The 53351-nt window shown below is 70.5% G+C and carries 52 protein-coding genes and 1 pseudogene (2 of these 53 cut by a window edge); 27 read left to right on the top strand and 26 right to left on the bottom strand.

Going from position 1 to position 53351, the window contains the following annotated elements:
• The 6 genes from ACG0Z3_RS14095 to hslU form a co-directional block, all read left to right on the top strand.
• Positions 1 to 429: the 3' end of a CobW family GTP-binding protein gene (locus tag ACG0Z3_RS14095; RefSeq protein ID WP_394398434.1), read on the top strand. 624 nt of this gene lie to the left of the window's left edge; only the last 429 of its 1053 coding nucleotides appear in the window; its start codon lies off the left edge, out of view; it ends in the stop codon at positions 427 to 429.
• Positions 430 to 532: 103 nt separating this feature from the next.
• Entirely contained in the window at positions 533 to 1228 is a 696-nt protein-coding gene (dksA, locus tag ACG0Z3_RS14090; RefSeq protein WP_394398431.1) for an RNA polymerase-binding protein DksA, read from the top strand.
• A gap of 10 nt (positions 1229 to 1238) precedes the next feature.
• Positions 1239 to 1385 carry a hypothetical protein gene (locus tag ACG0Z3_RS14085; RefSeq protein ID WP_394398429.1) on the top strand — a complete coding sequence of 49 codons (147 nt, stop codon included), beginning with the start codon at positions 1239 to 1241 and terminating at the stop codon, positions 1383 to 1385.
• Positions 1382 to 3157, top strand: a complete 1776-nt coding sequence (locus tag ACG0Z3_RS14080; protein WP_394398427.1) for a hypothetical protein — start codon at positions 1382 to 1384, stop codon at positions 3155 to 3157. Before ACG0Z3_RS14085 ends, ACG0Z3_RS14080 begins: the two co-directional genes overlap by 4 nt.
• Before the next feature lie 38 nt (positions 3158 to 3195).
• Positions 3196 to 3762 (top strand): ATP-dependent protease subunit HslV, encoded by a 567-nt coding sequence (hslV, locus tag ACG0Z3_RS14075; RefSeq protein WP_394398425.1) that lies wholly within the window; start codon positions 3196 to 3198, stop codon positions 3760 to 3762.
• Positions 3759 to 5072: an ATP-dependent protease ATPase subunit HslU gene (hslU, locus tag ACG0Z3_RS14070; protein WP_394398423.1), complete on the top strand. Its 1314-nt coding sequence runs from the start codon at positions 3759 to 3761 to the stop codon at positions 5070 to 5072. The genes hslV and hslU overlap by 4 nt, the downstream gene beginning before the upstream one ends.
• A 25-nt stretch (positions 5073 to 5097) precedes the next feature.
• Here the strand turns inward: hslU and ACG0Z3_RS14065 are convergent, their stop codons facing one another.
• Entirely contained in the window at positions 5098 to 5727 is a 630-nt protein-coding gene (locus tag ACG0Z3_RS14065; protein ID WP_394398421.1) for a helix-turn-helix transcriptional regulator, read from the bottom strand.
• A 193-nt stretch (positions 5728 to 5920) separates the two neighbouring features.
• Between ACG0Z3_RS14065 and ACG0Z3_RS14060 the strand changes: the two genes are divergently transcribed.
• Positions 5921 to 6655 (top strand): response regulator, encoded by a 735-nt coding sequence (locus ACG0Z3_RS14060; protein ID WP_394398419.1) that lies wholly within the window; start codon positions 5921 to 5923, stop codon positions 6653 to 6655.
• On the opposite strand, the gene ACG0Z3_RS14055 is transcribed toward ACG0Z3_RS14060, so the two are convergent.
• Positions 6613 to 8910, bottom strand: coding sequence for a hybrid sensor histidine kinase/response regulator (locus ACG0Z3_RS14055; RefSeq protein ID WP_394398417.1), 2298 nt, complete (start codon positions 8908 to 8910; stop codon positions 6613 to 6615). The two genes, ACG0Z3_RS14060 and ACG0Z3_RS14055, sit on opposite strands and share 43 nt — an antisense overlap.
• Complete coding sequence (locus ACG0Z3_RS14050) at positions 8907 to 9908, bottom strand: ABC transporter substrate binding protein (protein WP_394398415.1); 1002 nt, start codon at positions 9906 to 9908, stop codon at positions 8907 to 8909. The genes ACG0Z3_RS14055 and ACG0Z3_RS14050 overlap by 4 nt, the downstream gene beginning before the upstream one ends.
• Positions 9909 to 9986: 78 nt before the next feature.
• Here ACG0Z3_RS14050 and ACG0Z3_RS14045 point away from each other — a divergent pair, with 78 nt between their 5' ends.
• Together ACG0Z3_RS14045 and ACG0Z3_RS14040 are read left to right on the top strand one after the other, a co-directional pair.
• On the top strand, positions 9987 to 10418 hold the full coding sequence (locus ACG0Z3_RS14045; protein ID WP_394398413.1) for a hypothetical protein: 432 nt from the start codon (positions 9987 to 9989) through the stop codon (positions 10416 to 10418).
• A 14-nt stretch (positions 10419 to 10432) separates the two neighbouring features.
• Positions 10433 to 11149 carry a phosphatase PAP2 family protein gene (locus ACG0Z3_RS14040; RefSeq protein WP_394398411.1) on the top strand — a complete coding sequence of 239 codons (717 nt, stop codon included), beginning with the start codon at positions 10433 to 10435 and terminating at the stop codon, positions 11147 to 11149.
• 75 nt (positions 11150 to 11224) lie between these two features.
• On the opposite strand, the gene ACG0Z3_RS14035 is transcribed toward ACG0Z3_RS14040, so the two are convergent.
• Positions 11225 to 11989, bottom strand: a complete 765-nt coding sequence (locus ACG0Z3_RS14035; RefSeq protein WP_394398409.1) for a type III pantothenate kinase — start codon at positions 11987 to 11989, stop codon at positions 11225 to 11227.
• Positions 11990 to 12107: 118 nt separating this feature from the next.
• On the opposite strand from ACG0Z3_RS14035, the gene ACG0Z3_RS14030 reads away from it, so the two are divergent.
• Genes ACG0Z3_RS14030 through ACG0Z3_RS14020 form a run of 3 tightly spaced genes read left to right on the top strand, consistent with a single transcriptional unit; the run spans position 12108 to position 14665 of the window.
• Complete coding sequence (locus ACG0Z3_RS14030) at positions 12108 to 13658, top strand: methyl-accepting chemotaxis protein (protein WP_394398407.1); 1551 nt, start codon at positions 12108 to 12110, stop codon at positions 13656 to 13658.
• A 21-nt stretch (positions 13659 to 13679) separates the two neighbouring features.
• Positions 13680 to 14297, top strand: a complete 618-nt coding sequence (locus ACG0Z3_RS14025; RefSeq protein WP_394398405.1) for a YdeI/OmpD-associated family protein — start codon at positions 13680 to 13682, stop codon at positions 14295 to 14297.
• A 26-nt stretch (positions 14298 to 14323) separates the two neighbouring features.
• Positions 14324 to 14665 (top strand): YciI family protein, encoded by a 342-nt coding sequence (locus tag ACG0Z3_RS14020; RefSeq protein ID WP_394398403.1) that lies wholly within the window; start codon positions 14324 to 14326, stop codon positions 14663 to 14665.
• A gap of 10 nt (positions 14666 to 14675) precedes the next feature.
• Here ACG0Z3_RS14020 and cobA read toward each other — a convergent pair whose 3' ends face one another.
• The 4 genes and pseudogenes from cobA to ACG0Z3_RS14000 all read right to left on the bottom strand — a co-directional run.
• The gene (gene cobA / locus ACG0Z3_RS14015; RefSeq protein WP_394398401.1) at positions 14676 to 15509 is read right to left on the bottom strand and encodes a uroporphyrinogen-III C-methyltransferase; all 834 of its coding nucleotides are present in this window, start codon (positions 15507 to 15509) and stop codon (positions 14676 to 14678) included.
• Positions 15506 to 18253, bottom strand: coding sequence for a nitrate reductase (locus ACG0Z3_RS14010; RefSeq protein ID WP_394398399.1), 2748 nt, complete (start codon positions 18251 to 18253; stop codon positions 15506 to 15508). Before ACG0Z3_RS14010 ends, cobA begins: the two co-directional genes overlap by 4 nt.
• A 20-nt stretch (positions 18254 to 18273) precedes the next feature.
• On the bottom strand, positions 18274 to 19053 hold the full coding sequence (locus ACG0Z3_RS14005; RefSeq protein WP_394398397.1) for a type IV pili methyl-accepting chemotaxis transducer N-terminal domain-containing protein: 780 nt from the start codon (positions 19051 to 19053) through the stop codon (positions 18274 to 18276).
• Between the two features lie 46 nt (positions 19054 to 19099).
• Positions 19100 to 20314 (bottom strand): annotated as a pseudogene (locus tag ACG0Z3_RS14000) (NAD(P)/FAD-dependent oxidoreductase); the annotation flags it as partial.
• A 237-nt stretch (positions 20315 to 20551) separates the two neighbouring features.
• Here ACG0Z3_RS14000 and ACG0Z3_RS13995 point away from each other — a divergent pair.
• Positions 20552 to 22297, top strand: coding sequence for a bifunctional protein-serine/threonine kinase/phosphatase (locus ACG0Z3_RS13995; RefSeq protein ID WP_394398395.1), 1746 nt, complete (start codon positions 20552 to 20554; stop codon positions 22295 to 22297).
• A gap of 17 nt (positions 22298 to 22314) precedes the next feature.
• Here ACG0Z3_RS13995 and ACG0Z3_RS13990 read toward each other — a convergent pair whose 3' ends face one another.
• The 3 genes from ACG0Z3_RS13990 to ACG0Z3_RS13980 all read right to left on the bottom strand — a co-directional run bounded on the left by ACG0Z3_RS13990 (position 22315) and on the right by ACG0Z3_RS13980 (position 25652).
• Positions 22315 to 22605 (bottom strand): hypothetical protein, encoded by a 291-nt coding sequence (locus tag ACG0Z3_RS13990; protein ID WP_394398393.1) that lies wholly within the window; start codon positions 22603 to 22605, stop codon positions 22315 to 22317.
• A gap of 260 nt (positions 22606 to 22865) precedes the next feature.
• Entirely contained in the window at positions 22866 to 24122 is a 1257-nt protein-coding gene (locus tag ACG0Z3_RS13985; protein ID WP_394398391.1) for an MFS transporter, read from the bottom strand.
• A gap of 276 nt (positions 24123 to 24398) precedes the next feature.
• Positions 24399 to 25652: an MFS transporter gene (locus ACG0Z3_RS13980; protein WP_394398389.1), complete on the bottom strand. Its 1254-nt coding sequence runs from the start codon at positions 25650 to 25652 to the stop codon at positions 24399 to 24401.
• A 188-nt stretch (positions 25653 to 25840) separates the two neighbouring features.
• On the opposite strand from ACG0Z3_RS13980, the gene ACG0Z3_RS13975 reads away from it, so the two are divergent.
• Both ACG0Z3_RS13975 and ACG0Z3_RS13970 read left to right on the top strand, forming a co-directional pair.
• Positions 25841 to 27088, top strand: a complete 1248-nt coding sequence (locus tag ACG0Z3_RS13975) for an ANTAR domain-containing protein (protein ID WP_394398387.1) — start codon at positions 25841 to 25843, stop codon at positions 27086 to 27088.
• A gap of 194 nt (positions 27089 to 27282) precedes the next feature.
• Entirely contained in the window at positions 27283 to 28383 is a 1101-nt protein-coding gene (locus ACG0Z3_RS13970; RefSeq protein ID WP_394398385.1) for an alpha/beta hydrolase, read from the top strand.
• Here the strand turns inward: ACG0Z3_RS13970 and ACG0Z3_RS13965 are convergent.
• Positions 28355 to 28939, bottom strand: coding sequence for a 2OG-Fe(II) oxygenase (locus tag ACG0Z3_RS13965; protein WP_394398383.1), 585 nt, complete (start codon positions 28937 to 28939; stop codon positions 28355 to 28357). The two genes, ACG0Z3_RS13970 and ACG0Z3_RS13965, sit on opposite strands and share 29 nt — an antisense overlap.
• Positions 28940 to 29085: 146 nt before the next feature.
• Here ACG0Z3_RS13965 and ACG0Z3_RS13960 point away from each other — a divergent pair, with 146 nt between their 5' ends.
• On the top strand, positions 29086 to 31290 hold the full coding sequence (locus tag ACG0Z3_RS13960; protein ID WP_394398381.1) for a molybdopterin-dependent oxidoreductase: 2205 nt from the start codon (positions 29086 to 29088) through the stop codon (positions 31288 to 31290).
• A 72-nt stretch (positions 31291 to 31362) separates the two neighbouring features.
• Here ACG0Z3_RS13960 and ACG0Z3_RS13955 read toward each other — a convergent pair whose 3' ends face one another.
• Positions 31363 to 32661, bottom strand: coding sequence for an ATP-binding protein (locus ACG0Z3_RS13955; protein ID WP_394398379.1), 1299 nt, complete (start codon positions 32659 to 32661; stop codon positions 31363 to 31365).
• A complete protein-coding gene (locus ACG0Z3_RS13950) occupies positions 32661 to 33368 on the bottom strand; it encodes a response regulator (RefSeq protein ID WP_394398377.1) in 708 nt (235 codons plus the stop codon). Before ACG0Z3_RS13950 ends, ACG0Z3_RS13955 begins: the two co-directional genes overlap by 1 nt.
• 165 nt (positions 33369 to 33533) lie before the next feature.
• Here ACG0Z3_RS13950 and ACG0Z3_RS13945 point away from each other — a divergent pair, with 165 nt between their 5' ends.
• Positions 33534 to 34505 carry an alpha/beta fold hydrolase gene (locus tag ACG0Z3_RS13945; RefSeq protein ID WP_394398375.1) on the top strand — a complete coding sequence of 324 codons (972 nt, stop codon included), beginning with the start codon at positions 33534 to 33536 and terminating at the stop codon, positions 34503 to 34505.
• A gap of 65 nt (positions 34506 to 34570) precedes the next feature.
• Here ACG0Z3_RS13945 and ACG0Z3_RS13940 read toward each other — a convergent pair whose 3' ends face one another.
• From ACG0Z3_RS13940 to ACG0Z3_RS13930, 3 genes are all read right to left on the bottom strand, one after another.
• Positions 34571 to 34927, bottom strand: a complete 357-nt coding sequence (locus tag ACG0Z3_RS13940; RefSeq protein WP_394398373.1) for a hypothetical protein — start codon at positions 34925 to 34927, stop codon at positions 34571 to 34573.
• Positions 34928 to 35012: 85 nt separating this feature from the next.
• Positions 35013 to 35681 (bottom strand): response regulator transcription factor, encoded by a 669-nt coding sequence (locus ACG0Z3_RS13935; protein WP_394398371.1) that lies wholly within the window; start codon positions 35679 to 35681, stop codon positions 35013 to 35015.
• Positions 35678 to 37591: a sensor histidine kinase gene (locus ACG0Z3_RS13930; RefSeq protein WP_394398369.1), complete on the bottom strand. Its 1914-nt coding sequence runs from the start codon at positions 37589 to 37591 to the stop codon at positions 35678 to 35680. The genes ACG0Z3_RS13935 and ACG0Z3_RS13930 overlap by 4 nt, the downstream gene beginning before the upstream one ends.
• Before the next feature lie 168 nt (positions 37592 to 37759).
• Between ACG0Z3_RS13930 and ACG0Z3_RS13925 the strand changes: the two genes are divergently transcribed.
• The 6 genes from ACG0Z3_RS13925 (at position 37760) to ACG0Z3_RS13900 (ending at position 44149) form a co-directional block, all read left to right on the top strand.
• On the top strand, positions 37760 to 38752 hold the full coding sequence (locus ACG0Z3_RS13925; protein WP_394398367.1) for a TRAP transporter substrate-binding protein: 993 nt from the start codon (positions 37760 to 37762) through the stop codon (positions 38750 to 38752).
• 374 nt (positions 38753 to 39126) lie between these two features.
• Positions 39127 to 39747 carry an ANTAR domain-containing response regulator gene (locus ACG0Z3_RS13920; RefSeq protein WP_394398365.1) on the top strand — a complete coding sequence of 207 codons (621 nt, stop codon included), beginning with the start codon at positions 39127 to 39129 and terminating at the stop codon, positions 39745 to 39747.
• A gap of 348 nt (positions 39748 to 40095) precedes the next feature.
• Entirely contained in the window at positions 40096 to 41346 is a 1251-nt protein-coding gene (locus ACG0Z3_RS13915) for a CmpA/NrtA family ABC transporter substrate-binding protein (RefSeq protein WP_394398363.1), read from the top strand.
• 2 nt (positions 41347 to 41348) lie between these two features.
• Positions 41349 to 42263, top strand: a complete 915-nt coding sequence (gene ntrB / locus ACG0Z3_RS13910) for a nitrate ABC transporter permease (protein ID WP_394398361.1) — start codon at positions 41349 to 41351, stop codon at positions 42261 to 42263.
• A 4-nt stretch (positions 42264 to 42267) separates the two neighbouring features.
• A complete protein-coding gene (locus ACG0Z3_RS13905; RefSeq protein ID WP_394398359.1) occupies positions 42268 to 43065 on the top strand; it encodes an ABC transporter ATP-binding protein in 798 nt (265 codons plus the stop codon).
• A gap of 139 nt (positions 43066 to 43204) precedes the next feature.
• Positions 43205 to 44149 (top strand): HD-GYP domain-containing protein, encoded by a 945-nt coding sequence (locus ACG0Z3_RS13900; protein WP_394398357.1) that lies wholly within the window; start codon positions 43205 to 43207, stop codon positions 44147 to 44149.
• Between the two features lie 14 nt (positions 44150 to 44163).
• Here the strand turns inward: ACG0Z3_RS13900 and ACG0Z3_RS13895 are convergent, their stop codons facing one another.
• From ACG0Z3_RS13895 to ACG0Z3_RS13860, 8 genes are all read right to left on the bottom strand, one after another.
• The gene (locus ACG0Z3_RS13895) at positions 44164 to 45306 is read right to left on the bottom strand and encodes an ATP-binding protein (protein WP_394398355.1); all 1143 of its coding nucleotides are present in this window, start codon (positions 45304 to 45306) and stop codon (positions 44164 to 44166) included.
• Positions 45300 to 46016, bottom strand: a complete 717-nt coding sequence (locus tag ACG0Z3_RS13890) for a response regulator (RefSeq protein ID WP_394398353.1) — start codon at positions 46014 to 46016, stop codon at positions 45300 to 45302. The genes ACG0Z3_RS13895 and ACG0Z3_RS13890 overlap by 7 nt, the downstream gene beginning before the upstream one ends.
• Before the next feature lie 21 nt (positions 46017 to 46037).
• The gene (locus ACG0Z3_RS13885; protein WP_394398351.1) at positions 46038 to 46943 is read right to left on the bottom strand and encodes a dioxygenase family protein; all 906 of its coding nucleotides are present in this window, start codon (positions 46941 to 46943) and stop codon (positions 46038 to 46040) included.
• Between the two features lie 101 nt (positions 46944 to 47044).
• A complete protein-coding gene (locus ACG0Z3_RS13880; protein WP_394398349.1) occupies positions 47045 to 47833 on the bottom strand; it encodes a LytR/AlgR family response regulator transcription factor in 789 nt (262 codons plus the stop codon).
• Entirely contained in the window at positions 47830 to 48885 is a 1056-nt protein-coding gene (locus ACG0Z3_RS13875; RefSeq protein ID WP_394398347.1) for a sensor histidine kinase, read from the bottom strand. The genes ACG0Z3_RS13880 and ACG0Z3_RS13875 overlap by 4 nt, the downstream gene beginning before the upstream one ends.
• Positions 48882 to 49985, bottom strand: coding sequence for a sensor histidine kinase (locus ACG0Z3_RS13870; protein ID WP_394398345.1), 1104 nt, complete (start codon positions 49983 to 49985; stop codon positions 48882 to 48884). The genes ACG0Z3_RS13875 and ACG0Z3_RS13870 overlap by 4 nt, the downstream gene beginning before the upstream one ends.
• A gap of 56 nt (positions 49986 to 50041) precedes the next feature.
• Positions 50042 to 50422 (bottom strand): PilZ domain-containing protein, encoded by a 381-nt coding sequence (locus tag ACG0Z3_RS13865; RefSeq protein WP_394398343.1) that lies wholly within the window; start codon positions 50420 to 50422, stop codon positions 50042 to 50044.
• A gap of 31 nt (positions 50423 to 50453) precedes the next feature.
• On the bottom strand, positions 50454 to 50888 hold the full coding sequence (locus tag ACG0Z3_RS13860; protein ID WP_394398341.1) for a hypothetical protein: 435 nt from the start codon (positions 50886 to 50888) through the stop codon (positions 50454 to 50456).
• Between the two features lie 98 nt (positions 50889 to 50986).
• Between ACG0Z3_RS13860 and ACG0Z3_RS13855 the strand changes: the two genes are divergently transcribed.
• From ACG0Z3_RS13855 to ACG0Z3_RS13840, 4 genes are read left to right on the top strand one after another with little or no spacing between them, the layout of a single operon-like run.
• The gene (locus ACG0Z3_RS13855; protein WP_394398339.1) at positions 50987 to 51562 is read left to right on the top strand and encodes a DUF1134 domain-containing protein; all 576 of its coding nucleotides are present in this window, start codon (positions 50987 to 50989) and stop codon (positions 51560 to 51562) included.
• A 3-nt stretch (positions 51563 to 51565) separates the two neighbouring features.
• Positions 51566 to 51910: a nuclear transport factor 2 family protein gene (locus ACG0Z3_RS13850; RefSeq protein ID WP_394398337.1), complete on the top strand. Its 345-nt coding sequence runs from the start codon at positions 51566 to 51568 to the stop codon at positions 51908 to 51910.
• A 1-nt stretch (position 51911) separates the two neighbouring features.
• Positions 51912 to 52490 (top strand): hypothetical protein, encoded by a 579-nt coding sequence (locus ACG0Z3_RS13845; protein WP_394398335.1) that lies wholly within the window; start codon positions 51912 to 51914, stop codon positions 52488 to 52490.
• A gap of 31 nt (positions 52491 to 52521) precedes the next feature.
• Positions 52522 to 53022, top strand: coding sequence for a 3'-5' exonuclease (locus tag ACG0Z3_RS13840; protein WP_394398333.1), 501 nt, complete (start codon positions 52522 to 52524; stop codon positions 53020 to 53022).
• 39 nt (positions 53023 to 53061) lie between these two features.
• Here the strand turns inward: ACG0Z3_RS13840 and ACG0Z3_RS13835 are convergent, their stop codons facing one another.
• Positions 53062 to 53351 carry the 3' portion of a hypothetical protein gene (locus ACG0Z3_RS13835; RefSeq protein ID WP_394398331.1) on the bottom strand. 70 nt of this gene lie beyond the right edge of the window, so only the last 290 of its 360 coding nucleotides appear in the window; its start codon lies beyond the right edge, outside the window; it ends in the stop codon at positions 53062 to 53064.

Below are 53351 nucleotides of genomic sequence, written 5' to 3'. Positions count from 1 at the left end.
AACCTGAACGCCAAGTTGGAGATCGACCCCGACTTCCTGAGGGCGGATGACCACGGGCACGACCACCATCACCACGACCATGATCACGAGCATGGCGAGCACTGCGATCACCCGCACCACCACCATCACGATGACGATGTGAAGAGCTTTGTCTTCCGGTCGGACAAGGCCTTCAACCCGGCCAAGCTGGAGGACTTCCTCGGCGCCATCGTGCAGGTCTACGGCCCCAAGATGCTGCGCTACAAGGGCGTGCTGAACATGAAGGGCACCGACAAGAAGGTCATCTTCCAGGGTGTGCACCAGATGATGGGCTCTGATCTCGGCCCCAAGTGGATGCCGGGCGAGAAAAAACAGAGCAAGATGGTGTTCATCGGCATCGACCTGCCCAAGGACGTGCTGATGCAAGGTCTGGAGGGCTGCCTGGCGTGATGTTTTTTCGCCCCGCGGACCCTGTTTTCCGGGGGGCGATAGGACCTCGGATCGCATGGCTACAATCCGCCGCGCTCAAAATTGGGCTGCCGGCTGATAAGCAGTGGGATCCAGGTCTTTCACCGCGCCGAAGCACGCCCTGAGCGAGGAGAAGACTGTGAGCAAGACCCCGGCCACCAAAACCGCCGCTGCACCCAAGGGTGCGAAGAAGACAGACGCCGGCGCCGACGTCGCGACGTTGGAAGTCCCTGCACCGGCGAATCGCTTCGCTGACCGCTTCGCCCCGCCCAAGCCGCCCGCGCGCGGCGCCCAGCAGGCAGACGATTCGCCGCGCGTGGCAGCCAAGGGCGACCCCAAGCTGGCCAATGCCTGGAAGTCCAAGTCGGGCGCGGAGCTGAGTGACGCCGAAGTCCTGGCCATGCCGGACGCGGAGTACATGAACGCCAAGCAGATCGAGTTCTTCCGCGTCAAGCTGGAAGGCCTCAAGAACGAGGTGCTGTCCAACGCGGGCGAGACCACCGAGCATCTGCGCGAAGACACGACTATCGTGCCCGACCCGGCCGACCGCGCGACCATCGAGGAAGAGCATGCGCTGGAACTGCGCACGCGCGACCGCGAGCGCAAGCTGCTGAAGAAGATCGTGCAGTCCATCGGCCGCCTCGACAGCGGCGACTACGGCTACTGCGACGAGACCGGCGAGCCCATCGGCCTCGGCCGCCTGATCGCGCGCCCGACCGCGACGCTGTCGCTGGAGGCGCAGCAGCGCCGCGAGCTCAAGCAAAAGATGTTTGGCGACTGAAAAGCCATGCATGAAGCTACTGCGCGAACACAGGACGGGCCTGCGCGGCTCGCCGTACGGGTGTACGGCTGCGCTGCTCGACCCACCCTGCGTCCGCTCGCTACGCTTCCTGCACGGCTTTTCCCGGCTGGCTGATCAGGACATCTCCAATTCATGACCGAATCCAAGCCCGCAGATCCGAAGGAAGGCGACAGCTTCTTCCGCAAGGTGGCGCGCTTCGTCGCGAATCCGACGACGGATTGGTCCGAGATCAACTCGCGCCAGGACGATCCGCAGGGCGACCTCGCCAAGGCCGAGCTGCGCGCCATGGTGGAGCGCAAGCGTCGCAATGACTTCGTGCGCAAGCGCGAACTGGACATGCTGCGTCGCATCCGCCGCGAAGGGCTGACGCCCGAGCAACTGGCGGCGCTGGCGGCCTCGCCGTCCCGCATGGGCGACGACGAGCGCATCAGCGAGCCCAGCTCCAAGATCGACCTGGGCGTGAAGGCCAAGATCGACGAGATCGAGCAGCAGATGGTGGGCGAGAGCTTTGCCACCACGCAGGCTGTGCCCAACAAGCAGCAGCAGCCGGGCTTCTTCGAGACCAGCACGCGGCCCGTGGCCTTCGCGCCGACGGTGACCGAGCCGCCGGTCGCGCTGGACGCCAGCGGCGGCCGCGTCAGCGAGTTCTCGACCCCCCAGGAGGCGCGCCGCCTGTCGGCACCGCCGCCGCCGGCGGCCGTGACGATGGGGGCGGCCATCCCGCCGCTGTCGGATGCCGCGCCTAGCCGGCTGCCGGACCTGCCACCGCTGGACATGCCGCTGTCCTTCACGCTGGCCGAGCCCGCCGGTGCGCCGCTGGAGGTGCAGGAGGTCGTGCACGACCCCGAGCTGGACGAAGCCGTCATCGCGTTCGCAAACGCCGACTACGACGCCAGCGAGCACGCGCTGACCGAGCTGGTGCGCCCGGGCGGCAGTCGCAACCTGCATGGCGAAACCTGGCTGGTGCTGTTCGACCATTACCGTGCCACCGGCGCCCAGGGCAAGTTCGAGGCGCTGGCCGTGGAGTACGCCCAGCAGTTCGGACTGTCCGCGCCGCAATGGTTCTCTATGCCCCGGCTGGTGGCGGAGTCCACCCGTCAGGCTGGGCGCAGCCCCATGGGTAAGGCCGGCCAGGTCAGCTGGAGCGCGCCAGCCCACCTGACGGTCGATGATGTGCTCACGCTGGCCAAGCGCGCCGAGACGCTGCCCATGCCCTGGGTGTTCGACTGGGGCGCGCTGGACGAGATCGAGATTCCCGCGGCCATCCAGCTGCGCGATCTGTTCTATCGGTGGGCGCAGCAGCAGGTGGATCAGCGCTGGATGGGCGGTGACCATTTCCTCGCCCAGCTCAAGGAGCTCGCGCCCGTGGGCGAGCGCGACACCGACCCGGCCCTGTGGATGCTGCGCCTGGAGGCGCTGCGCCTGACCAATCGGCCCGACCAGTTCGACGAGGCCGCCATCGACTACTGCGTGACCTACGAGGTCTCGCCGCCGTCGTGGGAGCGCGCCAAGTGCCGCGTGCGCATCGGCAGCGAGGGCGCGTCCACCAACAGCCCGGCCACCAGCACGCTGCACGCCGAGGCCGTGTCCAGCTTCCTGGACACCAGCGTGCTGGATCCCGCCCACGTGGCAGCCCAGGTGGAGCTGCAAGGCCAGCTCAGCGGTGACATCTCGGACACGCTGCGCGCGATGGCCGTCGAGGTGGGTGAGGCCAGCCTCATCAACATCTCCTGCACCAAGCTCATTCGCCTGGACTTCATGGCCGCCGGTGACCTGCTGAACTGGGTGCTGTCGCGCCGCAGCGAGAACCGCACGGTTGTCTTCAACGACGCTCACCGCCTCGTCGCGCTGTTCTTCGGCGCGATGGGCATCAACGAGCACGCGAAGGTCAAAGTGCGGATCAACTGATCTTGCACCCTGGGCCTCCGCCCCTATCTGGAGTCCCTATGTCTTCCGATTCCTCCTCCGCCGTCTACCACGGCACCACCATCGTCTCGGTGCGCCGCCAGACGCCCACGGGCTGGCAGGTCGCCATTGGCGGCGACGGTCAGGTGACGCTGGGTCACACCATCGTCAAGGCCAGCGCGCGCAAGGTGCGCAAGCTCTACCGCGACCAGGTGCTGGCCGGCTTTGCCGGCGCCACCGCCGATGCCTTTACGCTGTTCGAGCGCTTTGAGGCCAAGCTGGAGAAACACCAGGGCCACCTCGTGCGCGCCGCCGTCGAGCTGACGCGCGACTGGCGCACCGACCGTGTGCTGCGCCGCCTGGAGGCCATGCTGGCCGTGGCCGACAAGAGCGCGTCCCTCATCATCACCGGCAACGGCGACGTGCTGGAGCCCGAGCAAGGCATCGTGGCCATCGGCTCGGGCGGCGCCTATGCGCAGGCGGCTGCCAAGGCGTTGCTCAACCACAGCGAGCTGACTGCGGCCGACATCGTCAAGAAGTCGCTGGAGATCGCTGGCGAGATCTGCATTTACACCAACCAGAACCACACACTGGAGGTGCTGGAATGAGCTCGATGACGCCTCAGGAGATCGTCTCCGAACTGGACCGCCACATCGTCGGCCAGAACGCTGCCAAGCGCGCCGTCGCCATCGCGATGCGCAACCGCTGGCGCCGCCAGCAGGTGGACGACAAGCTGCGGGGCGAGATCACGCCCAAGAACATCCTGATGATCGGCCCCACCGGTGTCGGCAAGACCGAGATCGCACGCCGCCTGGCGCGGCTGGCCGGCGCGCCCTTCATCAAGGTCGAGGCCACCAAGTTCACCGAGGTGGGCTACGTCGGCAAGGACGTCGACTCCATCATCCGTGACCTCGTCGAGGTGGCCGTCAAGCAGGAGCGCGAGGTGGCCGTGCGCCGCTGCCAGACGCGCGCCGAGGATGGCGCCGAGGAGCGCATCCTGGACGTGCTGCTGCCCGGCTCGGACGCCGACAACGCCACGCGCCAGGCCTTCCGCAAGAAGCTGCGCGAGGGCCAGCTGGATGACAAGGACATCGAGCTGGACCTGGCCGCGCCGCGGCCCAGCCTGGAGGTGATGACGCCCTTCGGCAACCAGCCCGGCATGGAGGACATGGCCGAGCAATTGAAGGGCATGTTCAGCCAGCTGGGCGCTGGCCAGAAGAAGACGCGCAAGCTCAAGATCGCCGAGGCGATGAAGCTGCTGGTGGACGAGGAAGCCGCCAAGCTCGTCAACGAGGAAGAGATCCGCACCACGGCACTGGCCACTGCGCAGGAGATGGGCATCGTCTTCATCGACGAGATCGACAAGGTGGCCTCCCGCCAGGAGCATGGCGGCGCCGAGGTGTCCCGTCAGGGCGTGCAGCGCGACCTGCTGCCGCTGGTGGAGGGCACGACGGTGTCCACCAAGTACGGCCTCGTGAAGACGGACCACATCCTGTTCATCGCCAGCGGCGCCTTTCACCTCAGCAAGCCCAGCGACCTCATCCCCGAGCTGCAGGGGCGCCTGCCCATCCGTGTCGAGCTGGACTCGCTGTCGGTGGCCGACTTCGAGGCCATCCTGACCAGCACGCACGCCAGCCTCGTCAAGCAGTACCAGGCGTTGCTGGCGACGGAAGGCGTCACGCTGGACCTGCAGCCCGACGCCATCCGGCGCCTGGCGCAGATCGCCTACGAGGTCAACGAGCGCACCGAGAACATCGGCGCGCGCCGCCTGGCCACGGTGATGGAGCGGCTGCTGGACGAGATCAGCTTCGACGCGCCCAACCGTGCGGGCCAGACGCTGGTGCTGGACGCGGCGGCGGTGGAGGCCAAGCTGGGGGCGTTGGCGGCGAACGAGGACCTGAGCCGGTTCATCCTCTAGGCAGTGTTCCTGCCTTTTCCCGAGCTCAGTGCGGCAGCGCCTGGGCGCTGCCCGTCCAGCGCAGCAATTGCATCAGGTTGGGCGCCTGCGTCTTGCCCAGCAGGCTGCGCACATGGCTGCGCACGGTGCTGACGCACAGGCCCAGGTGGCGCGACGTCGCGTCCACCGGCTCGCCGTCGGCCAGCAGCAGCAGCACGTGGCGCTCGGCCTGGCTGAGGCGGCACTGGCGGGTCAGCGCGTCGATGCGGGCGGCCTGGGTCAGCGCGGGCTGGTCCAGGTGCATGGCCAGCAGCACGCTCTGCAGCGGCCAGTCGCAGGCCTGCGCGATGGTCGGCGCCAGCGGCGCCGCATGCAGCCAGCCAGTGGACAGGCCAGGCGTGAACCACAGGCCGGTGCGCGAGGATGTGCCCTGCGCGGCCTGGGTGAGCACCTCGCCCAGCTGCGCGGCGCCGAGCTGGCCCAGGCTCATCAGGTGGTCGGCTCGAACCTGTCCCAGTTGTTCGGCCAGCAGACGTTCGGCGCTGGCGTTGGCGAACAGCAGGCGGCGGTCGGGGCACATCACCAGCATAGGCTGGGGCAGGGCGCCCAGCACTTGGTGCGGCGATGCGGTTGGGACGACTATGCGTTCTGACTTGGACGTGGCGGTGATCAACATGGAAACCCCCTGAGCCTCAGCGGCGCGAAGGCGCCGGCTTCTGTCCACAAGTTTGGTGAGCGTCCGTCGCCTCTGCCATTGACCAGAAGTACGCCGTTGCGCCGCCTGGCGGCCTGGGCCATCTGGCCGACCCAAAGGGCCGAGCCGCACGCCGAAGGCGTCGATACCATGACCGTCAGCGGGGAGACTGCCCATGAAAATTCTGTTGATCGATGACCACCCCTTGTTCCGAGAGGGCGTGGCCTTGCTGTTGAAGCCGCTGGTGGAAGGGCTGGAGACCTGGGAGGCGGGCAGTTGCGAGGCCGCCTTCGAGCTGCTGGCGCAGCGCGGCAGCGCCGACCTCGTGCTGATCGACCTCGGCCTGCCGGGGCTGTCGGGCCTGGAGGGCCTGCAGCGGCTGCGTCAGGACCACCCGGAGGTGCCGGTGGTGGTGATGTCGTCGTCCGACGACAAGGACACGGTGATGGCCGTGCTGGACGCGGGCGCGATGGGTTTCATTCCCAAGAGCTCGACGTCGCAGGTCATGCTGGGGGCGTTGCGGCTCATCCTGGCCAACGGCATCTACCTGCCGCCGTCGGTCTTCCTGGCCGCGCGGGCGGCGCCGGCCGTCGCCCCGACTCCCGCACAGGCGACCGCTGTTGCCGTAACGCCCATCACCGGCCGCCGGCCTGCCGACCTCGGCCTGACGCCGCGCCAGGCTGACGTGCTGCACTTGCTGCTGCAGGGCAAGCCGGCCAAGCTCATCGGGCGGCAGCTCAACCTGTCGCTGAGCACCGTGAAGGCGCACACCTCTGCCGTGCTGCGGGCGCTGAACGTGACGACACGCACGCAGGCCGTGCTGGCGGCTGGCCGCATGGGTCTGCGTTTCGATGAGGCCGGGGCTTGTCAGGACGCCAGCGATGCGTGCATGGCCTCCAGCAACCGTTGAAGCCCGATGGGCTTGTGCAGCAGGCGCGCGCCGGCCGCGCTGGCCCGGGGTTGCAGGCTGGCGTCGGTGTTGGCCGTGACCATCAGTGCCGGGATGTCGTCGTCGTAGTGCTGGCGCAGCCGCGAGATGACCTCGAAGCCGTCGCGCCCACTGCCCAGCTGATAGTCCGTGACGATGAGGTCGGGCACGCGCAGATGCTGCTGCAGCTCGGCCAGCACCTCGTCGCAGCCCGCGGCAGCCACCACGTGACAACGGCAGGCCTGCAGCGCGTCCACCAGCGCCTGGGCGTTCATGCGCTCGTCGTCGACGATCACGATGAAGCGCCCTTCCAGCGCCTGCTGGCTGGCCGTGAGGCACGGTGACAGGCGCGACAGCGGCGTCGCCGAGCCGCTGAGCGGCATGACCAGCCGGAACACCGAGCCCTGCCCGACGCGGCTGGACACGATGAGGCTGTAGCCCAGCAGGTGGGCGCAGCGCTGCACGATGGACAGGCCCAGGCCCAGGCCCAGCCCTTTCTCCGCGCTCGTGCCGGGCGCCTCGATGCGGAAGAACTCCTCGAAGATCGCTTCGCGGTAGCGCGGCTCGATACCGGGCCCACTGTCCCAGACCTGCAGCTCGACGTGGCTGCTGCGTTGCCGGCAGCCCACCAGCACACCGCCCCGATGCGTGTAGCGGATCGCGTTGGCGACCAGGTTGCCGGCGATGCGCTCCAGCAGCGCCGCGTCGCCGCGCACGATGAGGTTGCAGGCGCGCACGCGCAGCCTCAGCCCCTTCTCGGCCGCCTGCGGCGCCCAGGTCTGCTCCAGCCGGTGCAGCAGCCAGCCGAGGTCCACGTCCTCTGTATGCGCCTGCATCGCGCCGGCGTCCAGCTTGGAGATGTCCAGCAGGTTGCCGAACAGGCTTTCCATCGTCGCGACGGAGGACTGGATCTTGTCGGCCAGCGCCACGTGCTCGGGGCTGGTCAGCCGGCTCTGCAACACACCGAGCAGCAGGCTGATCGAGTGCATGGGCTGTCGCAGGTCATGGCTGGCGGCGGCGAGGAAGCGGGTCTTGGCGGCGTTGGCGCGCTCGGCTTCGTCCTTGAGCTCGGACAGCTCGTCGGCGCGCGCGGCGAGGACGTCGCGGGCTTCGGACAACTGCGCGGTGCGCTCGGTGACTTTGGCTTCGAGGCTGGCATAGAGGTCGCGCAGGCGGGAGGCCATCTGGTTGAAGTCTTGGGCGAGGTCGTCGATTTCGTCGTGGGTGGCCACAACTGTTTCCACCGAGGCGTCGAGATCTCCGGCTGTGATGCGCGCCGCAGCGCGCTGCAGCGCGAGGATCGGAGCAGCCATGCGGTTCGCGAACGTGACACCGACTCCCAGGGCTGCGGCACCACCCACAGCCATCAGCAGCAGCGTGCGCGAAAGCGTCGCCCATGCTGGCTTGAGCGCTTCGCTGCGACGCTGCTCCATGAAGACCAGCCATTCCGTGCCCGGAACGCGCGTACCGGTGGTGATCACGGGCTGCCCGTCGAGACTGTGGGTGGACAGACCCCGTATGGCTGATGCTGCATGCTTCACGCGGACAAGTGCATCGGTTTCGGAGAGGTCTCGGCGACTCAAGACATGGGTGGCCTGTGGGTGGGCGATCAACATGCCTGCGGCATCCACGATGTAGGCGAGCCCGCCTTCACCCGTGTTCATCCGGGACACCACCTCACCCAACAGGCGAAGGTCGATGGTGGCGATAACCGCACCCTGGCCGTCGAAGGCTGCAACGCGCATCGTCGGCAAGTGCCCTTCACGAAAGAAGGTGCGACCCCGCAGCAAGTCCTTGTTGAGTGCGGCCCTGGCCAGCTCAGGCTCATCGATGGACGCGCCAGAGTCGTAGCGAGAGGGTGAGTGCTTGGAGACGGCCAGGTGCTCGCGTCCCTGCCCGTCCACGGCCTGCAGTTCGATGACGGCGGGCGCAACCTGCATCAGGCGATGAAATTCCTCGCGGCGCTCGTTCGGCCCGTAGCCCGGCCGGCCCCAGGGGAGTTTGGCAACATCGCGCAGACCGTTGTCGATGACGGCGAGGTACGCGGCAATTTCCCTTGCAGCGCCCTCCGCCTGCGCCTCTTGCAAGGTCTCGATGTGAGCCAGCGATTCTTGGTAGCCGAAAAAGGCTTCGAGCGCACCAGAGAGTGTCAGCAAAACCAGCGTTGTTCCCGAGAGCCAGAGCGCATAGCGCCGCGACAGCGAGCGGCGGCGTACGGAGTTGTGCGATTCGTTCATCGGATCACGATGTCAGCGCGGCGCATGACCGACATGCTGGGCGGCTGTAGCCCGGTTTCGGCACCCGTTCGCACGGCCAGCAGGAAACGCTGCGGCCGTTGCACGGGGATGGCGCTGGCCGCTTCACCGCCGAGCACTCGAGCCGTCAGCTCTGCAAGCGTCGGCCAGATGAACGTGGTGTCAACTCCATAGGACAGTGGTGCGCCGCTGCGGACCTCGCCGACGCTGCTGACGATCAGCGGCTTGTGCCACATGCGCAGGCGGTTCACGATCATGGGCAACGCGAGGACTGCGACGTAGCTCCTGGGGACGACCCATGCATCGAAGTCCCGGGAGGCCGGCAAGTCCAGCAGGGTTTGGGCCTCATCCTTGCTGTCCGCAAGCAACACCTGCGCTTCCAAGCCCAGCGCCGCAGCGGCCTTCTCCGCGGGAGCCAGTGAATTCACCGAATGGTTCCAGGATCGATCAATCAGCACAGCAACGCGTCGTACCTTGGGATAGGCATCGCGCAGCACCTCCAAGCGCTTGCCATCAAGTTGCTCGGTCACCCAGATCCCGGTCGCGGATTCGTGGCGGCGCTCCATTCCGCTGACGATGCCCGCTTCCACGGGGTTGATGTAGGTCGAGAACACAAGCGGGGTGCCCGGTGCATGGCGAGTTGCCAGCTTCGCCACATTGCCATTCGGTGCGAGCAGGGCTGCAGGGCGTGTGCGGGCAATCGCGGCGATGCGCTGTGGTTGCTGCTCTTCCGGCACGTCGCTGATATTGGCGAAATCGACACGCACCCGCGCCCATGTATTGGGCTGTGTGCGTTGCAGCGCGTTGACATAGCTTGTGAAGGCGCGATCCTCTGCGGCAGTGCCTCGCCCCAGGAATACAACGCGCAACCAGTCGGGTCGGGGGGCATCGCTGTTCAACAGCCCTGTGGCACACAACGCGACGAGGACACATCGGCCACATGGCCGATGCTTTGGTTTGTTCCACAAGAACAGTGTCATTCGATACGCTCGGTCCGCCCTGCGCATCCGCGCAGCTTGCTGCAATGCCTATGTCAACGAGTTTAAGGAGGCTCAGACATGACAACACCGATTGAGCGTTTTTGTTGGGTCAAGACGGTGCGGCTTGACCACACCGACACCACGGGTGCTTTGCGCGCTGAACGTCTTGCAGAGGTGCTTCGACTGCCCGGAATCAAGGCGCCGCCACCGCCAGATGGAAAGTTCCCGACGCCTCATGAATGCGCCGGAATCCCCAAGGGCGGCAACACCAATCCTCCCAGTCGCCTGCATTTCCGGCCCATGCCGGAAGCCAACAGCAAAGGCGATACCCGCCACTGGTGCGCGGTGTCCTATGCGCCTGGCGCTGACATCACAGCCGAGGAGCCGGTGTTGGCTCTGGCTTTCCAGCCTGTGGCTGGTGATCGATGCGCGGCAGTTACGTGGCGATTGGAGAACCCGGAGTGGTTCAGCGACGCCTTCGCCGTCAGTCTGCTGAGCCAAGAAGCCTGAACCGGGAGATATTGATGCCGCAAACCTACACCCCTTTCCCTCCCTCTGCTTGGAAGGCCGACGTCTTCGCGTTGGTGGAGCAGGAAACCTACGCCATCACGCAGACCTGGGCACGGCTGGTGACGCTTGCGCCCCCGCCGCCTGATTCTGCTGGCGACTGTGACCGCGTCGTTGAGGCCATGGCACTCTGTGACGAGCAACGGTTGCAGCTCATCAAGAGCCAGAGCGGCGATTGGACGAATGTCGTCGCGCCTTTGGTTCAATTGCTCCCCGGTGCCAACGAGCCCGGGGTGAAGTGGGCGAAGGACTGGACCAATCTTTCGCTGATGCTCCATGTGGCCCTGAGCGACCTGCAATGCGGGCTTTACATGTTCAAGGCGTACTTCATGCGAGGTCGCCCCTATCAGGAGCGAAGCAGCATTGTTCCAGTCCTCGATTTGCCACCCCACCCGGCCTACCCAGGTGGCCACGCGGCTCAGGCCCGCACGGCCGCTCTATTGCTGGGGGCGCTGTTTACCGGTGATCGCGATAACGCCCAACTGAGGGATGACTTGATCAAGGCGGCGGATGAGGTCGCGCTCAATCGCGTCATCGCCGGCATCCACTATCCAACGGATTCCGACGCCGGGCGTGAACTGGCCGACCAGTTTGTGCCGCTTCTGATGGCCAACCCCTTGTTCCGAGAGCTGATGGATGCAGCGATCCAGGATCTGGAGAAGGCGTTGCGATGATGGATGAGCTGACGGGGCGGCCGGTAAATTCGCTTCACGCGGCCATTCGTGCTGGGTGAGAGGTGATGGAGGAGTTCACCCCCGCGCCGCATGAATCGCCAGCAGCCCGTCGAAGATCAGCCCCTCCACCAGCTCATGCGGCACGTCCAGTGCCGGGGCCACTTTCCAACCGGCGCCGCCGGTCATCAGCAGCAGCGGGTCGCGGCCCTCGCGCTGGCGCAGCAGCCGGTACATGCGCTCGATGGCACCGGTGATCGCGAAGGTGCCGCCGGTCGTCAGGGCGTCGCTGGTGTTGGTGGGGAAGTCGCGCACCTCGCCGGTGGGCACGCGCAGGCCGGCGGTGCCGCCCTCCAGCGCGCGCAGCATGATGCCGTGGCCCGGCAGGATGAGGCCGCCGAGGAACTGCCCGTCGCTGGACATCGCGTCCACCGTCACGGCCGTGCCCACCATCACGGTCAGCACTGGCCCGTAGAAACTGCGTCGCCGGGCGTGGGCATAGGCTCCGATCACGGCCACCCAGCGGTCGGCCCCCAGGCGGGAGGGATGGTCGTAGCCGTTCCTGACGCCCGCGGTCTCGGCCGACGGCACCACCCAGCGTGTGCTGAGATCCCAATGCTCCATCTGCTCCTCGACGCGGCGGCGCACCGCGTCGCCCGCTACGTTGCTGCCCAGCACGCGCGTCGGCGGGGCCAGGCCTTGCCAGTCCTCGTCGGCCAGGCGGTCGATGTTCTCCAGGAACACCGCGCCCTGCTGCAGCGGCGGGCTGCCGGGCATGGCGTCGGTGGGGTAGACGGCCCATTTGAGCCGGGTGTTGCCGATGTCGATGGCCAGGAAGCTCATGGCGGGCCGGGGCGTGAACGATGCCGCGAGCCTACCAGCGCCTCTGTGGCTGTCCGTGCGGGTTTCTGCTTCAATCCGGCGCCAGCTCCGCCCAAAACGCCCCCCCCGAGGAGATTCCATGCTGCGACGACTGCGCATCCAAGCCCGCCTGTGGCTGGCCTTTGGCTTCATCCTCGCGCTGACGGCGCTGCTGGTGGCGGTCGGCGGCTTCGGATTGAACGTGTCGCAGAAGGCGCTGCAAGGCATCACGCAGAAGCTCATCCCGGCGTCCAACATCACGATGAGCGCGCGCAGCTACCTGCTGCAGAGCAAGGCCGCTACCTCCACGCTGGTCGCGTCCATCTTCAACAAGGACGGCCTGGCGCGGGCGCGCAAGGACTGGGACGCCGCCCAGGCGGGCCTGGACAAGGCCATGGACGATTTCGAGGCCATGTCGACCGAGCAGCAGGGCAAGGACAACCTGCGCAAGTTCCGCGGGCTGATGGCCGACTACCGCAAGGCGGTCACCCCGGCGGCCGACAAGCTGCTGGGCGATGCCTATCCAGATGCCCAGACCGCCCTCGACGACATGAAGGCGGCCGATGCCGCGTACGACCCGGCGCTGGCCATGCTGCAGGGCATCGAGGGCGACCTCAAGAAGCGCGGCGACCAGGTCTTCGAGCAGGTCCACAAGCTCGTGAACGGCGTGTTCTGGGGCTTCATCATCGCCTTCGCCGTGTGCGTGGTCATCGGCGCGCTGCTGGCGGTGCAGATCTCGCGCTCCATCATCGGCCCGCTCAACGCGGCCAGGCGCTTTGCCGAGCGCATGGCCGGTGGCGACCTGTCGCGTGCGCCCGAGGTGCGTGGCACGGACGAGTCCGCCGAGATGATGCAGGCGCTGGCGGCCATGCAGCAGTCGCTGTCGGAGATCGTTGGCCAGGTGCGCGAGTCGGCCGAGAGCATCCAGGTCGCATCCAGCGAGGTGGCCAGCGGCAACATGGACCTGTCGCAGCGCACCGAGCAGACCGCGTCCAATCTGCAGCAGGCCTCCAGCTCCATGAGTGAGCTTACCGGCACCGTCAGCCAGAGTGCCGACTCGGCCCAGACCGCCAAGCAGCTGGCCGGTGCCGCGGCCGAGACGGCCGGCCGGGGCGGCGAGGTGGTGTCGCGCGTGGTCAGCACCATGGACGAGATCAACAACGCCAGCCGCAAGATCGCCGACATCATCGGCACCATCGACGGCATTGCCTTCCAGACCAACATCCTGGCGCTGAATGCGGCGGTCGAGGCCGCCCGGGCGGGCGAGCAAGGGCGCGGCTTCGCGGTCGTGGCCGGAGAGGTGCGCTTGCTGGCGCAGCGCTCGGCCGAGGCTGCGCGCGAGATCAAGGCGCTCATCAACGCCAGCGTCGAGCGCGTGGAGGCCGGCACTCACCTTGTCAGCGACGCGGGCGCGACCATGACCGACATCGTCGGCTCCGTGCAGCGCGTGACCGACATCATTGGCGAGATCAGCGCCGCCGCCGCCGAGCAGAGCCAGGGCATCGCCCAGGTCAACGGCACGGTGGCCGAGCTGGACCAGATGACCCAGCAGAACGCCGCGCTGGTGGAGGAGTCCGCCGCCGCCGCACAGTCGCTGAAGGAGCAGGCGGTGCGGCTGGCGGGGCTGGTCAGTTCGTTCAAGCTGAGCTGACCCTTGCGGCACACTGGGGCGATGTCAGCCGTCGCCCCGACCATCAGCGCCAACGCCAGCGATGCGCCCGTCCTGTTCACGACCGCCGAGGCGTTCGAGGCCTGGTTGCGTGAGCACCACGCCCGCAGCGACGGCCTCTGGCTGAAGCTCGCCAAGCGTGGTGCCTGCGAGTCCAGCGTCAGTTACGCAGAGGCGGTGGAGTTGGCGCTGTGCTGGGGCTGGATAGACGGCCAGAAGCGGGCGCTGGACGCGCAGCACTTCCTGCAGCGCTTCACGCCCCGGCGTGCGCGCAGCGTCTGGTCCCGCATCAATGTCGACAAGGTGGCGGCGCTCACCGAGGCCGGCCGCATGCAGCCGCCGGGCCTGGCCCAGGTGGCGGCTGCGCAGGCCGACGGCCGCTGGGCGCGCGCCTACGACGGTGCCCGTGCGGCGACGGTGCCCGAGGACCTGCAGGCCGCGCTGGACGCCGAGCCGCAGGCCAGCGCCTTCTTCGCCACGGTCAATGCCGCCAACCGCTACGCCTTGCTGTGGCGCGTGCAGACGGCCGTGAAACCCGAGACGCGTGCCCGGCGCATCGCCCAGCTCGTGGCGATGCTGGCGCGCGGCGACACCCTCCACCCGGCCAAGCCCAAGGCCTGACACTGTTTCGCTGGACCAGGCTGCGCATGACCCACTACCTCATCTCTTTCCCGGCGTCGGCCATGCAGGTGGCCGCTGCAGACATGGCAGCCGTCGGCGCGGCGGCGCAGGCGGTCGTGCGCGAGGCCCGGGCAGCCGGCGTCTATGTGTTTGCGGGCGGCCTTCATGTCGGCGTTGCGCCGGTGAAGGTGGCCGCAGACGGCAGCACCCGGGCCGAGACCTACCGACAGACGCGCGAGCTGGACGGCGGCTTCTGCGTGCTGGCCCTGCCGTCGCGCGACGCCGCCGTGCAATGGGCTGCGCGGCTGGCGCAGGCCTGCCGTTGCGAGCAGGAACTGCGCGAGTTTGGGAACGACGCCGAGCGCTGAGTGCCGCGCGTCAGCCGGCCTGGCGGGGTGCCTGCCGGGCCGCCGCCACGGCCGCCTGGGCCGCGACGTCGCCGATGACCAGCAGCGCCGGGCTCTGCAGCCCCTCGCGCCGGATGCAGTCGGGCAGCCCGGCCAGCGTCGTGGCGGAGTGCTGCTGGCGTGCCGTGTGGGCCGCGCTGACGACGGCCGCAGGCAGGTCGGGGCGCAGGCCTGCGGTCAGCAGTTGCGCGGTGATGTGGGCCGCCCGCGCCACGCCCATGTAGATGACCAGCGTCAGCCCGGTGCGGGCCAGCGCGGCCCAGTCGGGCTCGGCATTGCCGTCGCCGGGGTGGCCGGTCACGAGGATGACGCCGGGCGAGGCGCGGCGGTCCGTCACCGGGATGCCCACGGCCGCCGGGCCGGCGATGCCGCTGGTCAGGCCCGACACCACCTCCACGTCCAGGCCGGCTTCGCGCAGCGCATCCGCCTCCTCGCCGCCGCGGCCGAAGACGAAGGGATCACCGCCCTTGAGCCGCACGACGCGGTGGCCGGCCGTCGCCTCGCGGATCATCAGCGCGTGGATGAAGTGCTGGTCGGTGCTGATGCAGCCGCCGCCGGGCCGCTCCCAAGGCGGCTGCGCGTCCCCTTGGGGGACGGCCAGCGGCTGCTGGCCAGGGGCTCTGGGCCAGCCGCCGCGCTTGCCGACGCGCAGCAGGCGGCCCTTCACCAAGGCCAGCACGCGCGGGTCGATCAGGTCGTCGGCCAGCACGACGTCCGCCGCCTCGATGCGCCGCAGTGCGCGCACCGTCAGCAACTCCGGATCGCCGGGGCCGGCGCCCACCAGGGACACGATGGGTGGCCTCATGCGGGCACCCCTTGCGGCGTGCTGGCCACCAGCCGGCGCAGCGCTGGCAGGCAGGAGCCGCATTGCGTGCCGCACTTCTTCTCGCCCTGCAGCTGGGCCAGGCGCTCGCCCGGGCTGCCGCTGCAGCGCGCCAGCGTGAAGCGGATGACGTCCTCGCGCACGTCGAAGCAGTTGCACACCTGCGGGCTGGCGGCCGTGCCGGCGTCGCTGGGCGGCGCGTCGGGCGACAGCAGCCAGCGGCCCGTGCTGGCGGCGGCGCGGCGCTCGCGCCACAGGTCCACCAGCCACGCGCCTTCGTCGCCCCGGCCCACGCGCAGCAGGGCCTGCAGCGGTGCGGCATCGGCGGCGCCCGGGGCCAGGCGCAGCAGCCGCAGCCGGCCGCGGCCGGCGTCGGCATAGCTGAGCACGCCGTGGCCCGCCAGGCCCAGCAGCGCGGTCAGCTCGGCGACGAGTTCGGCGGCGGGCGCCTCGGCGCTGGCCGCCTCGAAGGCCCAGCCCAGCTCGCCCGAGCGGCTGGGTTCGGGCAGGCAGTGCGCATAGCCGAAGCGCGGCATCAGCGCGCGCAGCGCCTCGCGCAGGGCGGCGGCCTGGTCGGGCGCCACCCAGGCGCAGGCGCTCAGCCGCCAGGGCAGTTCGGCCGGCGTGATGGCGACGGCGGCGAACTTCAGCTCGGGCTGGCGCGAATCGGGGCAGGCCGCGCCGTGCGTGACGGCATTGACGCCCCGCTGCGCACCGACGAACTCGTCGCCCCAGTGCATCGCGATGTCGGCCGTGGCCGGCGCGAGGTTGGCGTCGCGCTTCAGCGGCAGCACCAGCTCGCCGCGCACCGAGCGCACGCGCACCAGCGTGCCGTCGGCCAGCGTGCCGGCGTCGGCCGGGTGCAGCCGCACCAGCGGCCGGCCCTCGTGCGCAAACAGGCCCGGCACGGCGCCGCTGCGGCTCATGCCGTGCCACTGGTCGCGCAGGCGGCCGGTGGTCAGCGCGAACGGGCGCTCCGCATCGGTGGCCTCGGCCGTCGGCAGGTAGGGGCGGGCGATGAAGCGGGCGCGGCCGCTGTCGGTGGCGAAGCGGCCGTCGGTGTACAGGCGCGGCGTGCCTTGCGTGGCGCCCTGCGCATAGGGCCACTGCTGCGGGCCGTCGGCCTCCAGCACGGCCCAGGTGAGGCCGGTGATGTCCAGGTCGCGGCCGCGGGTGGCCTCGCGGTGCTCCAGCCACAGGGCCTCGGCGCTGTCGGCCGCCAGGCGCGGCGCGCGGCCCAGGCCGGCGTCGAGCAGGGCGGCGATGTCGCGCGCGATGCGCCAGTCGGCGCGCGCCTCGCCCGGCGCGGGCACGGCGGGGCGCACGCGGCTGATGCGGCGTTCGCTGTTGGTGACGGTGCCTTCCTTCTCGCCCCAGGTGGCGGCGGGCAGCAGGTAGTCGGCGTAGCGGGCCGTGGCCGTGTGCGCGAAGGACTCCTGCAGGATGACCAGCTCGCAGCGTTCCAGCGCCGCGCGCACCATGGCCTGGTCGGGCATGGACTGGGCGGGGTTGGTGCAGACTATCCACAGCGCCTTGATCTCGCCGCGCGCAGCCGCCTCGAACATCTCTACGGCGGTGTGGCCGCGCTGGCCGGGCAGGTCGGGGGCGTTCCACAGCGTGCTGATCTCCGCCCAGTCTGCAGCCTTGGCCGGATCGCGGTGGCCGGGCAGCAGCGTGGCCATGCCGCCGCTCTCGCGGCCGCCCATGGCGTTGGGTTGGCCGGTCAGCGAGAACGGGCCGGCGCCGGGCCGGCCGATCTGGCCGGTGGCCAGGTGCAGGTTGATCAGGGCCGTGTTCTTGGCCGTGCCGGCGCTGCTCTGGTTCAGGCCCATGCAGTACAGGCTCAGCGAGCGTGGCGAGGTGGCGAACCACTCGGCGGCCTGCCAGATGTCGGCCTCGGCCACGCCGCAGACCTCGGCCGCGCGGGCGGGTGACCAGTCGCGCACCAGGGCCTGCACGGCCTCAAAGCCCTCGGTGTGTGCGGCGATGAAGTCGGCCGCCGTCCAGCCCCGCTGGATGACGGCGTTCAGCAGGCCGTGGCACAGCGCGACGTCGGTGCCCGCGCGGAGCTGCAGGTGCAGGTCGGCCAGCTCGGCGGTCTCGGTGCGGCGCGGGTCGATGACGATGAGCTTGTGGCCGGGCCTCGCCGCGCGCGCGGCCTCCAGGCGGCGGAACAGGATGGGGTGAGCCCAGGCTGGGTTGGCGCCGCTGACGAGCAGGCAGTCGGCCAGCTCGATGTCCTCGTAGTTGCAGGGCGGCGCGTCGGCGCCCAGCGACTGCTTGTAGCCGACGACGGCCGAGCTCATGCACAGCCGCGAGTTGGAGTCGATGTGCGGCGTGCCGATGACGGCGCGCGCCAGCTTGTTGAACGCGGTGTAGTCCTCGGTCAGCAGCTGGCCGGAGATGTAGACGCCGATGGCCTCGGGGCCGTGCTGCGCGCGGATGGCCAGCAGCCGGTCGGCGATCTCGCGGTTGGCTTGGGCCCAGCTGATCGCTGCAGGCGCCGCGCCGCGGGCCGTACGCTTTAGCGGCACGTGCAGGCGCTGGTGCTGCAGCACGACGGGCGTGGCCGTCAGGTGCAGGTTGGTCCCCTTGGTGCACAGGCGGCCGAAGTTGGCGGGGTGGTCGGGGTCGCCGCGCACGCCGGTGATCTGCTGGCCGTCATGCTGGATGACGACGCCGCAGCCGACGCCGCAATAGGGACAGGTGGACTTTGTCTCGTGCATTTCTTCTTCTCGGTGATCGGTCAGCCCTGGCCCAGCTCGCGGGCGAACTGGCCGGTGACCGTTTCCATGACGGCCAGCAGGTTCTCGCTGGCCGAGAACACGTCGCCGGCGGCCTGGGCGGTGGGGCTCTGGCTGCCCAGCGCGCTTTTCAGGAACACCCACTGGCCTTGCGCCAGCGCGAGGTTGTCGCGGATGGCGGGCGTGGCCTCGGGCGCGCTGGCCAGCGTGCGCATGGCCTGCTCGAATTCGTTGCTGGACTTGAGGGTCTCGCGCTGCACGAGGTCGACGCGCGCCCCCTGCTGGCGCGCCAGAAAGTACAGCGCCAGCCGCTGCGACAGCATGCGCTGGCGGCCCGACAGGTTGACCAGCCGCGCCGTCGCGGCGCTGGAGCGCTCCTGCAGCTGCGTGGTGGCCACGTGGGCCAGGTTCAGCACCTCGCCGGAGCGCTTCAGCAGCTCGTTGACCTGCTCGCGGTCGGGCCGGCTCAGCAGCAGCGTGCGGTAGTCGCCGAAGCGGCTCAGCAGCGCCTTGTAGCTGCCGGCGATCTCGGGCGTGGGCGCAAAGGCCAGCAGCTCGCGCAGCTGCTGCTCGAAGCGGGCGGCGCTGTCGTCCAGCACCTGGCGCGCGCGCGGCGCCAGCTCGGGCTGCAGCTGGCCCAGCCAGGCCTTGCCCATGCGCTGGCTCAGCATGCGCTGGGCGCCGGCCTTGTCGATGGCGTCCCCCAGCTGGGCGATGCGGGCGTGGGCGGGGAGGGCGAGGCCGGTGCTCAGGCCGGCCAGCAGCAAGGTGCGTCGTTGCATGGGCAGGGGTCTCTCAGGCTGCGGCGAGGGCGGCGTTGGCGCAGTCCTCGCCGAACATCAGGCGGTCGCGGATGGCGCTGATGTCGCGGCGCTCGCGCAGCAGCCGGAAGTACCAGCTGCCGTCCGCGGTATCGCCGTACAGGCAGGCGCCGACGAGCTGGTCGTTCTGGATGACCAGCTTCTTGTAGACGCCGCGGGCCGGGTCGTTCAGCACGATCTCCTCGGTGCCGCTGCCGCCGCTGAAGTTGCCGGCCGAGAACAGGTCGATGCCGGTGACCTTGAGCTTGGTGGACACGTCGGAGCCCAGGTAGCGGCCGATGCCGCTCTGCGCCAGCTGCGTGGCCAGCACCTGGCCCTGTTCGAACAGCGGAGCCACCAGCCCGTAGGCCACGCCGCGGTGGGCCGCGCATTCGCCGACGGCGTAGATGCGCGGGTCGGTGACGGTCTGCAGCGTGTCTGTCACGACGATGCCGCGGTTGCACAGCAGGCCGGCGCTCTCGGCCAGTGTGGTGTTGGGGCGCACGCCGGCGGCCATGACGACGAGGTCGGCCGGCAGCTCGGCGACGCTGCCGTCGGCCTGCTGCAGTTGCACTGCACGCACGCGGCCGGCGTCGTCGCCCAGCAGCGCCTGGGTCTGCGCGCCGAGGCGGAAGTCCAGGCCGCGCGCCACCAGTGTCTGGCGCAGCAGGTCGGCGGCCTGCGTGTCCAGCTGGCGGTCCAGCAGCGTGCCGCCCAGGTGCACCACCGTCACCTGCATGCCGCGCTGCATCAGGCCGTTGGCGGCCTCCAGCCCCAGCAGGCCGCCGCCGATGACGACGGCGTGGCGGTAGCGCGTGGCGGCGTCGATCATGGCCTGCGTGTCGGCGATGTCGCGGTAGGCGATGACGCCGGCCAGCGCCTTGCCCGGCACCGGCAGGATGAAGGGGGTGGAGCCGGTCGCGATCAGCAGGCGGTCGTAGTCGGCCGTGGTGCCGTCCTCGGCCACCACGCAGCGCCGCTGGCGGTCGATGCGCGCCACCATCTTGCCCAGGTGCAGCGTGATGCCGTGCGCCGCGTACCAGGACAGCGGGTTCAGCACGATCTCGTCCAGCGTCTGCTCGCCGGCCAGCACGGGCGACAGCAGGATGCGGTTGTAGTTGGGGTGCGGCTCGGCGCCGAACACGGTGATGTCGTACAGATCGGGCGCGATCTTCAGCAGCTCCTCCAGCGTGCGCACGCCGGCCATGCCGTTCCCCACCATCACGAGCTTCAACTTCTTCATGCTCATCTACCCTGACATGCCTGGTCTGCCACTTGCTTTGCAAGCCATGTGCCAGCGATGAGGCTGGCCTTTTCACCCTGCCGCTGCGAGCGGCGCCCCACGCCGAAGCGGTTTCAGGCCCGGTGAGGGTGCACTCGTCCCGAAAGTGGTGCCCTTCTGCGTGGAACGCCTCTGGCCCATCGCCTAAGCGGTGCGGCTTGGCGCAGCCCGGATGCGGACTACGGATCACACTTACTCATGCGTTTCGAACTCGACACCGGGCTGTCCAGCCTGCAGGGCAAGCGCCCCCGCAACGAAGACTTTGCCGGCATGCAGGCGCCGCAGCCGCATGAGGCCGAGCGCGGCTGGGTGGCGGCGCTTGCCGACGGCGTCAGCGGCGCCGAGGGCGTGGCCAACGATGGGCTGATGGCGGCCCAGACCTCGGTCATGAGCCTGCTGCGCGACTTCCACGCCGTGCCGGCCGACTGGGACACCAGCGTCGCGCTGGACCGCCTGCTGGGCCACCAGAACGCCTGGCTGGCCTCGCACAACCGCCGCCCCGGCCCCGACGGCCAGCCGCGCGAGGCGCTGACCACGCTGACCGCCGTGGCGCTGCGCGGGCGCCGCTATGCGCTGGCCCACATCGGCGACAGCCGGGCCTGGCTGCTGCGCGACGGCGACTGTCTGCTGCTGACGCAGGACCATCGCATGGAGCGCCGCGACTTCGCCGGCCTCACGCGCGCGCTCGGTCTGGACGACGCGCTGCGCCTGGACCACAGCGCCGGCGAGTTGAAGGTGGGCGACCGCCTGCTGCTGACCAGCGACGGCGTGCACGGCGCGCTGCGCGCGCGCCAGATCGCCGATCTGCTGCGGGCCACGCCCGGCGCGCAGGCGGCCGCCGATGCGCTGACCGCCGCCGCGCTGGCGGCCGGCAGCCTGGACAACGCCACCGCGCTGGTGCTGGACGTCAAGGACCTGGCCGACCCCGGCCTGAACGACCTCGCCGCGCTGGGCCGCACGCTGCCCAGCCCCGGCCCGCTGGGCGTGGGCAGCGTGCTGGACGGCTACCAGGTCACGGCGCTGGTGGCCGACAACGGCGTGCATCGGCTGCTGCAGGCGCGCGAGCTGGCCTCGGGCCGGCTGGTGGCGCTGAAGATGTTGCGCCCTGGCCGTGCCGACGATCCCGAGGAGCGCGCCATGCTGGCGCACGAGATCTGGCTGGGCCTGCGCCTGGCCGAGGCGCCGCGCCACCGCCGCCGTGGCGGCGAGAGCGGCTTCGTGCGCGTGCACCCGCCGGCCGACGGCGCCACGCACTTCTACGCCGTGTTCGACTGGCACACGGGCCAGACGCTGGAGCAACTGCTGGCCAAGGGCCCGCTGGACGTCGGCCAGGCGCAGGCGCTGGCCGTGGCGGTGGCGCGCTCGCTGAGCCTGCTGCATGCGGCGGGCGTCATCCACCGCGACATCAAGCCCGCCAACCTGCACCTGGGCGACGACGGCCAGTGGCGCGTGCTGGACCTGGGCGTGGCGCTGAGCCCGCGCGCCACGGTCGCTGCGCGCGAGTTGCATGCCGGCACGCCCAGCTACATCAACCCCGAGCAGTGGGACGACCCTCCGGCCCCGGCCGATGCGGGTGCCGACCTGTTCGCGCTGGGCGTCACGCTCTACCAGGCGCTGACCGGCCGCTTGCCTTACGGCGAGGTGGAGCCCTATCAGCTGGCCCGCTACCGGCGCGAGCCGGCCAGCGTGAGCCGGCTGCAGCCCAGCGTGCCCATGCCGCTGGACCGGGTCGTCATGCGCGCCGTCGCGCGCGAGGCCCGGGCGCGCTTCGAGACGGCCGATGAGCTGCTGCTGGCGCTGGAGCGGCTGGCCGCTCGGGATCAGCCTCTGCAGCGCGCCCCACGCCCGCCGCGTGATGCGGCGCTGACCTGGCAGATCGCCTTCGGCATCTCGGCGCTGTTGAACTTCCTGCTGGTGGCCTGGCTGCTATTTCTGCCGCGTTGAGGCGCGCTGCCTGCCACTCAGCGCAGGCGTCCGACGTATTTCCCCGGCGCAACGGCAGCTGGCGGAGGCGGGGCGGATGTGGGCGGTGGCGTGTGCTCGCTGCTCGTCAGACCGGCCGTCATGCCCAGTGCGTCCAGCATGCTCAGGCCGGCGACCAGCAATTCCTCGTCCTCGGAATCGAGTAGCGCGTTGAGTGTTGCCTGGGCGAACGCGCGATCGGTGGCAAAGCGCGCCACGTCGAAGGGCTTGCCCTTGCGGGCCGCCAGCGTGCGCAAGCGGGCGATCTGAAGCAGTGTGGCTTGTTCCATCAGGGGGCTCGTGTCGGGCTCTCGGAATGCGCCGAGTCCCCGCGAACGTGCACCCGGGCGGCTCGAAGGTCGCGGCGGGAAGGCAGCCCGCACCGTCGCAGGCGCCACATCACCTACATGCAAGCCGCGTGCCTGTCTGAAGGTCCGCAAACGGCCGATTGGCGTGCTGTTTTGGTGCGCGTGAGCCAAGGCTTCGCGCCGGACGCGTTCAAGTGCACCGCCTTGGCGCGGCAAATGCACGCAGACCGGACCCTTCGGCCTCAGGTGCGCTGGTAGCTCACCGGCTCTTCGGCCGCACCCACCGCCGCGCGCCGTGCGCGGCCGCCCTTCTCGGCCCAGGTGCGCGTCCAGCGGATCTGCATCACGCGCATCACTCCCAGCATCACCGCCGCCAGAACGGCGAAGACGACGAAGCCCCAGAGGTAGGTGCCCAGATACTGCTTGGACAGGCCCATCAGGTTGGGCACCAGGCCGCCACCCAGGGCGCCGACCTCGCCGATCATCGAGCCCGCCACGGCCGTGGCCGCCGGCCAGCGCAGCGGCACCAGCTGGAACACCGCGCCATTGCCGGCCCCCAGGGCGGCGAAGCACACGATGAGCAGCAGCGTCGTCAGCACCAGCGAACCGCCCGCCAGACCCACGGCCACCAGGGCGCCGGTCACCACCACCAGCACGACGGTCAGCATGTGCACGCCGCCCCAGCGGTCCGACAGCCAGCCGCCGACGATGCGCACCGCCGCGCCCATGAAGGCGGCCAGCATGGTCAGCTGGCCGGCCTGCACCTTGGAGACGCCGAACTGGTCGTGGTAGTAGGTGGGCAGGAAGGTGGTGAGGCCGATGAAGCCGCCGAAGGTCACGCCATAGATCAGGCTGAAGGCCCAGCCGTCCTTCTCGAACAGGCAGGCCGCGTGCTCGCGCAGCGAGGCGTGGTTGTCGACGTCCGGTGGCTCCTTGGCAAACACGATCATCACGACCATGGGCAGCAGGATGGCGCCGGCCGCCATCGCATAGACCGTCTGCCAGCCATAGGCCAGGGCCAGCGGTGGCGCAATGAGCACTGAGACCGCCGTGCCCACGTTGCCGGCGCCCACCAGCCCCATGGCCAGGCCTTTGTACTGCGGCGGGTACCAGCCCGAACCCAGGCTCAGGGCCACGCCGAAGCTGGCGCCGGCAATGCCCAGCAGCACGCCCATGGCCAGCAGGTCGTCGTAGCTCTGCACCATGAAGTAGCCGTACAGCATGGCGACCGCGATCAGCGCCATCTCCACCAGCGTCGCGTTCTTGCGGCCGATGTACTGCGACAGGATGCCCAGCGGGAAGCGCATCAACGCACCGGCCATGATGGGAATCGACAGCATCAGCCCCTTCTGGGCCGGTGTCAGGTTGTAGGCCTCGCTGATGAATGGGGCCAGCGCACCGTTCAGCACCCAGATGCAGCAGGAGAACGCGAAGTACAGGAAAGCGGCGAACAGCGTCGGGCTGTGGCCGGCATTTTTGAAGCTTTTCGGGGTGGACATCGTAAGGCTGGGTCGGGCGGCCGGTGCGCGCCTGGTCGCCTGCAGCGTCTTTGCCTGGGCGGCTCAAGCGTTGCGGCGAGAAGGTGGCCCGCACCATTGCGGACGCCACCTCCCCAAAGTGCAAGTGGCGTGCCCGCTTTCGGCCGCATGGCTTGCCGATCTCTGCGCTCTTTTGGGGCGTCTGGCCGCTGCCGCTACGCCGAGGTGCCTGATTCGCACCGACTTGGCGCGCCCGCTCCCACTCCCGCACCCCTCGCGGGCGGCTGGGAGGGGGGGTCAGGCGCGCTGGTAGCTGACGGGGTCCTGCTCGCCGCCGGCCGGGGTCGGGCGGGCGCGGCCGCCCTTCTCTGCCCAGGTACGCGTCCAGCGGATCTGCACCACGCGCAGCATGGCCAGCATCACCAGCGCCAGCACCGCGAACGCAACGAAGCCCCAGAAATAGCTGCCCGTGAGCTGCTTGCTCTGGCCCATGGCATTGGGCAGGAAGCCGCCACCCAGGGCGCCGATCTCGCCGATCATGGAGCCGGCCACGGCCGTGGTCACCGGCCAGCGCAGCGGCACCAGCTGGAACAGCGCGCCGTTGCCCGCGCCGAAGGCGGCGAAGCACAGCATGAACAGCAGCGTGGTGGCCACCAGCGAGCTGCCTGCCATGCCGCAGGCCAGCAGCGAGAGAGCCACCGCTACCAGCACCCAGGTCAGCGTGTTGACGCCGCCGATGCGGTCCGCCACGGCGCCGCCGGCCACGCGCACGGCCGAGCCCATCAGCGTGGCCAGCATGGTGAGCTGGCCGGCCTCGATCTTGGTGACCTTGAACTGGTCGTAGAAGTAGGTGGGCAGGAAGCTGGCCAGGCCGATGAAGCCGCCGAAGCTGACGATGTAGATCAGGCTGAAGGCCCAGCCGTCCTTCTCGAACAGGCAGCTGATGTGCTCGCGAAAGCTCTGGTGCTCGCGGTCCGGCGGCTCCTTGGCGGCCAACCACATCACGGCCATGGGCAGCAGCATGGTGAGCGCGGCCAGGCCGTAGACGGCCTGCCAGCCGAACTTCGTGGCCAGCGGCGGTGCGAACAGCACGGCCAGCACCGTGCCCGAGTTGCCGGCGCCCGCGATGCCCATGGCCAGGCCCTTGTATTTGGGCGGGTACCAGCCCGAACCCAGGCTCAGCGCCACGCCGAAGCTGGCGCCGGCAATGCCCAGCAGCACGCCCATGGCCAGCACCGAGTCGTAGCTGTCCACGAAGACGAAGCCGAAGCCCAGCGCCGCGACGATCAGCCCCATCTCCACCATCGCCGCGTTCTTGCGGCCGATGTACTGGGCCAGTACACCCAGGGGGAAGCGCATCAGCGCGCCGGCCAGGATGGGCACCGAGATCATGAAGCCCTTCTGTGCCGGGGTCAGCGCGAAGGTCTCGCTGATGAAGGGCGCCATCGCGCCGTTCAGCACCCAGATCGCGAAGCAGAAGTCGAAGTACAGGAAGGCGGCCAGCAGCGTGGGCCAGTGGCCGGCCTGTTTGAAATTTTGGAAAGCGGACATCGGGTGCTCCAGGCGAGACGGCCGTGGCCACCCACGACGCGTGCCAGGGCGGCATCGATACGTCGCTGCGGGAATGCCGCCTGCACCATTGCAGGCAGCGCCTCCAGTCATTGCAAACGCCGTGCCCGTTCCGGCATCAGCAAGCTGGCGCGGTTCTTGCGCCGTTTTGGGGCGCAAGACCTGAAGCCATGCACGACACCACCCTGACCCCGTCCTTTTCATTGTTGATCTGCAGCCCCGAGATGCCCCCCCAGGCGGCCGGCCTGGCGGCCCTCGGCTGGACGCTGCGCACCGTTTCCGAGCTTGCGCCGCCCGAGGATGGGCCGGCGCCGGGGCTGTTGTGGTGCCCCGACTGCACCGCCCTGGCCCAGCTGATGCACTCGGACCGGGCCTTCGGCCTGCCCGTGGTGCTGGTGGCGCCGCCGCCCACCACCGAGCAGCGCCGCCAGCTGCTGGCGCGCGGCGTGCTGCAGTGGCTGCCGCCGGAGACCGGCGCGCCGCAGTTGGCGCAGGCGCTGCAGTGGGTGCAGGACCTGGCGGCCCAGCTGCTGGCCCGCGACACGGCGGCCCAGGCCAAGCTGGACGAGCGCAAGTGGACCGAGCGTGCCAAGGGGCTGCTGATGCAGGCTCGGGGCATCGACGAGGCGGCGGCCTTCGCGCTGCTGCGCAACACGGCCATGCAGACCCAGGCCAAGCTGCCCGAGGTGGCGCGTGGCGTGGTGCGCACGTCGGAGCTGGCCGAGGCGCTGGAGCGGGCCGGCGCGCAGCGCATGCTGAGCCAGCGGCTGGTGAAGCTGCAGGCCCTGCGGCAGTGGGCCAAGCTCGCGGCGCCCGAGAAGCGCGAGGCGCAGGCGCTGCTGGACGGCTCGCGCGAGCGCGTGGCGGCCAACCTGGCCCGGCTGTCCGAGCTGCTGCGCCAGGAGCTGGCGGAGGAACTGGCTGCCGTGTCCTCGGCCTGGGCGCAGCTGGACGCCGCCCTGGCCAGCCGCCAGCCTGACCTGGCGCGCAGCGACCGTGCCGCCCAGCGCCTGCTGGAGAGCAGCGAGGCGCTGGTGGCGCGGCTGTCCGAGCGCGCTGGCCAGCGCCCGGTGGGCCTGCTGGCCCAGGTCACGCGGCTGCGGCTGCTGAGCCAGCGGCTGGCCAAGGAAGGCCTGCTGGCCCAGGTGCAGCCCGGCCATGACACCAGCGGCCTGGCCGCCGGGCTGGACGAGTTCATCAAGGCCTACGACGAGGTGCGTGCCACGCCACTGGCCGGCCCGGCGCTGCAGCCCGCCTTTGCCGCCGTGGACGAGGCCTGGCTGATGCTGCTGCGCGGCCTGCGCGTGGAGCAGGGCGACGCGGTGCAGCGCATGCACCAGGGCAGCGAGCGCCTGCTGCAGGCGCTGGAAGACCTGATCCGCGCGCTGCAGGGCTCGTTGCAGCTCATCCTGGGCTGAGAGGGGGAGAGCCTTTCATCCATGCCCGCCTTGCCCGTCAAATCACCCCCGCCCGTCGTTGCAAATGCTCGGCATAGCCCGAGCTATGCCTGCGCTTTGCGCCTCGTTCGAGGGCGTTTTGACGCGCCTTTCGAGCACGGCCGAAAAACTCTCACCCTCTGAGAGCGTGCAGCCAGCAGGCGCATGATGGGGGCATGACCCCTGTCGACCCTCTGCGCGGCGCCAGCCGCCTCGCCATCGATGCCGTCACCGGCGTCACCGACCTCGTCGAGGCCATGCATGCCGAGATTGCCCGCCTGCCGCTGACCGCCGGCGGCCCGCGCACGAGCGGCATCACCGGCCTGGTCTACCGCAGCGTGCGCGGCGCCACGCGGTTGGTGGGCGGCGGGCTGGACCTGGCACTGGGCGCGCTCGCGCCGCTGCTGGGCCAGGCCGGGCCGGCCCAGGCCAGCGTGGTGCTGGCTGCGCTCAACGGCGTGCTGGGCGACCACCTGGAAGCTACCGGCAACCCGCTGGCCACGCCGCTGGGCCTGCACCCGCTGGTGCCGGGCGCACAGGGGCTCACGCTGGTGTTCCTGCATGGCCTTTGCATGAACGAGGCGCAGTGGCAGCGGGATGGCGCCAACTTTCCCGCCGCGCTGGCCGCGCTGGGCTACCGGCCGCTGGGCCTTCGCTACAACTCCGGCCGCGCGATCTGGCGCAACGGCGCCGAGCTGGCGGCCCTGCTGGACGACGTGCCTGGGCCGCTCACGTTGCTGGGCCACAGCATGGGCGGGCTGGTGGCCCGCAGCGCGCTGGCGCAGGCCGGCGGCCGCCACTGGCCGGCGCGCGTGCAGGCGTTGGTGACGCTGGGCACGCCGCACTTGGGGGCGCCGCTGGAGCGTGGTGGCCAGCAACTGCAGCAATTGCTGGCCCTCAGCCGCTACTCGCGCCCGCTGGCCGCGCTGGCGGCCCGGCGCAGCGCCGGCATCCGCGACCTGCGCCACGCCAGCCTGCTGGAAGCCGACACCGGCCGCGCCAGCCGCCTGCCGCTGCCGGCGGGTCTGCGTTGTTATGCCGTGGCGGCCACCACCGCGCAGCAGCCCGGCGGTGTGCCGGCCCGCTGGCTGGGCGACGGCCTCGTGCCCGTGGCCAGCGCGCTGGGCCAGCACCGCGAGGCCGGCCGCCGCCTGGCCTTCACCGACACCGCCGTCTTTCCCGGCCTGGGTCACCTCGCGCTGCAGACCGATGCGGCGGTGCTTCGCCAGCTGCAGCAGTGGCTGGTGCTCACGCCGCCGGCTGCGGTGGCGGCGTGATCCCGGGCTGCGGGCGGGGCAGGAAGAGCTGCAGCGTCAGCCGCGGGGGCGCGTTGGGTGTGGTCAGCGTGACGGCGTGCCACTCGGTGTCCGTCATCAGTGCATAGGCGTTGAACTGCGGGCGAATCATCTGGCTGCGCACCGGCGGCGCGGACCAGTCGTGCCGCTCGATGCCCATGCCCCAGTCCTGCCAGCAGAAGGCGCCGCCGTGGTCGGCCTGCCAGTCGCGGTTCAAGTAGATGGTCATCGAGTACTTGTCGATGAAGTCGCTGTGCCAGGGGATGTAACTGCCCGCCGGCCAGGCATAGAACATCACCGCGACGCCTGCGTGCCGGTAGGGCAGCTTGCCGCGCTCGTGCAGTTCGGCCAGCAGGTCGTTGGAGAACGCCGGCTCGATGGCGTGCACCAGCACCGGCGCGCTTTGGTGAACGATGCCGGCATCCCAGAGGTTGAGGTTGGTGTTCCAGACGCCCTCCTTGCGGCGGGCCTCGATGTACTGGAACAGGCGTTCCAGCGTCGCGTCGGAGAGGGCATCGCGCCCGTGGATGACGGCCATGGCAAATTCGGCAGCGGGGTCAGGCTCGGCACTCTAGGCAGGCTTCATGTGGCTGGCGTGACAGCGTGGCCGCCGTCTCCTGCGTGACGGGGCGCGCCGGGGTGTCGCCGCTAAGCTGCCCGCCCACACAAGACCCGGAGACCGCCATGCCCGACCGCCACTACCGCATCTGCCCCTTGTGCGAGGCCTGCTGCGGGCTGGAGGTGCGCACTGAGGGCACCAAGGTCATCGCCATCCGTGGCGCCGAGCAGGATGTGTTCAGCCACGGCTATCTGTGCCCCAAGGGCGTGAGCCTGAAGGACCTGCACGAGGACCCCGACCGCCTGCGCACGCCGCTGATCAAGCGTGACGGCGTCTTCGTCGAGGCGACGTGGGACGAGGCCTTCGCCGAGATCGAACGCCGGCTGCTGCCGCTGCGCGAGCGGCACGGCGCCGACGCGGTGGCGTTGACCATCGGCAACCCAGCCGCGCACAAGGTCAGCCTGCTGGCCTACACGCCGCGGCTCGTGAAGTCGCTGGCCTCGCGCAACGTGATGAGCGCGTCCACGCTGGACCAGATGCCCAAGCAGCTCAGCAGCGCGCTGATGTTCGGCCACTGGCTGTCCATCCCGCTGCCCGACATCGAGCGCTGCGACCATCTGCTCATCCTCGGCGCCAACCCCATGGTCAGCAACGGCAGCCTGTGGACCGTGCCCGACTACCGCAGCAAGGCCAAGGCCATGCGCGCGCGCGGCGGGCGCATCGTCGTCGTGGACCCGCGCCGCAGTGAGACGGCTGCGGCCGCCGACGAGCACCTGCCCATCCGCCCCGGCGGCGATGCGCTGCTGCTGGCGGGCATCGCGCACACGTTGTTCGACGAGGGCCTGGTGAACCTGGGCCGCCTGGCCGGGCACGTCAACGGGCTGGACGAGGCGCGCGCCGCCGTTGCGCCCTTTGCGCCTGAGGTGACGGCCGCCGGCTGTGGCATCCCGGCCGCGACGCAGCGCCGCCTGGCCCGCGAGCTGGCCGCCGCACCGCGCGCCGCCGTCTACGCGCGCATCGGCACCTGCACCACGCGCTTCGGCACCGTGAACTCCTGGCTGGTGGACCTCATCAACGTGCTCACCGGCCATCTGGACCGCGAGGGCGGCGCGATGTTCGCGAAGGCCGCTGCGTTCGCGCCCAACACCCAGGGCCGGCCCGGCATCGGCAAGGGTGTGACGACGGGCCGGCGCAGCAGCCGCGTGTCGGGCGCGCCCGAGGTCTATGGTGAGTTGCCCATCACCGTGCTGGCCGAGGAGATCGAGACGTCCGGCGAGGGGCAGGTCAAGGCGCTGATCACCATCGCCAGCAACCCGGTGCTGTCCGCACCCGGTGGCCTGCGCCTGGCGAAGGCGCTGGAAGGCCTGGACTTCATGCTCAGCCTGGACATCTACGTCAACGAGACGACGCGCCATGCGGACGTCATCCTGCCGGGGCTTTCGCCGCTGGAGGATCTGCACTTCGACGTCGCCTTCCCGCAGCTCAGCCACCGTAACCACGCGCGCTTCAGCGGCCCGGTGTTCGACGCCGCGCCCGGCACGCCGCAGGAATGGCAGACCCTCCTGCGCCTGTGCGCGCTGCTGGAAGGTCGCGGCCTGGGCGTGGATGTGCAGCAGCTGGACGACGAGGCCATTGCGTCCGACGTGCGCCGTTTCGCCGGTGAGCAGACGCCTGCCATCCTGGCCGCGTTGGACCCGTGGCGCGGCCCCGAGCGCCTTATCGACCTGCAGCTGCGCGTGGGCCCCTACGGCGACCAGTTCGGCCGTCAGCCCGACGGGTTGAACCTCGCCAAGGTCAAGGCGGCGAGCACGGTCGACGGTGGCGGCGTCGACCTTGGTGCGCTCACGCCGCGCATCCCCGAGGTGCTGCGCACGCCCAGCGGCAGGATCGAACTCGCGCCCCCCGCCATCCTGGCCGACCTGGCGCAGGTGAAGGCCGGGCCCGCGCCCGAGTTCACCCTCATCGGCCGGCGCGACACGCGCTCCAGCAACAGCTGGATGCACAACCTGCCGGTGCTGGCCAAGGGGCCGGAGCGTTGCACGCTGCTGATCCATCCGGCCGATGCCGACCGGCTGGGCCTGGCCGAGCACGCCAAGGTCAGCAGCGCCGTGGGCGAGCTGGTGGCGCGCGTGGAGCGCAGCGCCGACATGAGCCCCGGCGTCGTCAGCCTGCCGCATGGCTGGGGGCATGACCTGCCCGGCGTGCAGCTCGCCGTGGCGCGCGAGCGGCCCGGCGTCAACCTCAACGCGCTGCTGGACATGGCCGACCGCGATCCGCTCAGCGGCAACGCCGTGCTGGGCGGCGTGGCGGTGGCGATCACGGCGCCTTGAACAGGCCCGCAAGGGGCGCGACACCGTCCGATGCCGACCCGCTCGACGCGCTTGCGCAGCGCCGCCAGGCCGTCACGAAGCGCGCCACTGCACCCGTGCCACCAGCCCGCCGCCGTCGCGCGGCAGCAGCTGCAGTGTGGCGCCCTCGGCGCGCGCGATGCGCTCGACGATGGCCAGCCCCAGGCCCGAGCCCGGCGTGCTGCCGCGCGCGTCGTCGCCGCGCCGAAAGGGTTGCTTGAGCGCCTCCACGCGGGCTGGCGAGATGCCGGGGCCGCGGTCGCGCACCTCGATCCAGGCGCCATCGGCGCTCTCGCCGCAGGCCAACTCCAAGGGCGGCGCGCCATGGCGCTGTGCGTTCACCACCAGATTCAGCACCAGCCTGCGAAGTGCCTGCGGCCGCGCCAGCCGCTGCACGGCCGGGCCGTCGGCCAGCGTGGGATGCGGCTGGCCGGGCGCCAGGGCCAGCGTCTCGGCCAGGAACTGGCGCAACTCCACGGCCACGGCGGGCAGGGCCTGCTCGGCCGGGTGGGCTGCACGGGCGTAGTCCAGGAACTGCGTCAGCAGGTCGTCCAGCGAATGCAGGCTGCGGTCCAGCGTGTCCAGCAACGCAGGGTCGGCAGGGCCGGGCTCACGCAGCATCTCGCTGGCCAGGCGCATCTTGGCCAGCGGCGTGCGCAGGTCGTGCGACAGCCCCGCCAGCATCAGCAGCCGTTCCTGCTCGTCGCGGGCCAGCGCTGCGGCCATGTCGTTGAAGCTGCGCGCGAGCGCGGCGGTCTCAGCTGGGCCGTCGGTGGGCAGCGCGACGTGGCGCTGGCCCGCACCCAGCGCCTGCGTGGCCCGCACCAGCCGCGCCAGGGGCCGGTTGATGCGGCGCTGGATCAGCCAGGCGCCCAGCAGCGCCAGCGCGCCGGCCACGGCGCTGGTGGTCAGCCAGGTGCGGGCGAAACGGTGCGCCGGCTGCATGGGCGGCACACTGAGCCAGTGAGGTACCTCGGGCAGGCGCACGGCGATCAGCCCGTTGGCCTCGCGCCGCCAGGCCAGCTCCGTGGGCAGCAGGGACAGTTGGGCGGCCAGCTCGGCCAGGAAGCGGCGCTCGATCAGCGTGGCGCGCGCCGGCGGCGCCGTCGGCTGGCCGGCGCCGGCACGGGCGTTGAAGCGTGCCACGAAGGCGTCGCGCTGGGCCTCGGGCAACAGGCGCAGGCCCTCGGCCACGGCCTGAAGGCTGCGCGCCGTGGCCTCGGCCGACTGGCGCAGCCGGGGCTTGGCGATGAACTGCCCGTAGGCCAGTGCGTTGAGCAGTTGGCCGCCGACGATCAACGCCACGATGAGCCACAGGTTGCGGCCGAACAGCGTGGACAGGCCCCAGCGCATCACGCGTCGGGCTCGGGCAGGAACACATAGCCCAGGCCCCACACGGTTTGTATGTGGCGCGGAGCACTGGGGTCGGGCTCGATGAGGCGGCGCAGCCGCATGATCTGTACGTCCAGGCTGCGGTCGCTGACGCCGTGGTCGTCGCCATGGGCCAGGTGCAGCAGCTTGTCGCGGCCCAGCGGCCGGTTGGGCTGGCTGGCCAGCGCGCGCAGCAGGTTGAGCTCTACGGTGCTGATGTCCACCGGCTCGCCGTCGCGCACTAGGCGGCGCTGAGTTGGGTAGAGCGTGAAGGCACCGAAGCGCACCGCCGTGTCGCCCGGCGGGCCCAGGTGGGCGCCGAGCTGCTGCTGGCGGCGCACCAGGGCCTGGATGCGCGCGAGCAGCTCGCGCGGGGCGAACGGTTTGGCGAGGTAGTCGTCGGCGCCCATCTCCAGGCCGAGCACCCGGTCCACCAGCTCGCTGCGCGCAGTCAGCATCAGGATGGGGATGGTCTCGCCCTGGCCGCGCAGCCGGCGGCACAGCGACAGGCCGTCCTCGCCGGGCATCATCAGGTCCAGCACCAGCACGTCGAAGCGCTCGCGCGCCAGCAGCTGTGCGGCAGCGGGGGTATCCGGCACGCTGCGTACGCTCAGGCCCTGCTCGGTCAGGTAGCGCTGCAGCAGGCCGCGCAGTTCGGCTTCGTCGTCAGCGATCAGGATGCGGGTCATGCGCCGATGTTAGGGACGGCTGCCGGGGTGGGGCGGCGGCCAAACGGTGACAAAACCTTGCAGCGGCGCGGCAGTGTCAGGATCTGCAAGGGCTGCAACGCGGCGCACACCGGAGCCCTGTGGCCGGGGCGGGCAGCATGCAGCGGAGCTTCACCAGGAGATCCCGTGCGTCCCAGCCTGCTGCCTTTGCAGACCCTGCCCCTGCTGCTCGCCGCCTGCGGTGGCGGCGGCGACACGGCGCCCGCGCCACCGCCCGCGGCCGCCCATCAGCTGGTGAGCCTCACGGTGGCGGGCCACCCGCATGCCGTCAACGTCTACCGCACCGCCGGTGCGCAGCGCGCCATCGTGCTGCTGCACGGCGGCGCGGGCAACCTGAATGCGGTGGCCTACCAGGTGGGGCTGAACAGCAGCGCGTCCACGACGACGATGGCCACCATCCATTGGGACTGGCTGGCCGCGAACCAGGTGATGCTGGTGGTGCCGCAGGGCCAGCACATCGCCAGCAATCCCGGCGCGACGACCTGGAGCAACCACGCGATGACGTCCGGCCAGGACGACAAGGCCTTCCTGCAGGCGCTGGCGGCGCGCATCCGCAGCGAGTACGGCCTGGCCGACCTCACGCTGATGGGCCACTCCATGGGCGGCGCGATGGCCAACCGGATGTGGTGCGAGTCTCCTGCCACGTTCAGCCGTTATGTGTCGCTGGCCGGCCCGGCGTCTGCGACGTTCGCGCAGCCCGGCACGCCCTGCGCGCCGGGTGCGAGCGCGGCGCCTTATCTGGGCGTGTTCGGTGACGCCGACCCCATCGTGCAGTCGGGCGGTGCGTGGGACGCGGAGGTCTGGAACGCCAACCCGGCGACGGTGGCCGCCTCGCGCGAGGCGTGGCTGAACCCTTTGCTGCTTGGCGAGTTCCGGCAGCAGCAGCGCCGCACCGCGCAGCTGTGCGGTGCCGTGCTGGACGCCGGCGCCTACGCCAGCGCCGGCAACGTGGACACCTGGGCCAGTTGCGGCGGGCGGCTGGTGTTGAAGCGTGTGCGCGGCGCGGACCACGGCGTGGCCTCGCTGGATGCGCAGATGGGCGCGGCGTCGGCGCTGGACGTGATGGACGCCGTGATGGCGTTCACCGCCGTGCGCTGACGCCGTGATGGCGTTCACCGCCGTGCGCTGACGCCGCGCGGCCGGCGCCGTGGCGCCGGGCCGGGTCAACGCACGACGCGGTCGGTCTCGAACGCGATGCTGGAGACGCTGCCGTCGGCATTGCGCATGAAGCGAACGCGGCGCAGGCCGTCGGGGCTGACGAGCAGCTCATTACCTGCGGCCTTCCAGTCCTCCAGCGGGCTCTCGTCCAGCGCCACGCCGACGCGACGCATGCCGACATGGACCTTCAGCGTGCGGCCGTCGTCCAGCAGGTATTCGCCCTGGGCCTGGCGCAGCATCAGGCGCTCGCTGACGGCGGGGACGGTGGGTTCCTGGGCACTCGCGGGCGCGGTGGTCAGCGTCAGGGTGGCGAGCAGCGCGGCCGACAGGGTGAGCGGGCGCAGGGGGGACCAGGTCTTCATGGTGGGGTACTCCTTGGGTTTCCCGAGGCCAGTCGCCTCGGCATCTTCCCTAGTGCAAACCCCATGCCAGGCTTTCTACGGGTGTTTACCCGGGCTTTTGCCCCAGGACCGGGCCGGCCTGCGCCGGGTTGGTGACCGCCTGCCCCGCAATGAGGGTCGCGACCTCGGCGGCCGAGCGCACGCCCAACTTCGCAAACACGCGCGCCCGGTGGACCTCCACGGTGCGGATGGACACGTTGAGCTCGTCCGCAATGATCTTGTTGAGCTTGCCGGCGGCCACGCGGCTCATGACCTCGCGCTCGCGCTCGGTCAGGCTGGCCAGCCGCGCGCTGCGCTCGGCCACCTGCGCGCCCTCGGCCTGCATGGCGGCGTCCACAGCCAGCGCCTGGGCGATGCGGTCGGCCAGCGCGTTGTCGCTGTAGGGCTTCTCCAGGAAGTCGAACGCGCCCTTCTTCAGCGCATCCACCACCATGGGGATGTCGCCGTGGCCGGTCAGGAACAGCACCGGGTTCTTCAGCTGGCGGGCCAGCAGCTCGTCGTGCAGCCGCGTGCCGCTCATGGGCTCCATGCGCACGTCCAGCAGGAAGATGCCCTTGGGCGGGCCTTGGCGCGGCATCTCCAGGTCCAGCGCGTCCAGCAGGGCCGGGCCGCTGGCGAAGGCGCGCACGTCCAGGCCGCGCGAGCGCATCAGGAAGGCCAGCGCGTCGCGCACGCCGGAGTCGTCGTCGACGAAGTGGACGGTGCCGTGGTTCATGTCAGTGTTCCCTGGGGTTCGTGCTCCGACGTCACGGGCAGGCTGAAGGAGAACAGCGCGCCGCCGCCGGGCACGTCCTCGGCGTCCAGCACGCCGTGGTGGGCCTCGACGATGGAGCGGCAGATGGCCAGCCCCATGCCCATGCCCTCCGACTTGGTGGTGTAGAAGGGCGCGCACAGCTGCTCGATGCGGCGGCCCTGCAGGCCGGGGCCGTTGTCGCGCACGTCGATGCGCACGAACTCGCCGGCCACGCGGCTGCTGACGGTGATGAGCCGGCCGCCGGGCCCGGGCGGGCGGGTCTGCAGCGCGTCGGCGGCGTTGCGCACAAGGTTGATGACCACCTGTTCGATCAGCACCGCATCGGCGTGCACGGCCGGGGTGCCGGGCACCAGCGTCAGCGCCAGTGTGATGCCGCGGCGCTGGCAGTCGCGGCGCATCAGGTCCAGCGCGGCGGTGATGACCTCGTTGAGCTCACAGCGTTCGTGGCGGGGCTCGCGCCGCGTCAGGAACTCGCGGATGCGCGCGACGATGCGCCCTGCGTGCTCGGCCTGCTGGCCCAGGCGTTGCAGTGCGCCCAGCACCAGCTCGTCCTGCACGCCCAGCTTGGCCAGCGAGTTGCTGATGCCGGCGTTGTAGCTGGCGATGGCCGTCAGCGGCTGGTTCAGCTCGTGGGCCAGCGTGGAGGCCACCTCGCCCAGCATGGTCAGGCGCGCGTTGTGGGCCAGTGTCTCGACCTCGCGGCGCTCGCGCTCCTCCAGCCGCTTGCGCTCGGTGATGTCCAGGATGGAGCCCATCCAGCCGATCTGGCGCCCGGCGGCGTCCACCAGCGGCGACTCGAACACCATCACCTCCACCGGGCGGCCCGAGGCGTGCTGCCAGCGCGCTTCGAAGCCCTCGCGCGGCGCGCCGCCGGCCAGGTTGCGGCGGTTGCGCTCGGTCAGCTCGTCCAGCGCGTCGGGCGGCCAGTACGGCATGGGCGGCAGCTTGCCCACCATTTGCTCGGCGGGCACGCCCACCATCTCGCAGAAGGTGCGGTTCACGTAGAGCAGCCGGCCGTCGAAGTCGCGCGCGCGCAGGCCCACGAGGGCCGAGTCCTCCATCGCGCGGCGCCAGGCGGCCTCGGTGCGGCCGGCGATCTCGGCACGCTGCACGCGGCGCATCTGCCGCCGCAGCAGCCAGCTGGCCACGGCGATCAGCGGCAGGAAGCCGGCCACCAGCACCAGCGCCAGCGGCCGCACGCCGTCGGGCAGCGGCTCGCGTAGCGTCAGCTCCAGCGCCGCGTCGGCCAGCGTGGCCTCGGCCAGCGGGCTGGCGCGCAGCGGGCCGGTCAGCGCCACGCGGTAGCTGGGCCGCACGCCCTGGGCGGCGCGCAGCGGCGACTCGGTGCTGGAGGCGATGACCTGGTCGGCGCTGTCCACCAGCTGCAGGTCGTACTTGCGGGCCAGCCACCAGGGCACGCCCAGCTTGAGCAGCAGCGCGGGCGCATAGCGCACCACGAGTACGCCGTCGGGCCCGACCGGCGCGGTCAGGTGCAGCGACAGGCCGTCCTCGTAGCGGCTGGCGGTGGCCTGGGCCGGCACTTCGGCCAGCACGCGGTTGCGTGCGTCCAGCCAGGTGACCGACTGCCACAGCCGGCGCAGGCCGGCGTTGACCTCGGGCTGCGCCGATAGCAGCGCGGCGCTGGGTGGGCGGCCGGCCAGCGCCGCGGCCAGCTGGCGCAGGTGGGCCAGCTCCTCGTCGATGCGGCCGCGCAGTTGGACCTCGGTGCTGAGGGCGTCGGAGATCAGCGTCTGGCGCTGCGTCTCGCGCTCCTCGATGCCATTGGCCCGCACCCAGGCCAGCACGCCCAGCACGAAGACCAGCGACAGCGCCAGCGGCGCCAGCCACAGGTGGCGGGTGAGGGCGTTCATGGCAGCGCCCCCGGGCCGGCCGGGCGGGGGCAGGCGGGCCGGTGGCGGTGGGGCGCGGCGGTCATGCCGGCAGTCTAAGAAGTCCGGGCGCGGGCGGCGATGTGGAACTCCACAGCGGCCCCCCGCAGGCGCGCGCCCAAAATCACGCCACAAGACAAGGAGACCGCCATGCTGCGCCGTCATCTGCTGGCCGCCGCACTGGCCCTGCCCGGGGCCGGCCGCGCGCAGGCGCCCATCGTCATCAAATTCAGCCACGTGGTGGCGCCCGACACGCCCAAGGGCAAGGCGGCGCTGCGCTTCAAGGCGCTGGCCGAGGCGCGCACGGGCGGCCGCGTGCGCGTGGAGGTCTACCCCGACAGCCAGCTCTACAAGGACAAGGAGGAGATGGAGGCCTTGCAGCTGGGCAGCGTCCAGATGCTGGCGCCGTCGCTGGCCAAGTTCGGGCCGCTGGGGGTCAAGGAGTTCGAGGTCTTCGACTTGCCCTTCCTGTTCAAGGACACCGAGGCCTTCCGCGCCGTCACCGACGGCCCGCTGGGTGCGGAGCTGCTGCGCCGGCTGGAGGCCAAGGGCATCAAGGGGTTGGCCTACTGGGACAACGGTTTCCAGATCATGAGCGCCAACCGGCCGCTGCGCCAGGTGAGCGACTTCAAGGGGCTGAAGATGCGCATCCAGTCCAGCAAGGTGCTGGACGCGCAGATGCGCGCACTGGGCGCCATCCCGCAGGTGATGGCCTTCAGCGAGCTGCGCCAGGCGCTGCAGACCGGGCTGGTGGACGGCACCGAGGGCGTGCCCAGCAACTTCCTGACGCAGAAGATCCACGAGCTGCAGAAGCACATGACGCTATCCAACCACGGGCATCTGGCCTATGCGGTCATCGTCAACAAGAAGTTCTGGGACGGCCTGCCGGCCGATGTGCGCGCCGCGCTGGACGGCGCGCTGAAAGAGGCCACGGCCTACGCCAACGCCATTGCCTCCAGCGAGAACGAGGCGGCGCTCAAGGCCATCCGCGCCAGCGGCCGCACGCGCATGCACATGCTGACGCCGGCCGAGCTGGAGGCCTGGCGCGAGGCGCTGATGCCGGTGCACCAGGAGATGCGCTCGCGGCTGGGGCAGGCCACCATCACGGCCGCCTACCGGGCGGCGGGCTTCGTGCCGCCTTGAGAGGTCACCACGTCGGACTACAGACGGTTCAGCTACACGAAGGTTCAACGGCCCGTGGTTCCCTTCGAACTCTTGGGCCGGAAAGCTCATAGTTCGCGGGAAGGTGGCAGCAGCTGCCCTGTGTTCGCGCAAGCGACCCGGAAATCGCCTCTGAGCGTGTGAGCTGGAAGCCAAGAACAGGCGGCTCAAGAAGCTGCTGGCCGAGGCCGTATTGGACAACGAGGCGCTGAAGGTGGCCTTCGGCGTAAAGCGCTGAGTCCAGCGGCGAACTGCTGTAAGAGATCGACATGACCGGCAAGCCCAGCGCCCTCGCGTTCCTGGGGCAGCGGTGCAACGCCCCGCACCAAGGCACGCTTTTTGCACTACGTTCGTGCATGGACACGCCCCCATTCCCCCTGCCGGGCCTGCGCGTGCTGCTGGCGGACGCCGGCCAGCGCCGCAGCCCGGTCATCCGCCTGGAACTGATCCGGCTGCGCTGCCAGCTCGTCGATGTGCTGGACCTCGTGGCCGAGCCCGATGCGCTGGCGCTCACGCTGGCCCGCCAGGCGCCGGAGCTGCTGCTGATCGACTGCGAGCAGCCCACGCCGGCGCTGCTGGCGCAGCTGTCCGAGGCGCAGGCCCGCCAGCCACGGCCGGTGCTGCTGGTGGCCGAGCAGATGTCGTCCGCGCAGATGCGCGCGGCGCTGCAGGCCGGCGTCAGCGCACTGCAGTTGGCCGGGCTGCCGCCACAGCGCCTGGGCGCGCTGCTGCAGCTGGCGCTGGCCCGCTTCGAGCATGACCAGGCGCTGCACGCCGAGCTGCGCCACACCCAGACCCAGCTGGCCGAGCGCAAGCTGGTGGAGCGCGCGCGCGGCATCCTGATGCGCGAGCAGGGGCTGGACGAGGAGGCTGCCTTCCAGCGCCTGCGTCAGCTGGCCATGACGGGCGGCCAGACGCTGGCCAGCGTGGCCTCGCGCCTCATCGACGCCGACCAGCTGCTGCGCCCGCGCCAGTAGCCCGGCGCGCACCGCGATTGCGCGCCTTCGCCGCCTTGGGGCGCCACGCACCAAGAATCACGACCCCAGGACGCACCGGCATTGCGCAAACCGCACGCCGGGGCGGCCGCATGGCGCCAAGCGCGTGCGAAAGCAGGGCGCCAGCGGCATGCAAAAGCTGGCACGCAACCTGCTCAAAGAAGGGTGAGGCCTGCAATGGCGCAGGCCTCTCGGGCCAGCCGGCATTGACTCGGTTGGCACTTCGGGACAACGGCGTCCGACCTCCCCCATTGCGCTCTCGCTGTCCGCCAGCGTGGGCGAGAGCGTGGCCGCGACGGCGTTGAGCCCAGCTTGACTCAGGAGCCCGTGATGACCGCCTTCGATAACTCGACGACCACGCCCAACCCGCAGCGCCGCAGCCTGCTCGCCGCCGCGGCCGCCTTGCCCTTCGCCGGCCTTGCCGGTGGCGCCTGGGCGCAGGGCTCCGACAAGCCTGAAAAGGAAGAAGTCAAGATCGGCTTCATCCCGCTGACCGACTGCGCCAGCGTCGTGATGGCCTCCGTGCTGGGCTTCGACAAGAAGTACGGCATCAAGATCATTCCCACCAAGGAAGCCTCGTGGGCCGGCGTGCGTGACAAGCTGGTCAACGGTGAGCTGGACATGTCGCACGTGCTGTATGGCTTGATCTACGGCGTGCATCTCGGCCTGGGCGGTCCCAAGAAGGACATGGCCATGCTGATGAACCTGAACAACAACGGCCAGGCCATCACGCTGGCCAAGGCACTGGCCGACAAGGGCGCCGTGGACGGCCCGTCGCTGGCCAAGGTGATGGCCGCCAACCCGCGTGAGTACACCTTCGCCGGCACCTTCCCGACCGGCACGCACGCGATGTGGATGCACTACTGGCTGGCCGCCGCGGGTATCAACCCGCTGTCTGGCGCCAAGCTCATCACCGTGCCGCCGCCGCAGATGGTGGCCAATATGCGCGTGGGCAACATGGACGGCTTCTGCGTCGGCGAGCCCTGGAACCACCGCGCCATCATGGACGGCATCGGCATCACCGCCAACACGACGCAGGACATCTGGAAGGACCACCCCGAGAAGGTGCTGGGCACGACGGCAGAGTTCGTCAAGAAGTACCCCAACACCTGCCGCGCCGTGATCATGGCCGTGCTGGAGGCCAGCCGCTGGATCGACGCCAGCCTGTCCAACAAGCTCAAGATGGCCGAGACGGTGGCGCAGAAGGCCTACATCAACACCGGCGTCGATGCGATCAACCAGCGCATCCTGGGTCGCTATCAGAACGGCCTGGGCAAGACCTGGGACGATCCCAACCACATGAAGTTCTTCAACGACGGCGCGGTGAATTACCCGTATCTGTCGGACGGCATGTGGTTCCTGACCCAGCACAAGCGCTGGGGCCTGCTGAAGAGCCACCCCGACTACCTGGGCGTGGCCAAGCAGATCAACCAGACGGCGCTCTACAAGCAGGCGGCCGGCGCCCTCGGCATCAGCATCCCCAAGAGTGACTTCCGCACCGCCAAGCTGATGGACGGCGTGGTGTGGGACGGCAAGGACCCGGCGAAGTACGCCGACAGCTTCAAGATCAAGGCGGCCTGATCATGGTTTCAGCAGTTTTCCATTCGCCGCGGGACACCGCCTCGCCCGCCGCCAGCGCGGCTACCACGCCGGTGGCCGCAGTCAGCCGCCCCGCCAGCCCGGCCGCCGAGCAGCCCAAGGTCAAGCCGCCCCGGCGGCCGTTCGACGGTCGCGGCCTGGCGCTGCGCGTGCTGCCACCGGTGCTGAGCATCGCGCTGCTCATCGGCCTGTGGGCGCTGGCCACGATGAAGGGAGGCTCGTTTCCAACCCCGGCGGCCACCTTCGATGCCGCCGTGCAGCTGTTCGCCGACCCGTTCTACCGCAACGGTCCGAACGACCAAGGCATAGGCTGGAACATCCTGAACTCGCTGGGCCGCGTCGGCATGGGCTTTGGCCTGGCAGCGTTGGTGGGCATCCCGCTGGGCTTCATCATCGGCCGCTTCGAGTTCGCCAACCGCATGGTGTCGCCGTTGATCGCGCTGCTCAAGCCCGTGTCGCCGCTGGCTTGGCTGCCCATCGGCCTGCTGGCCTTCAAGAGCGCCAACCCGGCGGCCATCTGGACCATCTTCATCTGCTCTATCTGGCCCATGGTGGTGAACACGGCGGTGGGCGTGCAGCGCGTGCCGCAGGACTACCTGAACGTGGCCCGCGTGCTCAAGCTCAGCGAGTGGAAGGTCATCACGCGCATCCTGTTGCCCGCGGTGCTGCCCTATGTGCTGACCGGCGTGCGCCTGTCGGTGGGCACGGCTTGGCTTGTCATCGTCGCGGCCGAGATGCTGACCGGCGGCGTGGGTATCGGCTTCTGGGTCTGGGACGAGTGGAACAACCTGAACGTCGCCCACATCATCATCGCCATCGTCGTCATCGGCACTGTCGGGCTGTTGCTCGAGTGGCTGCTGCTGACACTGGCCAAGCAGTTCACCTTCGACGGAGATTGAGCCCATGAAACCCTTCATCCAGGTCCAGAACGCCGAGATGGTGTTCACCACCCGCAAGGGCCGTTTCCATGCGCTGCAGAACGTCAGCCTGGACGTGCAGCGTGGCGAGTTCATCACGCTGATCGGCCACTCGGGCTGCGGCAAGTCCACGCTGCTCAACCTCATCGCCGGCCTGCTGACGCCCACCGAGGGCGCGCTGATCTGTGACGGCCGCGAGATTGCCGCGCCCGGCCCCGAGCGCGCCGTCGTGTTCCAGAACCACTCGCTGCTGCCCTGGCTGTCCTGCATGGACAACGTGCTGCTGGCGGTGGAGTCGGTGTTTGGCGGCAAGGAGAGCGCCGCGCAGCTCAAGGTGCGGGCCCGTGCCGCACTGGAGCTGGTGGGCATGAGCCATGCGTTGCACAAGCGCCCGCAAGAGATCTCGGGCGGCATGAAGCAGCGTGTGGGCATCGCCCGGGCGCTGGCCATGGAGCCCAAGGTGCTGCTGATGGACGAGCCCTTCGGCGCGCTGGACGCGCTGACCCGCGCCAAGCTGCAGGACGAGCTGCTGAAGATCGTCGCGCGCACGCAGAGCACCGTCATCATGGTCACGCACGATGTCGATGAGGCCGTGCTGCTGAGCGACCGCATCGTCATGATGACCAATGGGCCGGCCGCCACCATCGGCGAAATCCTGGCCGTGGACATCCCGCGCCCGCGCGTGCGCGTCGAGCTCGCCGAGGACGCGCGCTACATCGCCGCCCGCAAGGAAGTCATCGACTTCCTCTACACGCGGCACGCTCACGTCGAGCAGGCGGCCTGACGCCTGGGCCCACGGCGGGCCCGATTTGCGGTCGGATTTGGCGGCGCAGGCCGTCCTGTCTACGTGCCGGGCTTCGGGTGTGCCCGGCTGGCGGTTGCGGTTCTAGCATCGGCGTCCTGTCGTGCAAGGAGAGCCCGTCATGGCGCAAGACGATGCCCGCCCGGACCACCCCACGCTCGGCCGCTGGCATGCGCTGCAGGCGCTGGCCGACCGGCTGGACGGGCTGCTGCGTGCGCCCGATGCGACGGACGACTTTCCCGCCGCGCTGCATGCAGCCACGCGAGAGCTGGACCGCATCATGGCCGAGGACATCGACCTGGGCGTGTTTGAGGTCGTGCGCATCAGCGCCGACAAGCTGTCCCGCTACGGCTCGCTGCACTCGCTGCACACAGCCTGCGTCGTGTGGCTGGTGGCCCACCGCAAGGAATGGGCGCAGACCAAACGGCTCAGCGCGTTGAGCGCGGCGCTGACCATGAACATCGCGGTCACCGACCTGCAGACCACGCTGGCGTTGCAGGCCGGGCCGCTGGCCGACGCCCAGCGCGACCGCATGGTCCAGCACCCGCTGGACAGCGAGCGCCTGCTGCGCAGCCTGGGTGTGCAGGATGAGGACTGGCTGGCCGCCGTGGCCCAGCACCACGAGCAGCCCGATGGCAAGGGCTACCCGCAGGGCCTGGTCCACATGACCGACCTGGCCGATGTGCTGCGCACCTGTGACGTCTTCTGCGCCAAGATGAGCCCGCGCACCGGCCGGCCGGCGATGCTCAGCCCCACAGCGGCGCTGTCCATCTTCCACCAGCGCAGTGCCAACAAGTTCGGTGCGTCGGTGGTCAGCACCATCGGCGTGTTCCCGCCCGGGGCGCTGGTGGCGCTGAACACCGGCGAGCAGGCGATGGTGACCGCCCGCACCACCGACCCGCTGCGCCCTATGGTGGCGCTGCTGACCGACGAGCGCGGCCGGCCGCTGGATGCGCCGGTGGGCGCCGCCACCGGCAAGGACGCCGGCCGCCCGGTAGCTGGCGCGGCCAAGGATGCCAGTCTGGCGAGCCTGTTCCCGCCCACCGACGTGCTGCGCACGCGTTGAGTGCTGGCCGTGGTCTAGAACACCACCTCGGCCCGCAGCCCGCCCTCGGGCCGGTTGGCCAGCACCAGCACCGCGCCCTGGCGCCGCACCAGCTGTTGCGCGATGTACAGGCCCAGGCCCGTGCCGCCGGTTTCGCGGTTGCGCGAGCCCTCCACGCGGCGGAAGGGCTGGCGCACCCGCTCCAGCTCGGCCTCGGGGATGCCGGGGCCGTCGTCCTCCACCACCAGCCGCGTGACGCCGGCCGACAGCGCCACGCTGACGCGCGCATTGCCCGCATAGCGCAGCGCGTTGCCGACAAGGTTGTCCACCACGCGGCGCAGCGCCACCGGGTCGGCCGTGATGACCGCCGCCGGGCCGTCGAAGCTGACGGCTGCGCCGGTCTCGGCGAGATCGTCCACCACTGACTGGGCCAGCGCCGCCAGGTCCACGCGTTGCGGCCGGGCGACCTCGCTGGGCCGGAACACCTCGATGACGCTCTCCACCAGCCGGTTCATCTCACGCAGGTCGTCGATGCAGCGCTCGCGCACCCGCGCCTCCACCTCGCCCGTCTCGAGCCGCAGCCGCATGCGCGTCAGCGGCGTGCGCAGGTCGTGCGAGATCGCGGCGATCATGAGCCCTCGCTCCTCGAACTGGCCGCTCAGCTCGGCCGCCATGCGGTTGAACACGGCGGCGGCTTCGCGCACCTCGCGGGTGCCGTCGTCCTCGGCCAGCACGGGCGCCGTGCGGCCCTGCGCCAGCGCCGGTGTGAGCTGGCGCGCGGCGTCCACCAGCCGGCGCACCGGACGCGCCAGCCAGCGCGAGCCCCACCAGGCAGCCAGCGCGATGACGAGCAGCCGCACGCCGTAGTCCAGCAGGCTGGCCGACAGCGGCAGGCTGGGCGGCAGCGAAGGGAAGGTGGGCATGCGCCCACGCAGCTGCGGGCCGGCGGCGCCGTCCGGTCGCGGCGGCGGGGCCGGCAGGTCGAAGTCGTCGTGGGACGGCGGCGGGCCGCGATCAGCCATGCGTGGCGGCGGGCCGGCGCTGTCGAAGCGGGAGAAATCCATCAGCGTCTGCGTCACCAGGCCCCAGGCAGCCAAGTGGCTGAGCGCCAGCGCCGCCCACATCAGCAGGAACAGCCGCAGGCCGAGGTGGTCCCAGTGGCGCCAGGACTTCAACATGCGGTGACCTCCGCGTCGAACAGATACCCCTCGCCGCGCACGGTGCGGATCAGCGCGGGCTCGCGTGCGGTGTCGCCGAGCTTGGCACGCAGCCTCGAGACGGCCAGGTCGATGCTGCGGTCGTTGACCTCCACGCCCGGCGCACGGGTCAGCTCGATGAGCTGGTCACGGCTGAGCACGCGGCCTGGCCGCTGCGCGAAGGCGGCCAGCAGCCGAAACTCGGCGCTGGACAGCGCGATGCCCACGTCCTCGGCGCTGATGAGTTGGCGCGTCATGCGGTCGAAGCGCCAGCGGCCGAAGCGCAGCAGCCGCGTGTCGTCGGCGACGCCGCCGGCCTGGCCCTTGGTGGTGCGGCGCACCAGCGCCTGCAGTCGGGCCACCAGTTCGCGCGGCTCGAAGGGCTTGGCGAGGTAGTCATCGGCGCCCAGCTCCAGGCCGACGACGCGGCTCATCGTGTCGCCCCGTGCGGTCAGCATCAGCACCGGTGGCGCGTCGGGCTGACGGCCGAGCCAGCGCAGCAGCGCCAGGCCGTCCTCACCGGGCAGCATCAGGTCCAGCACGATGACGTCGGGCCGCGTCAGCCCCAGCAGGTGGCGCATGGCCTGGCCGTCCGCCGCCGCGTCAACGCGCCAGCCAAAGCCTTCCAGGTAGGCCGTCAGCGTGGTGCGGATCTCAGCGTCGTCGTCGACGACCAGGCAGTGTCCGATCATGGATGAACCTTTGTGCGGCCCTCAGGCCGAAATGCCCACCCGCAAGGTGGCCACGTAGCCGGCGCTGACCGAGCCGGTGACGGTGCACAGCTGCGTGCTGTAGCCGTCGCTGAAGATGCCGTCGCTGGACAGGCTGATGGCGTTGTTGTTGGCCGCGCTCTGCCCGTAGCCGCTGGTGGCGTAGACAGCGGTGTTGATGTCCGACGGGAAGCACAGCTGTGAGGTGCGCAGCTTGTTGTTCCAGTTGGTGGCCGTGTTGGCGCTGCGGTAGATCTCGAAGTGCATGTGCGGCACGCGGCCGGCGTAGCAGCCGGGGTAGATGGTCTGGAACACCGCCGTTCCGTCTGTGCCGGTGGACTGCACGCCGCGCAGGTAGTTCTCGGCCGTCACGCCGCTGGAGTACATCGAGTAGCGGCCCAGCGCGTCGCAATGCCAGAGGTAGATGGCATAGCCGGAGAGGTCGGCGCAGGACGCGTTGGTGTTCACAAGCTCGATGATGACCTGAAGCGGAACGCCCGTGGCCGTGCCGGTGGCGCCGGCGATGCTGCTGCGGATGTCGCTGCGCACGATGCCGCTCAGCGCCAGCGCGTTGGCGATGCTGCCGTTGGACGTGTTGGACCCGTCGCCGGGGTAGGGGCCGGCGGTCTCCTCGGGCACGACCGAGCAGCCGCTGGTGGTGGTCGTGGTGCCGCCGGAGGACGAGCTGCCGCCGCTGGAGCTGCTGGAGCCCGACGATGACGACGTGCTGCTGCCCGCCTCGCTGCCCCCGCCGCCGCAGCCGCTCAGGCACAGCGCGCTGCCGCCGGCCAGGCCCGCGGCGCCGGCCCCCAGCAGCCAGCGCAGCGCGCCGCGGCGCTGCAGAGCCTGCAGCTGCAAGCGGCTCAGGTCGTGGGCGAGGCCCAGGTCGTGGTCGTGGTCGTGGTGCATGTGGGTCTCCTTCACCGTGTTGATGAGGGCATTGCACCGCCCGGGTATGTCGGGCAGATCGGCAGATTGTGTCGGCCTGGAAACACGCGCCGCGCGCGGCCTCACATCTGCCGGAACAGGTGGGCGCAGCTCTCGGCCACCAGCAGCGTCTCGCTGCCGTGCTTGAGCTTGATCTGCATGCGGCCGCGGAAGTCGCGGCTGACGCTGCCGATCGCGTGCACGTTGACCAGCGTGGAGCGATGGATCTGCCAGAACTGCTGCGGGTCCAGCTCGTCGATGAGCTCCTTGAGCGGCTTGCGGATCAGCGCCTCGCCGTCCTTCAGCGCCAGCCGCGTGTACTTGTTGTCGCTCTGGAAGAACATCACCTCGTCCACCGTGATGAGGCGCAGCGTCTGTCCCACCGATGCATTGATCCAGCGCAGCGGCGCCCGCGCAGCAGACGGCGCGGGCCTGGCGCTGAGCTGCTCCAGCACGCCGCCCAGCGGCGCCGGCGGCTGCCCCTGGCCCAGCCGCGCCTTCAGCCGCGAGATGGCGGTGAACAGCCGTGCGCCGGCCAGCGGCTTGAGCAGGTAGTCCACCGCGCCCTGGTCGAAGGCGGCGACGGCGTACTGGTCGTAGGCCGTCACGAACACCACGTGGGCGCGGCCGCCCACCTGGCGCGCCACCTCCAGGCCGGTGGCGCCGGGCATCTCGATGTCCAGGAACAGGATGTCGGGGCGGCGCTGGTCCAGCAGGCGCAGCGCCTCCAGGCCATCGGCGGCCTCGCCGACGATGGCCAGTTCGGGCCACAGGCGGCCCAGCTGTTCGACCAGTTCGCCGCGCAGGGCGGCCTCGTCCTCGGCCACGACGGCGGTGGGGGCAAGCAGGTTCATGGGGGCGTGGCCGGTCATGGCAGGTCCAGGCGGAATTCGGTGTGGCCGTTGTGGCTGTGGCAGGCCAGGCGGCCGCCCAGCACGGTGAGGCGCTCGCGCAGCGCGGCGAGCTCGGCGTCTTCCTCGCACAGGCCGGGCCGGTCGAAGCGCAGCCGCAGCGGCGGGCCGGCCTCCAGCCAGCAGCGCGTCGGCATGTCCAGCCGCATGGCGCGTTGCACCAGCGGCAGCAGCAGCATGGGCGGCAGGCATTGGCCGCTGCGCTCGCCCAGGTCGGCCTCAAAGGCGGGCGGGTGGCCGTGGAGATCGCGCAGCAGGGCCAGGTGGCTGGCGATCAGCTCCGCCTCGCTGTGCAGCGTGGCGCCGGCCTCGCGCAGGCGCGGCAGCGCCACGCGCAGGTGGCGGATCAGCCGCTCCAGCCGTTCGCTGGCGTCGCCCGCCTGGCGGGCATAGGCCTGCTCGACGGAGACGAGCGCGTCGAACAGCAGGCCCGGTTCCACCTGCGCCTGCAGCGTGGCCAGCCGCGAGGCCAGCGCCTGGCGGCGCAGTTCGGCATGCTCGCGCAGCAGCGTCTGCACCGCCTCGCCCTGGCGGCGGCGGCGCGCACGGGCTTCCATCATGAAGAACACCAGCAGCGACGGCAGCGTCACCCACAGCGCATCGCCCAGCAGCGCGGCCACGCTGAAGGTGCTGCACGGCGACTTGCCGGCCTGGGCGGCGACGACATCGCACATCGACGGCCAGTCCAGCCACTGCATCAGCAGCGTGGAGGCGAACACGCCCAGCAGCGCGCCCAGCAGCACTGCGCCGACGAGGCCGCGCAGCCGCGCCGCGCCCTGCAGCGCCGAGCGCGACACCGGCAGCCAGCACAGCATCAGCACCAGCGCGGTGAGCTGCGGCACGAGGAACTGGCGCGCCAGCACCTGCGGCAGCAACTCGCCGTCGACGCGCTTCTCCAGCATGGCGCTCAGGTCGATGGCGCCGAACAGCAGCGCGACGCAGACGAACAGGGTCAGCTCGCGGCGGCGCACCGAGCGCCAGGCGCGCCAGATCGCGTGCAGCGGGCCGCTCATGCGGGCGCTCCGGCCAGTGCGGCCGGCGGTAGCCGCACCCGAGCGACGACGCCGTGCGGCTGCGCGGCGGCCAGTTCCAGTGTCGCGGCGTCGCCGAACAGCGCGGCCAGGCGGGCGCGCGTGTTGGCCAGGCCCACGCCCGCGCCGCCGCTGGCACCGCCAAAGCCCGCGCCGTTGTCCTGCACCTCGACCACCAGCCCGCCGGCGCCGTCGGACCGCGCCTGGATGTCGATGCGCCCGCCCTCGGGCAGCGGTGACAGGCCGTGCTTGATCGCGTTCTCCACCAGTGTCGGCAGCACCAGCGTGGGCAGGCGGGCGCGCAGCAGCGCGTCATCGGCGTCGATGCCGAAGCGCAACCGCTCGCCCATGCGCATCTGCAGGATGGCCAGGTAGTGGCGCACCAGCGCCAGCTCGTCGGCCAGCGTGCTCTCCTGGCGGCGCATGCCGGGCAGCGCCGCGCGCAGGTAGGCGATCAGCGCCTGCAGCATGTGGCGGCCGCGCTCGGGGTGGGTCTCGTACAGGCGCTTGACGTTGGCCAGCGTGTTGAACAGGAAATGCGGCTCGATCTGCGCATTGAGCGCCGACAGCTGTGCCTCGGTCTGCTGGGCCTGCAGCGCGTCGCGCTCACGCGCCAGCCGGTGCAGTGCCAGGCGCTGGGCGCGCTCGGCCCAGCTCTGCAGCAGCAGCGCATAGGCCACGCCGCCGAAGGCCGACCAGATCGTCACCGTGTAGGCCACCCAGGCGGGGCGCAGGTGCGGCGAGCCGTTCTCCATCGAGACCACGGCGTAGCGCAGCAGCGTGCCCACGATGGCCGCGCTCAGCACGGCCGCCGCCCGCAGCCCCAGCGCGGCGCTGCCCTGCCAGCGCGTGGCGGCCAGCAGCGCCTCGGCGGCGCCGGCCATCAGCAGCAGGCTCAGGCCGCTCAGCAGTACTTGGCGGGTGAAGCGGTTGATCGCGTAGAGCGTGTCGCCCAGTGGCTCGCCGTCGCCCAGCCAGGTCAGGCCGCGCGACGTGGCGTAGAGCAGGCAGAAATAGTAGACCGCCGCCAGCACGCGCAGATTGCACACGCGGCGAAAGGCCTGCAGCGGGGTGTCCTCCATGGCCGGCATTGTGGGCGCCGGGCCGCGCGCCCACGGCGCGATGCGACGGAACCGGCTCAGGCGGCGCCAGCCCCGGCAATCAGGGCCTTGAGTTCCCGCTCAGACGCCGCCGGGTCGCCCAGGTTGACCTCGATGAGCCGGCGCAGATGGGTGATGGACTCCAGGTCGATGCTCCGGCACAGCACGCCCGCATGGGCCCCTTCCACATGCGCCAGCTCGCCGGCCATCGCGATGGCGACCTCGGCATCGGCGCTGCCCAGCGGCAGCTTGACGAGGCAGGGCATGCCGGCTTGCGGTGTGGCGCCGTCGGGCAGCTGCAGCAGCACGCCCTTCAGTGAGATGTCGAGCACCTGGCAGCGCCATTGCGCCTGCGTGGTGATCAGCTCGGCGCCGGCAGCGAAGGCGATGCGGGCGAATTGGCGGCGGTTGTTGCTCATGGGGGCTCCCGAAGGACGGCGTGCAGGGATGCTAGACGAAGGGCTCCAGCGTGTCGGCGCCGCCGAACACGGTGCTGTGCTCGACGGCCTGCTGCAGGCGCACGGGTGCCAGCGAGGCCAGGCCCATCGCCTCCAGCATGAACCAGGCCGCGCGCAGGTAGGCGACGATGTCCTCGCGCGTGGCGTCGGTGTGCATGGGCTCGTCGTCCCAGTCGCGGGCGGGCGTCTCGCGTGTGGCCACGACGGACGGCCGGTGCGCGCGCGCGATGCGGGCCAGCAGCTCCCGGGTGTCCACGGTGGCGCTGGGCACGTCGATGAGGCGCATCAGGTCGCCCAGCTGCTGCTCGGCGGCTGCCGCCAGCAGCCGGGCCGCCTGGTCGGCCCCGCCGGCCAGGTAGAGCCCGGCGGCGAGGTCGACGTACTCGAGGGCGGCGGACAGCCGTTGCAGGTCGGGATTGGTCGACATGGGCGCGGAGTCTAGGGGGTCTGCAGAGCCCGTGGCCGGCCAAAGTTCACAGCGCGATGTTTATGCTGGCGTCTCTCCGGGAATGCCTGAGGACCGCCATGACTGACCGCCGTCAACACCTGCAACACCTTGCCGCCCTGGCTCTGACACCGGCGCTGCCCGCGCTGGCCGCCGGGGACGACAAGGTCGCCAGCACCTACGACGAGGACTCCATCCTGAAGGCCGCCACCGAGTTCTTCGGTCAGACCACCGAGGGTCTGGCCAAGGTCATCGAGAAGGCCTTCAAGGAGCAGGGCCGCCCCAATGCCTACATCAAGGGCCAGGAGGCCGGCGCCGCGCTGACCGTGGGCCTGCGCTACGGCGAGGGCGAGCTGCTGATGAAGGGTGGTGGTGGTGGCAAGGTGTTCTGGGCGGGGCCGTCCATCGGCTTCGACGTGGGCGCCAACGCGGCCAAGGTGTTCACCCTGGTGTACCGGCTGCCCAGGGCCTCGGCTCTCTACCAGCGCTTCCCCGGTGTGGACGGCAGCCTCTACTACGTCGGCGGCGCCGGCATCAACTACCAGCGCCTGAACGGCATCACGCTGGCGCCCATCCGCCTGGGCGTGGGCCTGCGCGCGGGCGCCAGCGTGGGCTACCTGCACTACCGCCGCGAGAAGAGCATCAACCCGTTCTGAGCCATGCCGTCCACCCCTTTGCAGACCGTGCAGGCCTATCTGGCCGCCTATGCCGCGCGTGACCTGGCTGCCGTCGAGCTGCTGCTGGCCGAAGCCGTCACGCTGCGCGACTGGAAGATCCGCGTTGTCGGCAAGGTCGCCGCGCTGGCCGAGACGCGCAAGAACTTCGACGCCGTGCAGCACTTGCGCATCGACGTGCTGGCCGCCTACGAGCGTGCAGGCGGCGTGGCGGCAGAGCTGGCCATCGTCATCGACGGGCGCGACACGCTGCATGTGGTCGATGTGTTCGAGTTCGGCGCCGATGGCCGCATTGCGGCGATCCGGGCATTCATCGGCCGTGGTGATTGACATGAGCGCACAGACCGGCGGGCTGGGGGAACGCGTGCTGGCGCTGGTGGTTCAGCCGCCCGAGCCGACGCTGCACATCGTGTCGCGGCCGACGGATGCGGCGGCGCGCGCCATCGACGCGGCGGCGGCCAAGGCCGCGCTGGCGGCCGGCACGCTGGCGTTGCCGCCCGGGCCGTTGGGCTGGGCCACCATTGCGCCGGAGATGCTGGCCGTCTGGCACATCCAGCGCCAGCTGGTGGCCGACATCGCGGCGCTGTATGGCCGCAGCGCCGAGCTGGGGCCGTCGCAGATGCTGTGGTGCCTGTTCCGCCACACGGCAGCGCAGGCGCTGCGCGACCTGGGCGTGCGGGTGGGTGAGCGCGTCATCGTGCGCCCCGCCGCGCAGGCCTTGCTGCAGCGCGCCGCTGCGGCCGTGGGCGTTCAGCTGGGCAAGCAGGCGGCAGGACGCGCACTGGCGCGCTGGGTGCCGCTGGCTGGCGCAGCGGGTGTGGGCGCGTACGCGTGGTGGGACACCCGCCAGGTGGGGCGGGCGGCGCAGCAGCTGTTCGAGCGAGAGGGCGTCATTGACAACCCTGTGTGACTCGGTCGCGCGGCCTGACACACTCCGGCCGATGCAAGTGCTGCCCACCATCCTCGACATCGAAGCCTCGGGCTTCGGCCGCGGCAGCTACCCCATCGAGATCGGCTACAGCGCTGGCGATGGCGCGCTGTTCTGCTGCCTGGTGCGCCCGGAGGACGACTGGGTGCACTGGGATGCCGCTGCCGAGGCCTTGCACGGCATTGGTCGCGAGCTGCTGCTCAAGCGGGGCCGTCCGGCGCGTTGGGTGGCCGAACAGCTCAACACGCGGCTGCGCGGCCAGACCGTTTATTGCGACGGCTGGGGGCATGACTTCACGTGGCTGAACCGGCTCTACGACGCGGCGGACCTGCGGCCCGGCTTCAAGCTGGACGACCTGCGCAAGCTGCTCAGCGAGAGCGAGGCCGAACGCTGGAAGAGCGTTACCGAGGCCGTGCGCGCGCGGCAGCAACTCACCAGGCACCGGGCCAGCAGCGATGCGCGGGTGTTGCAGTTGGCCCTGGGCGAGGTGAAGGCACTGGGTGTTGCCCGATGAGAAGCCTGCCTCGCTAGAAAGCGTGAATGCTGCCGGCTTTCAAAGCCAGCTCAGCGACAAGACGGGCCAGACCGCGACGGCTGCGACCGTGAACAGGGTGAGAACGAGCGCGGCATACCAGCGGATGCCGGCTTGCAGGTTTGGTGGCAGCTTGCCAACGATCTTGCTGCGCGGCTGCAAGTTCCCGCGCTCCGGGTGGAACCAGATGCAGGCACAGAGCAGTGCCCAGGGACCGGCGATGACAGGCCCCGTGAGCGCGGTGGCGACGAAGGCAAGGTTCGGCGGCGCCAGACGGAATGTTGCGAAGACCAGTGCCATGCTTGCCACCG

This window comes from Pelomonas margarita, from assembly GCF_043555875.1.
GTDB classification, from domain to species: domain Bacteria; phylum Pseudomonadota; class Gammaproteobacteria; order Burkholderiales; family Burkholderiaceae_C; genus Pelomonas; species Pelomonas margarita.
The sequence above is the reverse complement of the archived record's forward strand: the minus strand, read 5'-3'. Positions and strand labels throughout refer to the sequence as shown.

What these genes read in the sequence shown, in the direction of transcription:
- ACG0Z3_RS14085 (WP_394398429.1), top strand. Translation starts at nt 1,239, where the DNA reads ATGAAGCTACTGCGCGAACACAGGACGGGCCTGCGCGGCTCGCCGTAC.
- ACG0Z3_RS14080 (WP_394398427.1), top strand. Translation starts at nt 1,382, where the DNA reads ATGACCGAATCCAAGCCCGCAGATCCGAAGGAAGGCGACAGCTTCTTC.
- hslV (WP_394398425.1), top strand. Translation starts at nt 3,196, where the DNA reads ATGTCTTCCGATTCCTCCTCCGCCGTCTACCACGGCACCACCATCGTC.
- hslU (WP_394398423.1), top strand. Translation starts at nt 3,759, where the DNA reads ATGAGCTCGATGACGCCTCAGGAGATCGTCTCCGAACTGGACCGCCAC.
- ACG0Z3_RS14065 (WP_394398421.1), bottom strand. Translation starts at nt 5,727, where the DNA reads ATGTTGATCACCGCCACGTCCAAGTCAGAACGCATAGTCGTCCCAACC.
- ACG0Z3_RS14060 (WP_394398419.1), top strand. Translation starts at nt 5,921, where the DNA reads ATGAAAATTCTGTTGATCGATGACCACCCCTTGTTCCGAGAGGGCGTG.
- ACG0Z3_RS14055 (WP_394398417.1), bottom strand. Translation starts at nt 8,910, where the DNA reads ATGAACGAATCGCACAACTCCGTACGCCGCCGCTCGCTGTCGCGGCGC.
- ACG0Z3_RS14050 (WP_394398415.1), bottom strand. Translation starts at nt 9,908, where the DNA reads ATGACACTGTTCTTGTGGAACAAACCAAAGCATCGGCCATGTGGCCGA.
- ACG0Z3_RS14045 (WP_394398413.1), top strand. Translation starts at nt 9,987, where the DNA reads ATGACAACACCGATTGAGCGTTTTTGTTGGGTCAAGACGGTGCGGCTT.
- ACG0Z3_RS14040 (WP_394398411.1), top strand. Translation starts at nt 10,433, where the DNA reads ATGCCGCAAACCTACACCCCTTTCCCTCCCTCTGCTTGGAAGGCCGAC.
- ACG0Z3_RS14035 (WP_394398409.1), bottom strand. Translation starts at nt 11,989, where the DNA reads ATGAGCTTCCTGGCCATCGACATCGGCAACACCCGGCTCAAATGGGCC.
- ACG0Z3_RS14030 (WP_394398407.1), top strand. Translation starts at nt 12,108, where the DNA reads ATGCTGCGACGACTGCGCATCCAAGCCCGCCTGTGGCTGGCCTTTGGC.
- ACG0Z3_RS14025 (WP_394398405.1), top strand. Translation starts at nt 13,680, where the DNA reads ATGTCAGCCGTCGCCCCGACCATCAGCGCCAACGCCAGCGATGCGCCC.
- ACG0Z3_RS14020 (WP_394398403.1), top strand. Translation starts at nt 14,324, where the DNA reads ATGACCCACTACCTCATCTCTTTCCCGGCGTCGGCCATGCAGGTGGCC.
- cobA (WP_394398401.1), bottom strand. Translation starts at nt 15,509, where the DNA reads ATGAGGCCACCCATCGTGTCCCTGGTGGGCGCCGGCCCCGGCGATCCG.
- ACG0Z3_RS14010 (WP_394398399.1), bottom strand. Translation starts at nt 18,253, where the DNA reads ATGCACGAGACAAAGTCCACCTGTCCCTATTGCGGCGTCGGCTGCGGC.
- ACG0Z3_RS14005 (WP_394398397.1), bottom strand. Translation starts at nt 19,053, where the DNA reads ATGCAACGACGCACCTTGCTGCTGGCCGGCCTGAGCACCGGCCTCGCC.
- ACG0Z3_RS13995 (WP_394398395.1), top strand. Translation starts at nt 20,552, where the DNA reads ATGCGTTTCGAACTCGACACCGGGCTGTCCAGCCTGCAGGGCAAGCGC.
- ACG0Z3_RS13990 (WP_394398393.1), bottom strand. Translation starts at nt 22,605, where the DNA reads ATGGAACAAGCCACACTGCTTCAGATCGCCCGCTTGCGCACGCTGGCG.
- ACG0Z3_RS13985 (WP_394398391.1), bottom strand. Translation starts at nt 24,122, where the DNA reads ATGTCCACCCCGAAAAGCTTCAAAAATGCCGGCCACAGCCCGACGCTG.
- ACG0Z3_RS13980 (WP_394398389.1), bottom strand. Translation starts at nt 25,652, where the DNA reads ATGTCCGCTTTCCAAAATTTCAAACAGGCCGGCCACTGGCCCACGCTG.
- ACG0Z3_RS13975 (WP_394398387.1), top strand. Translation starts at nt 25,841, where the DNA reads ATGCACGACACCACCCTGACCCCGTCCTTTTCATTGTTGATCTGCAGC.
- ACG0Z3_RS13970 (WP_394398385.1), top strand. Translation starts at nt 27,283, where the DNA reads ATGACCCCTGTCGACCCTCTGCGCGGCGCCAGCCGCCTCGCCATCGAT.
- ACG0Z3_RS13965 (WP_394398383.1), bottom strand. Translation starts at nt 28,939, where the DNA reads ATGGCCGTCATCCACGGGCGCGATGCCCTCTCCGACGCGACGCTGGAA.
- ACG0Z3_RS13960 (WP_394398381.1), top strand. Translation starts at nt 29,086, where the DNA reads ATGCCCGACCGCCACTACCGCATCTGCCCCTTGTGCGAGGCCTGCTGC.
- ACG0Z3_RS13955 (WP_394398379.1), bottom strand. Translation starts at nt 32,661, where the DNA reads ATGCGCTGGGGCCTGTCCACGCTGTTCGGCCGCAACCTGTGGCTCATC.
- ACG0Z3_RS13950 (WP_394398377.1), bottom strand. Translation starts at nt 33,368, where the DNA reads ATGACCCGCATCCTGATCGCTGACGACGAAGCCGAACTGCGCGGCCTG.
- ACG0Z3_RS13940 (WP_394398373.1), bottom strand. Translation starts at nt 34,927, where the DNA reads ATGAAGACCTGGTCCCCCCTGCGCCCGCTCACCCTGTCGGCCGCGCTG.
- ACG0Z3_RS13935 (WP_394398371.1), bottom strand. Translation starts at nt 35,681, where the DNA reads ATGAACCACGGCACCGTCCACTTCGTCGACGACGACTCCGGCGTGCGC.
- ACG0Z3_RS13930 (WP_394398369.1), bottom strand. Translation starts at nt 37,591, where the DNA reads ATGAACGCCCTCACCCGCCACCTGTGGCTGGCGCCGCTGGCGCTGTCG.
- ACG0Z3_RS13925 (WP_394398367.1), top strand. Translation starts at nt 37,760, where the DNA reads ATGCTGCGCCGTCATCTGCTGGCCGCCGCACTGGCCCTGCCCGGGGCC.
- ACG0Z3_RS13920 (WP_394398365.1), top strand. Translation starts at nt 39,127, where the DNA reads ATGGACACGCCCCCATTCCCCCTGCCGGGCCTGCGCGTGCTGCTGGCG.
- ACG0Z3_RS13915 (WP_394398363.1), top strand. Translation starts at nt 40,096, where the DNA reads ATGACCGCCTTCGATAACTCGACGACCACGCCCAACCCGCAGCGCCGC.
- ntrB (WP_394398361.1), top strand. Translation starts at nt 41,349, where the DNA reads ATGGTTTCAGCAGTTTTCCATTCGCCGCGGGACACCGCCTCGCCCGCC.
- ACG0Z3_RS13905 (WP_394398359.1), top strand. Translation starts at nt 42,268, where the DNA reads ATGAAACCCTTCATCCAGGTCCAGAACGCCGAGATGGTGTTCACCACC.
- ACG0Z3_RS13900 (WP_394398357.1), top strand. Translation starts at nt 43,205, where the DNA reads ATGGCGCAAGACGATGCCCGCCCGGACCACCCCACGCTCGGCCGCTGG.
- ACG0Z3_RS13895 (WP_394398355.1), bottom strand. Translation starts at nt 45,306, where the DNA reads ATGTTGAAGTCCTGGCGCCACTGGGACCACCTCGGCCTGCGGCTGTTC.
- ACG0Z3_RS13890 (WP_394398353.1), bottom strand. Translation starts at nt 46,016, where the DNA reads ATGATCGGACACTGCCTGGTCGTCGACGACGACGCTGAGATCCGCACC.
- ACG0Z3_RS13885 (WP_394398351.1), bottom strand. Translation starts at nt 46,943, where the DNA reads ATGCACCACGACCACGACCACGACCTGGGCCTCGCCCACGACCTGAGC.
- ACG0Z3_RS13880 (WP_394398349.1), bottom strand. Translation starts at nt 47,833, where the DNA reads ATGACCGGCCACGCCCCCATGAACCTGCTTGCCCCCACCGCCGTCGTG.
- ACG0Z3_RS13875 (WP_394398347.1), bottom strand. Translation starts at nt 48,885, where the DNA reads ATGAGCGGCCCGCTGCACGCGATCTGGCGCGCCTGGCGCTCGGTGCGC.
- ACG0Z3_RS13870 (WP_394398345.1), bottom strand. Translation starts at nt 49,985, where the DNA reads ATGGAGGACACCCCGCTGCAGGCCTTTCGCCGCGTGTGCAATCTGCGC.
- ACG0Z3_RS13865 (WP_394398343.1), bottom strand. Translation starts at nt 50,422, where the DNA reads ATGAGCAACAACCGCCGCCAATTCGCCCGCATCGCCTTCGCTGCCGGC.
- ACG0Z3_RS13860 (WP_394398341.1), bottom strand. Translation starts at nt 50,888, where the DNA reads ATGTCGACCAATCCCGACCTGCAACGGCTGTCCGCCGCCCTCGAGTAC.
- ACG0Z3_RS13855 (WP_394398339.1), top strand. Translation starts at nt 50,987, where the DNA reads ATGACTGACCGCCGTCAACACCTGCAACACCTTGCCGCCCTGGCTCTG.
- ACG0Z3_RS13850 (WP_394398337.1), top strand. Translation starts at nt 51,566, where the DNA reads ATGCCGTCCACCCCTTTGCAGACCGTGCAGGCCTATCTGGCCGCCTAT.
- ACG0Z3_RS13845 (WP_394398335.1), top strand. Translation starts at nt 51,912, where the DNA reads ATGAGCGCACAGACCGGCGGGCTGGGGGAACGCGTGCTGGCGCTGGTG.
- ACG0Z3_RS13840 (WP_394398333.1), top strand. Translation starts at nt 52,522, where the DNA reads ATGCAAGTGCTGCCCACCATCCTCGACATCGAAGCCTCGGGCTTCGGC.